Annotated in this window: 30 protein-coding genes, 2 tRNA genes and 1 CRISPR repeat array; of the genes, 5 read left to right on the top strand and 27 right to left on the bottom strand. The window is 49.2% G+C overall.

Translation table 11 applies throughout. From position 1 onward, the window contains the following. Positions 1–322: 322 nt before the first annotated feature. A CRISPR array of direct repeats spans positions 323–1060; the repeat unit is 47 nt; unit sequence GTTGTTTCCAATGATTCAAAGATACTAAAATGAAAGCAAATCACAAC. A gap of 412 nt (positions 1061–1472) precedes the next feature. The 11 genes from RDP42_RS08100 to RDP42_RS08050 all read right to left on the bottom strand — a co-directional run bounded on the left by RDP42_RS08100 (position 1473) and on the right by RDP42_RS08050 (position 11874). After that, positions 1473–2423: a hypothetical protein gene (locus RDP42_RS08100; RefSeq protein ID WP_308763276.1), complete on the bottom strand. Its 951-nt coding sequence runs from the start codon at positions 2421–2423 to the stop codon at positions 1473–1475. Positions 2424–2455: 32 nt separating this feature from the next. After that, a complete protein-coding gene (locus RDP42_RS08095) occupies positions 2456–2908 on the bottom strand; it encodes a helix-turn-helix transcriptional regulator (RefSeq protein WP_308763275.1) in 453 nt (150 codons plus the stop codon). A 50-nt stretch (positions 2909–2958) separates the two neighbouring features. Further along, the gene (locus tag RDP42_RS08090; protein ID WP_308763274.1) at positions 2959–3165 is read right to left on the bottom strand and encodes a hypothetical protein; all 207 of its coding nucleotides are present in this window, start codon (positions 3163–3165) and stop codon (positions 2959–2961) included. Between the two features lie 173 nt (positions 3166–3338). Next, positions 3339–3575 (bottom strand): hypothetical protein, encoded by a 237-nt coding sequence (locus tag RDP42_RS08085; RefSeq protein WP_308763273.1) that lies wholly within the window; start codon positions 3573–3575, stop codon positions 3339–3341. A 48-nt stretch (positions 3576–3623) separates the two neighbouring features. Then, positions 3624–3839, bottom strand: coding sequence for a hypothetical protein (locus RDP42_RS08080; RefSeq protein ID WP_308763272.1), 216 nt, complete (start codon positions 3837–3839; stop codon positions 3624–3626). 298 nt (positions 3840–4137) lie between these two features. After that, positions 4138–5316, bottom strand: coding sequence for a BT_3987 domain-containing protein (locus RDP42_RS08075; protein ID WP_204506218.1), 1179 nt, complete (start codon positions 5314–5316; stop codon positions 4138–4140). Positions 5317–5326: 10 nt separating this feature from the next. After that, complete coding sequence (locus RDP42_RS08070; protein ID WP_308763271.1) at positions 5327–6430, bottom strand: endo-beta-N-acetylglucosaminidase family protein; 1104 nt, start codon at positions 6428–6430, stop codon at positions 5327–5329. Between the two features lie 36 nt (positions 6431–6466). Next, a complete protein-coding gene (locus RDP42_RS08065; RefSeq protein WP_308763270.1) occupies positions 6467–8077 on the bottom strand; it encodes a SusD/RagB family nutrient-binding outer membrane lipoprotein in 1611 nt (536 codons plus the stop codon). A 24-nt stretch (positions 8078–8101) separates the two neighbouring features. Then, complete coding sequence (locus tag RDP42_RS08060) at positions 8102–11188, bottom strand: SusC/RagA family TonB-linked outer membrane protein (protein WP_308763269.1); 3087 nt, start codon at positions 11186–11188, stop codon at positions 8102–8104. 511 nt (positions 11189–11699) lie between these two features. Continuing rightward, positions 11700–11773, bottom strand: a tRNA-Arg gene (locus RDP42_RS08055). Positions 11774–11800: 27 nt separating this feature from the next. Further along, positions 11801–11874, bottom strand: a tRNA-Arg gene (locus RDP42_RS08050). A 61-nt stretch (positions 11875–11935) separates the two neighbouring features. Here RDP42_RS08050 and RDP42_RS08045 point away from each other — a divergent pair. Beyond that, positions 11936–15196 carry a UvrD-helicase domain-containing protein gene (locus tag RDP42_RS08045; protein WP_374046959.1) on the top strand — a complete coding sequence of 1087 codons (3261 nt, stop codon included), beginning with the start codon at positions 11936–11938 and terminating at the stop codon, positions 15194–15196. Positions 15197–15236: 40 nt separating this feature from the next. Further along, positions 15237–18110 (top strand): PD-(D/E)XK nuclease family protein, encoded by a 2874-nt coding sequence (locus RDP42_RS08040; RefSeq protein ID WP_308763267.1) that lies wholly within the window; start codon positions 15237–15239, stop codon positions 18108–18110. 217 nt (positions 18111–18327) lie between these two features. Here RDP42_RS08040 and RDP42_RS08035 read toward each other — a convergent pair whose 3' ends face one another. The 8 genes from RDP42_RS08035 to kdsB all read right to left on the bottom strand — a co-directional run bounded on the left by RDP42_RS08035 (position 18328) and on the right by kdsB (position 26755). After that, positions 18328–19479, bottom strand: a complete 1152-nt coding sequence (locus RDP42_RS08035; RefSeq protein ID WP_308763266.1) for a DUF6057 family protein — start codon at positions 19477–19479, stop codon at positions 18328–18330. Positions 19480–19485: 6 nt separating this feature from the next. Further along, positions 19486–21498 carry an alpha amylase C-terminal domain-containing protein gene (locus RDP42_RS08030; RefSeq protein WP_308763265.1) on the bottom strand — a complete coding sequence of 671 codons (2013 nt, stop codon included), beginning with the start codon at positions 21496–21498 and terminating at the stop codon, positions 19486–19488. Between the two features lie 18 nt (positions 21499–21516). Further along, positions 21517–21960, bottom strand: coding sequence for a YhcH/YjgK/YiaL family protein (locus RDP42_RS08025; protein ID WP_308763264.1), 444 nt, complete (start codon positions 21958–21960; stop codon positions 21517–21519). 31 nt (positions 21961–21991) lie between these two features. Beyond that, positions 21992–22657, bottom strand: a complete 666-nt coding sequence (locus RDP42_RS08020; RefSeq protein ID WP_308763263.1) for a DUF2461 domain-containing protein — start codon at positions 22655–22657, stop codon at positions 21992–21994. Between the two features lie 74 nt (positions 22658–22731). Next, positions 22732–23517, bottom strand: a complete 786-nt coding sequence (locus RDP42_RS08015) for an inositol monophosphatase family protein (RefSeq protein ID WP_308763262.1) — start codon at positions 23515–23517, stop codon at positions 22732–22734. Further along, complete coding sequence (locus RDP42_RS08010) at positions 23514–24635, bottom strand: phosphatidylinositol-4-phosphate 5-kinase (protein ID WP_308763261.1); 1122 nt, start codon at positions 24633–24635, stop codon at positions 23514–23516. The genes RDP42_RS08015 and RDP42_RS08010 overlap by 4 nt, the downstream gene beginning before the upstream one ends. Before the next feature lie 69 nt (positions 24636–24704). After that, a complete protein-coding gene (locus RDP42_RS08005) occupies positions 24705–25997 on the bottom strand; it encodes a pitrilysin family protein (RefSeq protein ID WP_308763260.1) in 1293 nt (430 codons plus the stop codon). Next, positions 25994–26755, bottom strand: a complete 762-nt coding sequence (gene kdsB, locus RDP42_RS08000; RefSeq protein ID WP_308763259.1) for a 3-deoxy-manno-octulosonate cytidylyltransferase — start codon at positions 26753–26755, stop codon at positions 25994–25996. Before kdsB ends, RDP42_RS08005 begins: the two co-directional genes overlap by 4 nt. A 414-nt stretch (positions 26756–27169) precedes the next feature. On the opposite strand from kdsB, the gene RDP42_RS07995 reads away from it, so the two are divergent. After that, a complete protein-coding gene (locus tag RDP42_RS07995) occupies positions 27170–27631 on the top strand; it encodes a hypothetical protein (protein ID WP_308763258.1) in 462 nt (153 codons plus the stop codon). Between the two features lie 12 nt (positions 27632–27643). Further along, positions 27644–28567, top strand: coding sequence for a DNA/RNA non-specific endonuclease (locus RDP42_RS07990; protein ID WP_308763257.1), 924 nt, complete (start codon positions 27644–27646; stop codon positions 28565–28567). A gap of 27 nt (positions 28568–28594) precedes the next feature. Here RDP42_RS07990 and RDP42_RS07985 read toward each other — a convergent pair whose 3' ends face one another. The 4 genes from RDP42_RS07985 to RDP42_RS07970 are packed head-to-tail and all read right to left on the bottom strand — an operon-like array spanning position 28595 to position 34804. Continuing rightward, a complete protein-coding gene (locus RDP42_RS07985) occupies positions 28595–29095 on the bottom strand; it encodes a hypothetical protein (protein ID WP_308763256.1) in 501 nt (166 codons plus the stop codon). A 12-nt stretch (positions 29096–29107) separates the two neighbouring features. Then, complete coding sequence (locus tag RDP42_RS07980; RefSeq protein ID WP_308763255.1) at positions 29108–30490, bottom strand: TolC family protein; 1383 nt, start codon at positions 30488–30490, stop codon at positions 29108–29110. Positions 30491–30532: 42 nt separating this feature from the next. Continuing rightward, positions 30533–33676 (bottom strand): efflux RND transporter permease subunit, encoded by a 3144-nt coding sequence (locus RDP42_RS07975; protein WP_308763254.1) that lies wholly within the window; start codon positions 33674–33676, stop codon positions 30533–30535. 9 nt (positions 33677–33685) lie between these two features. Continuing rightward, positions 33686–34804: an efflux RND transporter periplasmic adaptor subunit gene (locus RDP42_RS07970; protein WP_308763253.1), complete on the bottom strand. Its 1119-nt coding sequence runs from the start codon at positions 34802–34804 to the stop codon at positions 33686–33688. A gap of 223 nt (positions 34805–35027) precedes the next feature. Here RDP42_RS07970 and RDP42_RS07965 point away from each other — a divergent pair, with 223 nt between their 5' ends. Continuing rightward, on the top strand, positions 35028–35924 hold the full coding sequence (locus RDP42_RS07965; RefSeq protein WP_308763252.1) for a helix-turn-helix transcriptional regulator: 897 nt from the start codon (positions 35028–35030) through the stop codon (positions 35922–35924). Positions 35925–35942: 18 nt separating this feature from the next. Here RDP42_RS07965 and RDP42_RS07960 read toward each other — a convergent pair whose 3' ends face one another. From RDP42_RS07960 to RDP42_RS07945, 4 genes are read right to left on the bottom strand one after another with little or no spacing between them, the layout of a single operon-like run. Continuing rightward, positions 35943–36617, bottom strand: a complete 675-nt coding sequence (locus RDP42_RS07960; protein WP_148328041.1) for an ABC transporter ATP-binding protein — start codon at positions 36615–36617, stop codon at positions 35943–35945. Between the two features lie 52 nt (positions 36618–36669). Beyond that, on the bottom strand, positions 36670–39042 hold the full coding sequence (locus tag RDP42_RS07955; protein ID WP_308763251.1) for an FtsX-like permease family protein: 2373 nt from the start codon (positions 39040–39042) through the stop codon (positions 36670–36672). Between the two features lie 23 nt (positions 39043–39065). Continuing rightward, positions 39066–40613, bottom strand: coding sequence for a TlpA disulfide reductase family protein (locus RDP42_RS07950; protein ID WP_308763250.1), 1548 nt, complete (start codon positions 40611–40613; stop codon positions 39066–39068). Between the two features lie 36 nt (positions 40614–40649). Next, entirely contained in the window at positions 40650–43055 is a 2406-nt protein-coding gene (locus RDP42_RS07945) for an FtsX-like permease family protein (protein ID WP_308763249.1), read from the bottom strand. Positions 43056–43205 lie beyond the last annotated feature (150 nt).

Below are 43205 nucleotides of genomic sequence, written 5' to 3'. Positions count from 1 at the left end.
AACTTTATATTCGTTGATAAGAAGAGTTTGTTGTTTTATGAATCTACAATGTGTATTTTATCGGATGCTTACAACTCTTTTATGGGAAAAAAGCCAGCGGGGTAAAAACGCCAGGTCAACAATTAGAACTCTTTTAAAATAACAAATCCCATATTGAGTATGGGATTTATTATTTAAGAAACAACAAATTCTTTTTTCTAAAATTCATCCTAAAGCATTGATAAACAATCAATAACTACAATCGAGTTGTTTCCAATGATTCAAAGATACTAAAATGAAAGCAAATCACAACTTACTGAAATACCTCGTTCTCACCTACTCTGTTGTTTCCAATGATTCAAAGATACTAAAATGAAAGCAAATCACAACCAACGGTTGTTGTTTTTGCACCACACTTTCGTTGTTTCCAATGATTCAAAGATACTAAAATGAAAGCAAATCACAACATAAATATTATTACTAATTTTCCTTGCTACGTTGTTTCCAATGATTCAAAGATACTAAAATGAAAGCAAATCACAACTGCGAATAGAGGACACGATTTTCCAACTTCGTTGTTTCCAATGATTCAAAGATACTAAAATGAAAGCAAATCACAACGTATAGATGAAAAAGGTAATACAAACAATCGTTGTTTCCAATGATTCAAAGATACTAAAATGAAAGCAAATCACAACCAGATTCCCTGCCGGGTTTGTAATTTCGTTGTTGTTTCCAATGATTCAAAGATACTAAAATGAAAGCAAATCACAACTAGATGTAATATTTATCATAAATTTCTTTAGTTGTTTCCAATGATTCAAAGATACTAAAATGAAAGCAAATCACAACTAGAACTCGCAAGTCGTTACCATTCAATTGTTGTTTCCAATGATTCAAAGATACTAAAATGAAAGCAAATCACAACCGTTAATGTTTATTTTATCTGCACCAATTGTTGTTTCCAATGATTCAAAGATACTAAAATGAAAGCAAATCACAACCTGAGAGTAACCATATTGGTCGCATGTCATGTTGTTTCCAATGATTCAAAGATACTAAAATGAAAGCAAATCACAACAATGTAGCTATTACAGAAGGTTTTGAAATGTTGTTTCCAATGATTCAAAGATACTAAAATGAAAGCAAATCACAACGGAAGCGTCCAATCCACCTTCATAGGCGATGTTGTTTCCAATGATTCAAAGATACTAAAATGAAAGCAAATCACAACTTAGTGCGTATCGCATAGCAAATTCATTTAGTTGTTTCCAATGATTCAAAGATACTAAAATGAAAGCAAATCACAACAGCGTTGATAACACGTTCCGCGCTGAAACGTTGTTCCCAATGATTCAAAGATACTAAAATGAAAGCAAATCACAACTATGTCTATAAGCAGTTTTTCTGTAATTTTATCTTTCATGGATTTTAAATTTTATGTTCTGAAAAGATCAGTGATTTCTCAAAATCTCCATAGGGCGATATTTCCGTCAGGCCATAGGCTGGAAGCTGAATGTCACCTTGTCACTGTACTTGCCTGGTACCTTCAGGCTATTGAAGCGATCATCGCCGATTTCCGCTTTCAGCTCGTCCAGCGCCCGCTCGTATGCCTGTTCCTTACATTCTGCTTTAACGGTTCCTTTAAAGTCGTAAAACTTCACCGCATCGCCTTTTTCGGAATATACCCCCACCGGAATGCAGATACCATACATACCCGGATTAAATGCACGCCAGTCGGACTTTTTCAATCTCACCGCACTCTCGTCACGACTTTTCTGGAATGTGCTGTACTCCGCATTGACTTCCGGTGCCAGTACGATTTTGAAGCGAATATTTTCGTTTATGCTGAGCGGACAGACAAGCGTCTGGCGGGGCTTGTCGAACGACTGCAACTCAGTAAATGTCTTTTCGATACGGGACACGTCTTCAGTCGAAAGCGTAAAACGCCGCGACATAACGGAATAAAGAAACGACACAGCTTCGGCAGCCGAAGCCACTTCCTTTTTGCTCTTATGGAAACAGGCGATATAAGTACGATTTTCAGGGGCCATAACTAATGCACGAAGCTGATCGGGCATTTCTGTAATCTGTATAGATTCATGAAGAGAAGCATAGGAGGGGGATGCTTCCGGCTTATCTTTTCGTCGCCGCCACGGACGGCCTACCTGCATAGGGATGTCATATTCACGCATTATTTTGTGGATGGTCCAGACGGAACATCCGTACTGTTCGGCCAGCTTGGTAGACGACATATCCATTCGGAGCTTTTCTACAATTTCCTGAATGACTTCCGGAGTCAGTCGACGGCCGTTCTTCGAGATATTGTTTTCTTTGAGCACCTTATATACTTTCTGGGTATGTGTGCCCAGTGTGCGGCAGATTTCGGCCACTCTCGTGCCCGATTGATACATTTTGATGATATTTTTATCCAGTTCTTCCATATTCCTTTTCTTTTAAATAATCAGTGATTTTTCTAAAAGTCCATAGGAGTGAATGATACTTCTATGCCGATGGCTTCGGCCAGGCTGCAGATGAGATTGATCTTTGCGTTGAAACGTCCGTTCTCCACAAGCTTTACGGTATTCAGTCGTACCCCAGACCGGTCTGCAACCTCCTCACACGTTAGGCCGGCATCCTGGCGCGCACATTTCAATTTCCATCCGACTATCTCGGCGTCGTTCATGGTACGGTCTGGCATCACGGCCAGCACGTTCAGAGTCGATTTATCGCCAGAAAGAGCCGCTTTGCTCGGTTTGATAAGATAAAGTTTCCCATCCAGGTCAATTACAAATTCGCGGTAATCCATGCGGCCCGTATGCTTGTCATATACCGGTACATCGCCCGAAAGTGGGAATGTAAAAACTACTTCATCTGTATTATCTGAGTAGTTGTATCTCTGATTTTCTATAATTTTGAATTTTTTCATTGTCGATTTCATTTAATGTTCATCTATTAATTGATTATTCAAGGCTTCATCTAATGTAAAGCTGTCTTTAGGATACTCTGGGCATAACCTAAACCAGTATGGCTATTAATCAGCCAATAATTATTAGTTTCGATTACAATACAATAATCCGAACTTATTTCTTTTACAGAAATCAAATCTGATTTTATTTCCTCAAAAAGTCCATCTTTACATTCTTCTCTGATAGAATCTATATTTTCCTGTATCTTCTGAATCATATACATTAAAAACATCGTATAACTCAAAAAAACTTCATGATAATTCGCTGAATTTACATGTTGCCACCACGATTTTAATGTTAAATATTTGTTTTTTAACTCAATACAAAGATAGAATTTTTACCTGTAAATTAAACTAAAACCACAATTATTTTCGAGGTTTTAATGAAAATCTACAGACGAATATACACCTTCATATAATTGTCTTTCAACTTCATAAAATCATTCTGGAATAACTTTCGCTCTTCGTGTACCGCCTTATATGGTTTTCCCCCAGATATTTTTCCATGAATACAGTAGAATTTCAGTTCCGGATTTTCAGCCAATTTTTTCAGCTTTTCTGGACTGTTATCCCAGTTGTTCCGGATAAACGATTTCAGCTTCTTCAGCTCCAAGAAAACCTTTTCCACATCCTGACTACTAACTCTTCCTTTTCCTCGCAATGCGTCGAAAAAATTCTAACAATCTACACCGGATATCTGACAGATTACACGAAGATTCAACACATCTTCTTTCAGTACCTCATTTATACGAGCCAACTTTACTTTGTCGGCTTTTCCTATCGGATTGGGCTGTGAATAGTTTTTATTGGCATACTTATCTGGGATTCGGCCACGGCATTTCCACAATTTTGCAATCCGCTCTTTCAATCCAAGTTGTTTCCAATGGTTCAAAGATAAACAAATGAAAACAAATCACAACGTTCTTTCAGCCACAATTTCCCCTTCAAAAAAAACGCAAGTACATTCCAACCAAAACGCAAGTGCGTTTGAAGTAAAACACAAGTGCGTTTCAACCAAAATGCAAGGACGTTTGGGTCCAAACGCAAGTGCGTTTTGAAGTGGTCGACAAAGGTCTTCAAAAATCTACATAAGTCTACATAGGTCTACATAATTCTACATTCCGCAAGCCGCACAAAAAAGGCTGCCACACCCGAAGGTAATGACAGCCTTTCGCAATCAAAATCTAAAACTAATCAACAAGAGGGAATACAAAACCCTTGCCATCGTTATCGTCAAACTCGGCTCCAGAAGGAAGAGACAAATGCTTGGCATTGTTGCTCCAGTCCCAAAGCATGGTTTCATCGTCTGTAATTTCACCAGTGTCCTTGTCGCGCTTCTTGCCGTTCAACGGATAATACAACACCAGATTTTCGTCAGCTCCGTCTACCATCTTCCACATGAACTGCTTCAGCTGCTGCGGCGTGCGGGCCGTTTTCCAGAAACGTATCTCGCGTACCAGCTCATTGGCACCGCCAATCCAGAAACCCACCAGCCCATAAGGACCCGTACGGATTTCACGGTCGGCCACCAGCTCGCCGTTCACATACACATAGTTCTTCTTACCGTCGTACACAAACGAAAGCATGTACCACGTATCGGGCTGGGCTGAGAACACATCGGCAGGCACGTCAATCTGGGAGTTACCGGTCTTTATCTGCAACTGGTTCGGACGGATGGTCACGTCGCCGAAACGGGGATAAATCTCATCGAGAGCTCCCGATCCGGATACCAGCTTGGTTCCACAGATGGAACGGTTGTTCTGATAGTAGGAGCTGCGGTTCACCATCACTTCCATAGTCCACTGGTCTACTTTGAAGTCATCCGGGAACATCTTGCTGTCTTCACTGCCGGAACCGTTTATGCGCAGACATTTGGTGTTGATGCGCTGCTCCAGTACAATCAGTGATTCGGATTCTCCGGAAATGACCGGCACCGTACCCCCGTTCAGCTTCACGGGCAACGCATAGCTTCCCTGCAAGGAGAACTTCACGTTTTTCAGCTTTACGGGCAGAAACTGGGAGGTCTGTTTGGAGTCGAACACGACTTCCCGGCTCACTTCGTACATCTCTGAAGGGAGCATCAGGTAATTGGTGCCGTGCTTCTTGTTATACGCCTCCAGCTGCGACGCATTGCCCGCCTCCACCGTCACCGTTCTGGATTCCTGTTCCTGCTGTACCAAGCCTACAGTGATGGATTTTACTTCTACTTCCTTTCCTTCTTCCACAAAGACCTGCGACGATTCTCCACCTTTTATATAGGCTCCCTGTGATGCCTGATACTCGCTGGCCGCGTCTTTATATAATTCATTCTGGCAGGAGCTGACCAGCAGACTGCCGGCCAGAACTCCCAAATACACTATTTTCTTCATAATTCAATTTTTATTCAAACTTACCCGGATAAACTACATTTCCCAAATTCAAGGCTTCTTTCAGCCATTTATAAGGAGGATCATTAGCAAAATCATATTCCATGTGATAGGTACCGATTCCTCCGATACGCTTGCCGCTGGGGAGGTCGAGGGTGGCATAATCGAAAATCTGACGGCCTTCCGGATAGGCATTGATTTCTTCACGTACACTCGTATAGTCTGGCACTCCTCCAGTCCGCCAGCCTTGCTCGAATTCCACGGTAATGATGGTCTTACGCTCCCAATCTTCCAGGTGCGGCTGGGTAATTTTACGAATCACGCTTCGTGTAGATCGCTCCCAATAAGCTTGGTAGATGTAATGATCAATATACTTGGAAGCTTCCGCAGAAAGTTTCTCCGGCTGTCCGTCCATCACCAACAGTCGTCCTGCCGGACGCAGACGGTCGGAAAGAGCCTTAATGAATACAAACATCTGGGTATTTCCGCTATTTTCCGAAATCTGGTCGGAATTGGCCATCGTACCGGAGTGACCGTAGTTAGGTTCGTAGTCAATGTCAAAACCGTCCAAGTTGTATTTCTCGATGGTGTCGCAAATGGCATTGGCGTAGGCCTTCACTCCTTCCACGAAATCACCTTTGCCTTTTTCACCCACCCAATAGTTGGTAGGATCCTGCCCCGGAGGAGTCATCTGGTCGCCCAGGCTTTGCACAATCCAACACAGAAGGGCTTTTCCGCCTTTCACTTCCTGGAAGAACTTCAGGTCTTTCTTCTGTTCTTCCGAAAGATTGCCACGGGTTCCCCACAGGGATACGAAATCCACACTGTCGGGCAGCATCTTCAGGTAGTTCTGCGCATTGCTGCCTCTTCCGGTCCAGTTGCCGAACCATCCGAAACCTTTCACGTGAGGGGTCTTGCGGTATTCCCGGAGTTTGGCAAAATATTCCCGCATGGTAGGGGTCAGGTCGGCTTCCGATTCCGCTTCCAGCAACGGGATGTATTTCTCCAGTCCCTGCTGGTTGTCGAACACTTCTCTTTCGGGTATGTTCCAGTCGGAGCAACCCACGAAGCCTGCCACTACCAGCAAGGCTCCGATATATTTCATGATGTTTTTCATCTCTTGGTGCATTTAAACATTTTAGCAGATTAATCTTTATTTCGGTTGTTTAGGACGATTGTCGCGTACCCACCACAATTTGGTCGCTCCCTGGTCGTCTCCACCTAACAGAGTAGGCACTTCCGACATGTTGGGGTTCGTACCATATTCCGCCGGAGCAAAACGGAAACGTTCAGGAGTCAGGGCATCTTCCGACGCACCGATGCTTGCATAGGCTTTGTCATAAGCCGGCTTGAGCAGATAAGGGTAACCCGTGCGGCGGTATTCGGTCCAGGCTTCCACGGCATTGGGATAAAGTGCCAGATATTTCTGCGTGATGATTTTCTGCAATTTCATCTCCTCCGTATCCGCGTCGTTCCATTTTGGAGCCACATTTCCCGTAGAGAGCACACAAGCGTACTGATAATTATAAGGTAAAGTATAGGCTTTGACATCCGACGGCAGCTGAGTGCCCTGCAAGTAAGAAGCGACTCCGCTCACCCCGTTTTCTTCGAACGACTTGGTCACGCCTTCTTCGTACAAAGCTTTCGGATCACCTGCCGTAAGCTGATATAGCGCCGCTTCTGCTTTCAGGAAAGAGACTTCCGACGCACGCAACCAGAACAAAGGAGAGGCTGCACTGACCTTAGGCTTGGAAGCTCCATCCTTGGCACGGTCATTCAGCGGATTGTTGTTCGTGGGAGGAAGGGCCACAAAACGGCTACCTGAAACCGTGGTGAAATAGCTGGCCAGACGCGGGTCTTTATATCCTTGCATATAGGCCCAGATGGTAGCTCCCATACGGCATTCTCCGTAATCTTCCACTGTAGGCAGCATGGAGTTCATCAGCGGCAGTTTATCTGTACTTTGAATTTTGGCTTCCTGCGCCATGTTCTCAATCACACCGCCATGCGACGGATCGAGCGCATACGTCACATATTCCTTAGCCAGCTCCATGTCCTTGAAATGGACACGTACCGCCATACGCAGCATCAATGAGTTGGCCAGACGGGTCCAGTTCTGCGGATTACCGTCATAAATCACGTCATAAGAGGAAAGAACCTTTGTAGCCGTACCGCCCAGCACCTGCGAAGCTTCTTTCAGGTCGGCCAGCATGGCCTTGTATACTTTGTCCTGAGCGTCCAGCTTGGGGGCAATGTCTCCGTTGCCGGCATTGGTATACACAATGGGGCCGAACACGTCGGTGGCACGGAGCCAGCCCATCACCTTGACGATGTTTGCCACGGCCTGCACTTCTTTGTCGGCCGGATCTTCGGACTCCTTCGTGTGCTTGTAAATGTCGTTCCACGCACGGAACAGCTTTGAATAGAAATTCTGGTAGGCGTAACTCATACGGCCGTCCGTGAAGTTCCAGGTGGCCTCCGTGTTGAAGTTCCAGTTGTTGTTCATGCCCCAGTAGCCAATGTAGTTACCAGCCGACATGATATCTGTGTTGGCCAGGTCGTTACCTGGTCCGGTCGATTCCGTGGGAGAACCGATGGGAATCACCAGCTTCTGCATATCCAGAAAGGGAGCTCCATACAGCAGTCCACCCTGTTTCATTTCTTCTTCTGTCACCCCGTAGATATTCGTATTGATCTTCTCATAGTTGCAAGAAGCCAGTGCCAATACAGATAATGCGGGTATCAAATATTTTCTTATCTTCATATTGTTTCGGTTTTTCATGAGTTGTTAGAATCCAAATTTAAGGCTCACTCCATAAGTCCGCTGACTGGGCAGCATGAAATAGTCATATCCCTGTCCGAACGTACCGGTAGAGGCTGTCAGTTCCGGGTCGAATGGAGCCTTGTTGTAAATCATCCAAAGGTTCGTACCATAGACGGAAAGGCTGACATTGTGGAACGAGGTGCCCTTGAACCAGGAGTTGGGGAACGTATAGCCCAGACTGGCTTCCTGAAGGCGGACATTCGTAGCCGAATAGACATTGTAGGCATCCAGGTTGACCACAGATTCGTAATAGTCTTTCGGACGTACGGGCACGTTGCCCACCATCACCTTTCCGGCATCACGGGCGTCTGCCGAAGCCTGCGACACACCGAACTGGTCGAGCACGGCCTGTGTCTTCGAAATGACGATACCACCCAGACGGGCTGTCACCAGGAAGTTCAGGTTGAAGCCTTTGTAAGAGAAGCCGTTTCTCCAGCCCAGGTTCCACTTGGCGTTGACGCTTCCTAACTTATAAGGTTCGGTCGATTCCGTAGTAATGGTCTGTCCTTCGTTGTACACAATGTAGCCGTCCTGGTCGCGCTTCAGGCGTTCTTCAGCATAGATGGTACCGATTTCTCCTCCTTCGCGCAGGCGGAAACGTCCCACCTTGATGTCGCTCAGGTCAAGGGTTTCTCCAGTTACCGGATTCTTCACGTCTGATGCCAGTTCGATAATCTTGTTGCGGTTGGCCGTAGCCGTCAGCGAGGTGCTGTAAGAGAAATTACCGAATGTCTGGTCGTAACCCAAAGTCAGCTCGATACCGCGGTTTTCCACGTTACCGGCCTGTACAAACATGTAGTCATAGCCCGAAGTTTCCGACAATTTGGCCTGCAACAGCTGGTCGTAGGTGTTCGACTTATACAAAGTCACTCCCAACGAAACAGTGTTGTTCAACCACTTGGAGTCGATACCGATTTCATACGAACGGGTTCTTTCGGGTTTCAGTTCCGGAAGCGGATAGTATTTGAACGGTTTGATGACTCCTCCTTCAATGGAGTGTGTAATCGTGCCGGGAGTCAGTCCAGTATACGGAATCGGTGAACCTACTTCGGTATAAGAAGCGCGTACTTTCAAGAAGCCCAGTACCGGAGAGATGGACTGGCGCAGGTTGTCCGACAACAAATCCGTCACAATGGCCGACAGACCTACTGACGGATAGAAAATCCACGGCGACTTGCTGTTGACCAGCTGCGAAGGCTTGTCGGCACGTCCGGTCAGGGTAAGGTACACCGCCGATTTCCAAGAGATTTCGGCCGAACCGAACACACCGATGTTCATCTTCCGGCTGTCTCCTCCCGTCTGTGAAGGCACTCCGGTAGAAGGGTCGATGTTGTCGTAGGCAAACTTGTTGGGGATGAGCAGCAGCTGTCCGCCGTAGCCTCTTCCCTTCGTATCGTATTCCTCATAAGAAGCACCCACGTTGACATTGGCAAAGAAATCGTTGGCAAAAGGTTTGGACAAGTTGGCCATCACGTCGGCATACTTCTGACGGAAGGTCTCACTGGAATAGATATAACGTCCCAAAGGCTTGGCAAACGTACCATGAGTAGAAGCGTAACGCTTGTCTTCTCTTTCGGAATAGGTGTTGTCCAGACGGCCGCGGGCAGTCACGTTCAGGTAATCTGTGATATCGTACTTCAACGAAGCATAAAGCATGTAGCGGTCTTTCACCTCCGGACGGATGTTGCGGTAGGCCACCCAGTAGGGATTCTGCACTGCCATACCGAAATCGCCCGGTGCCCACGACTGCACGTTGTAGCCCAGTTCGGCATCGTAGCGCTCAAAGTATTTCTCCTTGCTGAAATCCTCTCCGCGCGGATACAGATACGCCCCCAGAATCGGGTTGAAATACGTACCGTAAGACAGCATGTTGTTGGCGTATTCACGTACATAGCTGGCAGACACGTCCATGGTCAGCTTGTCGTTGAAAAACTTGGTGGTGTTCCGCACCATGGCATTGTAACGATGGTATTTGTTGTTCGGCACGATACCCTTCGCATTGACCGCCGAGCCCGACACATAGGTCTGGTTCTTGTCATTGCCCACCGACAGGTTGAACGAGTTGGTAAAAGTCGTTCCGGTATTGAAAAAGTCGGCCGGATTGTAAGAAGAAGGAGCTGCCAGTTTCTCACCCCACGAAGCGGCCTCCCCGCTCACATTGCCATACGTGTTCTGGAATCTCGGCAGCACAAAGGCTTTTGAAAACTCTGCGGAAGAAGACACATTGACATTCACTTTGCCGGCGGCTCCTTTCTTGGTAGTAATCAGAATGACTCCATTGGCCGCACTGGCTCCGTAAAGGGCGGCAGCCGAAGGACCGGTCAGCACCGACAGGCTTTCAATGTCTTCGGGATTGAAGTTGGCAATACCTTCACCCGAGGTACGTCCCGAGCCGAAACCTGTTCCGTCGCCCGAGCGGTCGGCCTGGTTACCCATCGGCACACCGTCTATCACATACAACACGTTGTTGTCTCCACTGATGGACTTGTTACCACGCATCACCACGCGCGTACCTCCACCTACACCCGAAGCGCTGCGCTGGATATTCACACCAGCCACCTTTCCGTTCAGGCTGTTTACGAAGTTGGCGTCCTTCACCTTTGTCAGTACGTCGTTCTTCACTTCCTGCACGTTATAGCTCAAGGCTTTCTGGGAGCGCTTGATACCCAAAGCAGTCACCACGACCTCGTCCAGCAGTTCCGAGTCTTCCTTCATGACCAGCACACCCAGTGCCTCCTTCGATGAGACCGTCAGACTTTTATAACCTACATAGGAAATTTCCAACAGGGAACCCTCAGCGACCGACAACGTGAAGTTTCCGTCCATGTCGGTAATCGTACCGTTGCTGGTTGCTTTTTCCAGCACACTCACCCCTACCAGAGGTTCTCCATTCGCGTCTACGACGGTTCCACTGACTGTGATTTTGTTGGTTTGCGCCGATACTTGCACGGAAGGCTCACCGGCCCCTCTCGGCAAACTGGCATACGCTGCATTTCCTCCCTGACTTATCAGCAACAGAAATAGCAGTTGAGTAGCTCTTTCTATTTTCATAGATGATTTAAGATTTAGTTGGACATTTAAATAGTTATCACATTTTAAGGCTCACGACAACGGTCAAGGTGCAATCGTCCTTTGCGGGACAATGCAGACATTGGCCAGCTATCAAGAACCGGTTAAAATTCTAGTTTGTTTTTGTGGCAAAACGGGTGTAGAAAACCTGTACAGGTACTTACCTTCACTGCATCCTACAGCTCAGGCAAACATCTGCCCTATTTGCTCATCGCTTCTTTCCGGTGAAAGAAAGAGGCATTCTCTATCCTCTAAATAATTGACATAAAGGCTCACATCAGGTAGCCTGCGAAATGATTTTTCTCTATAGTTTAGCTTAAGCTTGCGTTGTTTGTGTCTGTATAAATAAAATTTTCAACTTTATCGGGCTGCAAAGATATGCGTTTTTTATAAACTGCAAATCTTCAAACAAGATTTTTTTCTTTCGCACCAAGAGTTTTCAAAGAAAAAGAGGAAACCAACTGGCCAATGCCCGTTGATTTCCTCTTTTCTGTGATTCCGCTGCGATTCGAACGCAGGACCCACGCCTTAGAAGGGCGTTGCTCTATCCAGCTGAGCTACGGAACCATCCTTAATAGTTGTGCTGCATTCAAGTGATTCCGCTGCGATTCGAACGCAGGACCCACGCCTTAGAAGGGCGTTGCTCTATCCAGCTGAGCTACGGAACCATCCTTAATTGCGGCGCAAAGGTATGCTTTTATTTTGAATTATACAAATTATTCCGTAAGTTTGTCTGAAGAAACCAAGAAATTCACTTTACACATGGAACAGCATCCCCAGCTTTTAGTCTACAAAGCGTCTGCCGGTTCAGGCAAGACTTTCACGCTGGCCGTACACTATATCAGACAATTGATTGAAGACCCGTATGCATACCGGAGGATTCTGGCGGTGACATTCACCAACAAGGCTACGGCGGAAATGAAAGAACGTATCTTAGAACAACTCTATGGCATTGCTACAGCCGATGAGGGGTCGGACGGTTACCTGAAGGAAATACAGAAGACCTCGGCCAAGTCGGTCGGGGAAATCCGGGAGGCGGCACGCGAGGCCTTGCGGCACATGATTCATGACTACAGCCGTTTCCGCATCGAAACCATCGACTCGTTTTTCCAGTCGGTGATGCGCAACCTGGCACGAGAACTGGAGCTGGGGGCCAACCTGTCCATCGAGCTAAACAATACGGAGGTGCTGAGCGATGCCGTGGATGCCATGATTGAAAAGCTGGACCGCCGCTCGCCGGTACTCTACTGGTTACTGGAATACATCGAGGAACGGATTGCAAACGACCGGCGCTGGGATGTGTCGAAGGACATCAAGAGTTTCGGACAAAACATCTTCGATGAGAACTATATCGAGAAAGGGGAAGGACTGCGCCGGAAACTGGCCGACCCGAAGTTCATCCCGGCGTATCGGGAGGAACTGAAAAACATCCGCGAAGAGGTGCTGGAATTTATGAAGGGATTCAGCGACCAGTTTACGGGACTGCTCGAAATGCACGGGCTGACGCCGGCGGACTTGAAAAACGGCTCGCGGGGCATCGGCAGTTATTTCAACAAGCTGGCCAACGGGAAACTGGGCAGCGACATCCGCAATGCGACCGTGGAGAAGTGTCTGGAAAGTGAAGAGAACTGGACCACGAAGACTTCCTCCCATCGCGACGAAATCCGCTCGCTGGCGGCCTCGGAACTGATGCCGTTACTGGAGGAAGCGGAAAACCGGCGTCCGCAGAACAGCTTGCTGCTCAATTCGTGCGACCTCTCGCTGCGTTACCTGAACAACCTGCGGCTGCTGGCGCACATCGACGAGGAGGTGCGGTTGCAGAATCAGGCGCACAACCGTTTCCTGTTGTCGGACACCAACGCCCTGCTCCACAGCCTGATTCGGGAAGGCGACGCTTCGTTTGTCTACGAGAAAATCGGCACCACCATCGATACGGTGATGATTGACGAGTTTCAGGATACTTCGCGCATGCAGTGGGAGAATTTCCACCTGCTCTTGCAGGAGAGTCTGGCGCAGAAGGAAGGCAGCCTGATTGTGGGCGACATCAAGCAGAGCATCTACCGCTGGCGAAGCGGAGACTGGAAAATCCTCGCGGGACTGGGACACGACCGGAGTTTCCGCATCAAGGAATGTACGCTCGACACGAACTGGCGAAGCGAGGCGCGCATCATCCGTTTCAACAACGAATTTTTCACGGCGGCCTGCCAGACGCTGAACCGACGGTATCAGGAGGAACAGGGCACGCCTTGCACGCAGCTGGAACAGGCGTACAGTGACGTGCGGCAACGTTGTGCCAAGAAAGACGAGAAAGGCTTCGTGAAGGTGACTTTCCTGCAGGATTCCAAGGAGCGGCCTTATACGGAGGCCACCTTGCAACAGCTGGCCGAAGAGGTGGAACGACTCGCGGCAGCGGGTATCCAGCTCAATGAGATGGCCATTCTGGTACGGAAGAACCGGAGCATCCCCGACATTGCAGCCTATTTCAACGAACATACCCCCTACCGCATCGTCTCGGACGAGGCTTTCCAGCTGAACGCTTCGCTGGCCGTAAACATGCTCATCGACGGACTGCGTTACCTGTCTTCGCCCGACGACCGCATTGCGCTGGCCCGTCTGGCGGTGGCCTATCAGCAGGAAGTGTTACGAAAGGATATCAGCCTCAACACCGTGCTGCTCGACGACCCCAAGAATTACTTGCCAGCAGCTTTCCAGTTGCAGGCAAACGAACTCCGCTTCATGCCGCTTTACGAGTTGCTGGAGAAACTCTTCGTGCTGTTCGACATGCAGCGCATCGAGAAACAGGATGCGTATCTCTATGCATTTTATGATGCGGTGACGGAATACATGCAGAACAACTCGTCGGAGCTGACGGCTTTCATCCGTTTCTGGGACGAGAAGCTGAACACGAAAACCATTCCTTCGGGCGAAATCGACGGCATCCGCATCCTGTCCATCCACAAATCGAAGGGTTTGGAATACCACACGGTGCTGCTGCCGTTCTGCGACTGGAAGATGGAGAACGAGACGAACAGCCACCTGATATGGTGCAGCGTGGCGGGCACGGGAAAGGAAACGGACATTCCGCCGTTCAACCTCCTGGACATCGTACCGGTGAACTACTCGAGTGCCATGGCGGAATCGGTGTACCACGACGATTACCTGGAGGAAAAGTTGCAGCTGTGGGTGGACAACCTGAACCTGCTTTATGTGGCGTTTACACGTGCCTGCAAGAACCTGATTATTTTTGCGAAGGCGGGTCAGAAAGGTACGGTATCGGAACTGTTGTACGACAGTCTGCCGCTGATGCAGGAAGTGGAACTGCCGCTTGTGCAGGAAGACCCGGAGGATGATGCGGTGGGTGAATACGGGGAGCTCTGCACGGCTCACGACGAGAAGAAGGCGGGTAAATCCAACCGACTATCCTCGCCCAAGGAGGGAGTTCCCGTGAAGATGGAAAGCATTGAAACGCACATCGAGTTCAAGCAGTCGAACCGTTCGGCCGACTTTATCCAGGGGGATGAGACAGAGGACAGCCGTGGACAGTACATCCGTCAGGGACAGCTGCTGCACCAGGTGTTCGCCCACATCGAAAAAGCAGACGACCTATCACCAGCCTTGGAGCGGTTGAACTTCGAGGGTATCTTCGAGTCGGAGAAACAAATGAAGCAGGTGGAAGCGCTGGCCCAACGGGCTTTGCAGCATCCAGCAGCCAAGGACTGGTTCAGCGGCACGTGGGAACTCTACAATGAATGTGCCATTGTGTACACCGACGAGGAGGGACAGATGCAGACGCGCCGCCCCGACCGCGTGATGCGAAAAGACGGGCAGGTGGTCGTGGTGGACTTCAAGTTCGGAAAGAAGAACGAAACCTACCGCGCACAGGTGCAGGAGTATATGGACTTGCTCACGCAAATGGGCTACACCCACATCCGGGGATTCCTTTGGTATGTGTTTGCCAACGAGCTGGAAGAAGTAACGCTTCCGGCCTGAGTTTATTTTTATTTACCACGCTATTTCGACAATATAATATATGGAAACTTTTTTGAAGCAGGTGGCCGCTGATTTGTACCGGAAGTTGCACGGAGACTTTACCAAGGTAGCCGTGGTGTTCCCGAACAAACGTGCCAGCCTCTTTTTCAACGAATACCTGGCACAGGAGTCCGACCGTCCGGTTTGGTCGCCAGCCTATGTGAGCATCAGTGAACTGTTCCGCCAGTCGTCGCAATGGGTTACGGGTGACTCCATTAAACTGGTATGCGACCTCTACAAGGTGTTCCGGGAAGTGACCGGAAGCAAGGAAAGCCTCGATGATTTCTATTTCTGGGGCGAGATGCTCATCAGCGACTTCGATGATGCCGACAAGAATCTGGTCGACACGAAGGCCCTCTTCAGCAACCTGAAAGACTTGAACAAGCTGACGGCTGAATATGATTTTCTGGAGGAAGGACAGAAAGAAGCATTGAGCCAGTTTTTCCGCAATTTCTCCATCGAGCAGGTGACGGAACTAAAACGACGTTTCATCTCACTATGGGACGTGCTGGGCGACATCTATACGCAATACAAAGAACGGCTCCGCGAGCAAGGCATCGCCTACGAAGGAATGCTCTACCGCGAAGTGACGGAAACGATGGACGTACAGCAGTTTCCTTACGACACCTACGTGTTCGTGGGATTCAACGTGTTGAACAAGGTGGAACAAACCCTGTTCAGCAAATTGCATGCGGCCGGGAAAGCCCTGTTCTACTGGGATTACGACACCTTCTACCTGGACAAGCATCCGCACGAGGCTGGCGAGTTCATCCGCCGGAACCTGAAGAACTTCCCATCGGAATTGCCTCCGTCCCTGTTCGACCACCTGAATCACCCGAAAGAGATTACCTTCATTGAATCGCCTACCGAAAACGGACAGGCACGCTACCTGCCGCAATGGATTCGGGAGAACCTGACGGAGAACGAAAAGGAAACGGCGGTGGTGCTCTGCAACGAAGCCATGCTACAGCCCGTATTGCATTCGCTGCCGGAGAACGTGCGCCACATCAACATCACCATGGGTTTTCCGCTTTCGCAAACCCCGGCCTACAGTTTCGTGAAGACGCTGTTGGAACTGCACATTTCAGGCTACAATCCCCGCAGTGGACGCTACCAGTTTGCCGAGGTCATCAGTGTGCTGAAGCATCCGTACACGCAATTGCTTTCGGAAGCGGCCACTCCGTTAGAAAAGGAACTGACGGAGAAGAACCGCTTCTATCCACTGCCATCGGAACTGGAACGGGATGAGGCCCTATCACTGCTGTTCAAACCTTGTAGTCACAACGAGGAGCTGTGCAAACGGCTGGCCGACATCCTGAAGCAGGTAGCACAGCTATACCGCAAGCAGGCGGCCTCCACCAGTGATGCCCTCGACCAACTCTATCGGGAAGCCTTGTTCAAAAGCTTTACCATGGTCAACCGTTTCCATGCGTTGCTTGAAAGCAAGGATTTGGAAGTACAGCCTGCCACCTTCCACCGGCTGCTCGTACGGGTCATGTCGACAGCCAGTATTCCGTTCCATGGCGAGCCGGCCATCGGTATGCAGGTGATGGGGGTATTGGAAACCCGTAACCTGGATTTCCGACACATCATCCTGTTGTCGGTCAACGAAGGACAGTTGCCCAAGGCGGGAGGCGATTCCTCGTTTATCCCTTACAATCTGCGCAAGGCATTCGGCATGACTACCATCGACCACAAGATTGCTGTCTATGCCTACTACTTCTACCGTCTGTTGCAACGGGCGGAAAAAGCAACTTTGGTGTACAATACGGTAAGCGACGGTATGAACCGGGGCGAGATGTCGCGCTTCATGCTCCAGCTGCTGATTGAATGGGGTTATCCCGTACAGAGGAAACAACTGGAAGCCGAACAGTCGCCGGTCGCATCCTCTCCCATCTGTATTTCCAAATCAGCCGACATTCTAAAACGGATGCAGCAAATATTCGATGTGCGGGTGAATCCGAAAGCTTTCTTCTCCCCCTCGGCCCTGAACTGTTACCTCGACTGTCCGTTGAAGTTCTACTACAAGTATGTGGCCGGACTTTCGGCACCCGATGAAGTGAGTGCGGAAATCGACTCGGCCAAGTTCGGAAGTATCTTCCACTATGCAGCCGAGCATATCTACAAGGACCTTACGGCACATGGGAAAGTTATCAATAAAGAAACCTTGGAAGCCCTGCTCAAAGAGGAAGTAAAGCTGCAGAACTACGTGGACAATGGATTCAAGGAACTGTTTTTTCACCTTCCTGCCGACGAACGTCCCGAATATAACGGCATCCAGCTCATCAACTCGGCCGTCATCCTGCGCTACGTCCAACAACTGCTGCGCAATGACCTGCGTCATGCTCCTTTCACCTTCGTGGGCTCCGAACAGCCCGTCATAGAGGACATTGAGATACAAACGCCCAAAGGCGTGATTCGTTCGCGAATGGGCGGTATCATCGACCGGATGGACAGCAAGGACAATGTGCTCCGCATCGTCGACTATAAGACAGGCGGAAAAGCAGATACTCCACCCAACGTGGAATCTTTGTTCACACCGGGTCCCAAGCGTTCCAACTATGTATTCCAGACCTTCTTGTATGCTGCCATCGTGTGCAAGAAACTACGAGAAAGGAACGACGACCGAAAAGTAGCTCCTTCCCTGCTCTACATTCACCGGGCCGCCTCCGAGGATTATTCACCGGTCATCCAACTCAAGGAATCGTACAACAAAACGACTCCAGTAGAAGATTTCGCTCTATTGGAAGAAGAATTCCGCAGCCGGTTGAAAGCGCTTCTGGAAGAAGTATTCAATCCGGAAGTGGATTTCCATCAAACCGAGGAGGAAGACCCATGTATGTATTGTGATTTCAAAGGAATGTGTAAAAGATAGAATCAAAAACCAAACAATTGTTAAATATACAATTTACTTTGAACAATCCATGAAAACCGATTGTTATAAAGATGTTTTTCATAGTAATAGATAAGAACAGTATTGGTATTTGTGAAAATATCAGCTGTAAGGACAAAAGCGTTTGTTCTTGAATATAAGAGAGACTGCATTTCCCCGGCAGTCTCTCTTAATTTTTTATCCCAATCACAAATGTCTCTTATTTCTGATAGTCGTAATACCACCAGTAGGTATCTCCGAATTCCCGTCGCATGCGATTTTGTTCTTCCAACGCAGAACCACCTTTTTGCTGCAATTCACGATAAGCCTTGAAGCGTCTGACCATCAAACTGTCGGCCACAGGAAAAAGAGTATCGTTCCGCTCCGCATGATACAGCACCACAGCCTCCCGATAATATCGTGGCAAAGTATCTTCCGGAAGATAAAAGTCGGGCACAGCCTCCATAAAACGATCCAACTGTTTCTCCAGCAGCAAAGCCGAAAGATAATAATCCAAAGAAGTATATTTACCCGACCCTTTGTAACAAATATTCCGCAGGAATACCATCCGGTCTTCTCCAGCATACGGACGGGCTCCTAACAGATAATAAATGGAATCGTTCGTATAACGAAGCGTATGCAGGGAATCTGAGTCAAAGAACAATCCATCGGAACGATAATACTGTGGATAGGCAAACAGCTTGTCTCCCATCTGTCCCAAGTGAGACAATGCCACCGCCCGAAAGACAGTCAAAGTACGGCTTGCCTCTAACGAACGTTCTCCTACCTCCAGCACCTTGTCATATTCCTGAGTACGCAAATAATATTCCGCTTCCAGTTCATGGTGATAAGTACGGTTGGAATCACCTATACACACCGTCAGCACGCACAGGCCCAACAGAATGGCCAGGTTACTGTTCACCAGTCCCCAGACATTCCCTTCCTGATTCAGCTGCACCCGAAACACTCCACGCAACCAGTATCCCAGGCCGACAAACAGCAGCACCAGCAAGGGCAACAACCAGGTCCACGGCGTATGATAGTCGGACATATAGACCCCGCGTCCCACATCCGTCAGGGCACAGAGTACCAGAAAAGAAGGTAAATAGGCCAAGGCACGTACCTTTCCTTTCAGCCCCAGCAGACTGTTCACTCCCCACCGCAACAACAGCAGGATAAGGGTAATGATAATGGCGCTGGCCAACGGAGCAAACACGGTCTTTCCGTGTGCCAGTGAGAAGTGGAGTGCCTCCAGCACATCCCGTTGGAACACATAGAGATAGACAAAACTAAATAGAGAAAAAAGAAGACCGCATACAGCAATCATGATGCGTGCAGTCTTCTTATAAAGTGCATTTGTGTAATCACTCATACAAAATTATTCTTTCACTCGTTTCAATACCACTGCAGAACGGGCCGGCACATACAGTTTCAGCCATTCTTTCTTATCTTTTGCATAAAGCGGATCGGCACAGGTAAAGTGGCGGAGACTGTCGTCTGAGAAGCCGAAACCACCAAACTGTTTGTTATCCGTATTCAACACCACATCGTAAGCTCCTCTCGGAACAAGGAAGCCGTAATCGGTGAACGAACGGGTCGGGTTGAAATTAAACACGAACACCAAATCCTTCCGGCGGAATGCCAGAATCTGATCGCCGTCATTGTGCCATACTTCAATGACCTCCGATTTCTGGATATTCTTCACACTACGCAACAGCTTGACCATGCACTCATCAAAATCACCCAGATAATGATAGCACAGTGTTGGGTCATCTACCAAATGCCACTGACGACGGGCATACTTATACGACCAGCCATTGCCTTCGCGCGGGAAGTCAATCCATTCCGGATGACCGAACTCATTACCCATGAAGTTCAGATAACCTCCATTGATGGTGGAAGCGGTAAGCAGACGAATCATCTTATGCAAAGCGATGCCTCGTTCTACCACGCCGTTCTCGTCACCAATCTTGAAGTGCCAGTACATGTCGGCATCAATCAAGCGGAAGATGATGGTCTTGTCGCCTACCAGTGCCTGGTCGTGACTCTCACAATACGAAATGGTCTTTTCATCCTTGCGACGATTGGTCACTTCCCAGAACAGACTTGAAGGTTTCCAGTCCTCATCCTTGCGTTCCTTGATCATCTTAATCCAGTAGTCTGGAATGTTCATCGCCATACGGTAGTCGAAGCCATAGCCACCATCCTCAAAAGGCGCGGCCAGTCCCGGCATACCCGAAACTTCCTCAGCAATGGTGATGGCCTTCGGATTCACCTCATGAATCAGGCGGTTGGCCAATGTCAGGTAGCAGATGGCATTGTCATCCTCGTGCCCGTTGAAATAATCACCGTAATTGCAGAAAGCCTCTCCCAATCCGTGACTGTAATATAACATGGAAGTTACTCCATCGAAACGGAAACCGTCGAAATGGAATTCCTCCAGCCAGTATTTGCAATTGGACAGCAGGAAGTGAATCACCTCGTTCTTACCGTAATCGAAGCAAAGCGAATCCCATGCCGGATGTTCCCGACGTGCGCCCGGATAGAAATACTGGCAAGGATCGCCGGCAAAGTTGCCCAATCCTTCCACCTCGTTCTTCACGGCATGTGAGTGCACAATATCCATGATGACGGCAATGTTCATCTGATGTGCCGTATCAATGAGCTGTTTCAATTCTTCCGGCGTACCAAAACGGGAAGAAGGCGCAAAGAAGCTGGACACATGATACCCGAAACTGCCATAGTAAGGATGTTCCTGAATAGCCATAATCTGGATACAATTGTACCCATCTTTTGCGATGCGAGGCAACACCTTCTCACGGAACTCGTTGTATGTACCCACCTTTTCCGCATCCTGTGCCATACCGATGTGGCACTCGTAAATCATCAACGGAGACACATTCGGCGTAAAACTCTTTTTCTTGAACTTATACGATTTCTCCGGATTCCATACCTGCGCACTGAAAATCTTGGTCTGCTCATCCTGCACTACACGAGTAGCCCATGCTGGAATACGTTCGCCGCATCCACCTTCCCAATACACTTTCAGCTTATACAAGTCGCCATGTTTCATGGCCTTTTCCGGCAGATTGATTTCCCAGTTGCCCGTCTTGCGGACCCGTTTCAAGCGGAAAGCCGGTTTCTCCTGCCATCCGTTGAAATCACCCACCAGATAGATTTCCGTCGCATTAGGTGCCCATTCCCGGAAAGTCCATCCTTTGTCGGTGCGATGCAATCCGAAATAAAGATGGCCTGTCGCAAAGTCCGACAATGTTTTCTTTCCCACCAGTTCTTTTTCTTTCTCTATTGCATGCTGGTGACGGCCATTAATAGCATTGGCATACGGTTCCAGCCACGGATCATTCTTTATGATATTCAATACCTTGTCCATAGTATTAGTTATTAGAAATTATTTGACATGTACTTTTACAATCACTTTTCTCACTTTTTCGGGAGTCACGCCCGGCGCATGTGCATCTTCCGGAAAGAAGATGACGAACATCCCCGGCTTCACGGTCAAATAGTCAGTGGCCGCTTCTTCATAGAAAGCAATATCCTTTTCGGTATCGTAAGTGGCTTCGGGCAAATCGGCACGCGGCGCATAGCCCATCACTTCCACTCCCGACAACGGAAGCTGGATGTCAATGAATTCATTGTGCGTTTCAAGACGCGCCTCGGCCTTTGTCTTCGGACAGACCTCCGAAAAGTTCACCGTCAGTTCCCCTTCTTTCAGCACCACTTTCCCCGCCTCATGTGCCTGCAGGTCGGTCGCTTTCAGAAAAGCCATCGCCTCTGCAAACAAAGGGTTCAGTGAAACATATCTTTCCAAGTTTTCCAATTTGTCAATTATCATATCACTCTACATTTAAGCAGTTAATATTCTTTTATTCAAACTCGTCTATCGTTTCATTCGTAAAATCGGCAAAGCGTTTCAGCTGCCTGAACACGTCCATCATCCGGTCCAGGTAATCCGGACGGGAGAAAAATTCATCCTCCAACGGACAAGCGACCGTATAATCCTTACAACGGATATACTGCGGATAAGGAAAATCTTTCGGAAATCCCTTGGGTATCGTCTTCAAATGCGTCTCCCCTATTACAGGGAAATATTGGTGAAAAGCCGGATCTTCCACAATGGCCCGGAACTCGTCGATGCGGTCACACACCGACTGCCGCACGGCCCGCAGCATATCCGCAGGCATGCACCAGCTTCCCCCGGCCAGCATACAATTGCCCGGTTCCAAGTGTAAATAATAACCACAATGATTGGATTTCTTTCCCCTCGCATTGATATATCCCCCGATGTGGGTCTTGTAAGGAGACTTGTCCGCAGAGAAACGGACATCCCGATAGATACGATACATACAATCGTGCGGAAGCACATGAGCCACACTCTCATCGAACAATGAGAGACGGGCGATGACGATGCCCAGCAGCTCCTCAAAATCAGCCTGCACACTCAAATAGTCCGCTTTATGTTCCTGAAACCACTCCCGGTTGTTGTTTACCGCCAGCACTTTCAGGAAATCCAATATGCCCGGTATATCCATATCTTTTCCTTTTGAGTTACACAAACTTACGAAATTAATTCCTATCCGTCGAATAAAACAGGCGTTTTTTTACCTCACTTCAACAGATTCAGCAGGAAATCGTGTACTTTTCCATTCGAAGCTACCACTTCCCGACCTGAATAAAACGAATCACCACCTGAAAAGTCCGTCACCCGACCCCCGGCATTCTGTACCAGCAGGATACCGGCCGCCACATCCCACGGACAGGTAAAAGCTTCGGCACGAGCCTCAAAACGTCCGTCGGCCACGTAACACATTTCAGCAGCTGCCGCTCCTACCACCCGAATACCAGCCACATTGCCGTAACATCCTTCAATCAGACGGTTAAATACCGGTTTATAGGCTTCCGCATCATACGGCAATCCCAAAGCCATAAACGCATCATCGGACGAAGTCACCCCCGAGACCCGTATCTGTCGGTCGTTACAGAAAGAAGGGGCTCCCTTATAGGTCCAGAAACATTCATCACGACAGATTTCATACACCACGCCCAACAGAATTTCTTCACGGTTGCGAAGTGCAATGCTGATGCAATAAGGTGCATGATTATGAATAAAGTTGGTAGTTCCATCCAACGGATCCACTACCCAACAGTATTCCTCGTCGGTATGACTTCCGCTTCCCTCTTCTGCAATAAAGCCTGCCTCAGGGAGCAATTCCCGCAGACAGGCCACTATTCTTCGTTCCGATTCTTTGTCTACATACGACACATAGTCGTGTGCGTGTTTCTTTTCAATCCGTTCCCGGCTGAATTTTGTCCGTTCTTCACGAATAAAAGCTCCTGTGTTCACGGCAAGCTCACGCACTTTCAAAGTCAGTTCGGATAAATCTCTGTTCATTTTTTCTCCTCCAACAAACGTCCGTATTTGAAAGTTCCTTTCCGGATGACATTTCCATTGGTGTCCGTTTCGATAAAAGGACCGTCTTTCTTGCCTTGCTTAAAGAAACCCTCAAAACGTATACCTTCCTTATCAATCAGAATTCCTTTTCCGTCTTCCTTACCCCGCACGAATCCGCCTGTATAGACCGACCCGTCGGCCATACGCAAAGTACCTTCTCCTTCCGCCATGTTATTCTTCCACTGGCCTTCGTATTCATCACCGTTGGCCCACTTGTACTTGCCAAAACCTGAACGCTGGTTCTTCACCCATTGTCCGTCGTACACAGCTCCATTGGCCCAAGTGAACGTACCCAGACCTTCCTGCCAGCCATTCAAAAACTGTCCGACATACTTGTCACCATTCGGGTAAGTATAAATACCGCGCCCCGTACGTTCGCCATTGGCATAATCACCTTCATAGCGTTCGCCGTTCTGGAAATAATAAATGCCTTTTCCATCCTGTACATCCTCTTTCCAGTCGCCCACATACTTGTCACCGTTGGTATAATAGAAGGTACCTTTTCCGTGACGCATGCCGTCCTTCCATTCACCTTCATATTTCGACTTGTCTTCCCATACCATGGTACCCTTTCCGTTTTTCAGGTCGTTTTTCCATTCGCCTGTATAGACCGCTCCCCCTTTCCAGGTGTAGGTGCCTTGTCCGTTACGCTTGTCATGATGCCATGTACCGGAATATAAATCCCCATTATAATAAGTCATGGTACCTTCTCCTTCCTGGAAATCGGCATACCACATTCCTTCATAACGGTTGTTGTTCATGAAATAATAGGTTCCCTTTCCGTGTTGCTGGTCTTCATACCACTGTCCCACGTATTTTTCGCCGTCGCTGAAGGTATACGTACCTTCTCCCTGGCGTTTCCCTTTCACATACTCTCCCTCGTACACGTCACCGTTACGAAAGACAGTCCGTCCCTTTCCGTTCGGCTTGCGTCCCTTCAGTTCCCCCGAATATTCTGCTCCATCTTTAAACTGATAGTATCCCAAAGACAACTGGGCCGAAGCTGAAACTGAACCCAAAGTCAGCAAAGTAAATAGTAATAATGTATGTTTGTTCATCCTTATTATTGGTCTGTTTTTTAAATCCGTTCAAAAATAGTCTTTTTACTTTTGCCCGCACCGACAGGTTTATACTTTTTTACCTGCCACCACTTCTATTAAGTTTTCTTTGCAGAAATAGCGCTGAGCCAGTGAGAGAAGTTCCTCTGAAGTCACTTCACGAATAGCTGCCACTGACGCATCAAAGAAATCGGACTTCAGTCCGGCCGTCTCGATAAAGATCCACGCATCCGACAGGGAGAAAGCCCCTTCGTAAGAACGGCACATATCGCCCAGCATGTAATTGCGCACCATCTCCAGTTCCTCTGCCGGCACCTTTTCCTGTTGCAGACGGTCCATTTCATGATACACCTCTGTCACCACCGACTCGATGTACTCGTTGGCCGCTTCCGTGCTGACCACCAGCAGGCTCGTGCCCGGATAAGACACCAGTCCAGCCCCAATGCCGTAGGTATATCCCTTCTCTTCGCGGATGTTCGACATCAGCCGGCTGCCGAAATAGCCACCGAACAACGTAACCAGCACCCGGAATTTCAAATAATCCGGATGCTTCCGGTCGAGTGAGAAGCCTCCCATACGAAGAGAACTCTGTAAGGCATCTTCCTTTTCCACAAAAATCCGTTTGCTCCTATCTTTTATGATAGGCCATGTACGCTCCACCTTTTTCGATGTACAGTTACCCCAAGAGGCCTCTCCCAAATGGTGCTCTATGCACTTGATTACCTCAGGGGTAACCTTGCCCGATACATACATTGAGCAGTTTTCCGAATGGTAATACCGATGATAGAAATCCTTCAAATTTTCCACCTGAATGCGCTCGTAATCCTCCAGCTCCGCATAGCGGCCCAAAGGATGCAAGGTTCCGAACAACGAACGGTTCAGCTGCTTGCGGGCCAAGACATCCACCCGTTGGTTATTCACCAAAAACTGCTGGCGGTTGATGTCGCAGATAATCCGAAACTGTTCTTCCGGGAATACGGCTTCTTTCACCATTTCGGCAACAATTGCCAAGGTCTGGTCGAGGTATTTGGTCAGTGTGTATAACGTGACAAAACCACAATTGACCGAAGAAGAAAGGTCCAGCCACGCCCCGTAATAATCCAGTCGTTCGGCTATCTCGCCCGAAGTCATCCGGACGGTTCCTTCGCGCAACATACGGTTGGTAAACACCGCCTGCAACGGCTGAGACTGGTCGAGCTGCCCGCTCCGCACCAGCAAATCAAACCGAATCACTTCTTCATTGCCCGCCGAAAGCACATACAGCGGCATACCATTGGGCATGCGGTAGAGCTCCGGCTGCAAGATGGAGAAATGCTCCAGCTGACGAATGGCAGGAGCTACACTACGGTCGAGCTGCGTCATAAGGCCTCCTGATGATTGCGCAGAAACTCCTCGGCACGGGCCAAATCCTGCGGAGTGTCAATACCAATGGTCTCTACCTCACTGATGCCCACCTTGATGGAATAGCCGTTCTCCAGCCAACGAAGCTGTTCCAGCGATTCAGCCAGTTCCAGCGATGACTGTGGCAGAGCAGTAATCTCTTTCAGCACCGAAGCCCGATAGGCATACAACCCGATGTGCTTGTAATATGTATGTCCGGCCAGCCACTCCTGTTTGTCGCGGTTACGCTGATAAGGAATGATGGAACGGCTGAAATAAAGCGCGTGCATATACTTGTCGACGACCACCTTCGGAGAATTGACATTCTCCAGCGCATCGAATCCGTCGGCTGGTGTAAAGGGCTTTACCAAAGTGGCAATCTGAGTGGCTTCGTCCTCGAAGCACGCTTTTACGGCTTCCAACTGTGAACGCTGGATGAAAGGCTCGTCACCCTGAATGTTCACCACCACATCGTATCCGTTGCCCACCTTACAATAGGCCTCGTAACAACGGTCCGTACCACTCTTATGGTCTACCGAGGTCATTACCACTTTTCCCCCGAAAGCCTTGACGGCCGCTTCGATGCGTTCGTCGTCCGTAGCCACGTAAGCCTCATCCAGCACGCCAGCCACTTGTTCATAGACTCTCTGTATGACGGGTTTGCCTCCCAACAGCGCCAAGGGTTTGGCCGGGAAGCGAGTTGATGCATATCTTGCAGGAATAATTCCAATAAATTTCATGATTATTCTATTTGGGGTTTATCACGCAAAAATAATAAGATTTTTCTGAAACCCGAAAAGATAATTGCCTTTCCCAGTTTCAAAAGCCCTAAACCTGTCCAATCGACCAGACAAAAATCGTTATCTTCCAGAAATCCTACCCTACAGGTCATAAACTCTTATCCTCCAGTGCTTACCCATTGCCTTTCAAGAAGGAAAAAACATGTTGAAAAACAGCTGAAAACGAGGGTAAAAAACACAAGTGCGTTTCAACCAAAACGCAAGTACGTTTGAGTCCAAACGCAAGTGCGTTTCAAGTAAAACACAAGGACGTTTTGTCTTAAACGCAAGTGCGTTTTTTCAGACCTCAAAAACGGCCAAAAAGTGACATATTTCGGCTTATTTTCTATCTTTGCCCCAAAATTCAGAATGATTATGGAACAAACTACTCAACTTAACGAACACCACAAGCAGGAATACCCTCCCATGCATACCTGCGAACACATTATCAACCGCACGATGGTCAATCTTTTCGGATGCGGACGGGCGGTATCGGCCCACATTGAACGGAAGAAGAGCAAACTTGATTTCGCCCTTCCACAAGCTCCTACTGAAGAAGACATCGCCCGCATTGAAAACACCGTCAACGAGGTCATCGCCCGTCATCTGCCGGTCACTACGGAATTCACAACCCAGGAAGATGCTGCCGGACGCTTCGACCTGAAACGCCTGCCTGAAGGGGCTTCCGACACAGTACGTGTGGTACACGTGGGTGACTATGACGAATGCCTGTGCATCGGACTGCACGTGGAAAACACCTCGGAAATCGGGACCTTCAAAATCATCAGTCACGACTACAAGGACGGCATCTTCCGGATGCGTTTCAAACTGGTTTAAACCGCACGTACTATGGCAAAGAAAAAAAGAGGCTCTTCCACCGGCTCGTTAAAAGGTTTCATCCTCCTGCTGCTGATTCTCGGCGGAGGGGCATACTTCTACCAAAACCAGCAGAACCTACCCGAAGCAAAAGGACTGGAAAAAGGAATTTCAGAGACATTGGAAAAGGCCCGGGACGAAGTTTCCCAACGGACGACTCAAGACGCAGATGAAGAAACCGTTTCATCCTCATCCGCCAACCGCATCAGCAGCAAACTGGAGATTCCGGTCGTACTGAAAAAACGGGAGGAAATCCAACTGCAACGCACAGGTTACACGGTGTCGTACAATAATTTCTACAAGACGCCCAACTGGGTGGCCTGGGAACTGACCCGCCAGGAAACGAAAGGAGACGAGGAGCGGAAAAACCGCTTCGTGCCCGATCCGGACTTACCCGAACCGCGCGTGGAGCATGCGGACTATACGCACTCCGGTTACGACCGGGGACACATGGCACCGGCGGCCGACATGAAGTGGAGTAAAAAGGCCATGGAAGAATCGTTCTACATGAGCAACATCTGTCCGCAGAACCAGAAACTGAACCGTGACGACTGGGGTGACTTGGAAGAACTGTGCCGCAGCTGGGCACGGAAATACGGTACGGTGTACATTGCCTGCGGTCCGATTTATGACCAGAAACAGCCGAAGCGTATCGGAGAGCATCGGGTGGCCGTACCCGACCGTTTCTTCAAGGTAGTACTGATTTACAACCGGAAAAATCCCATCGCCATGGGCTTTCTGTTCGACAACAAGGCCCATCATCAGGCCCTGCAAAAATACCTGGTACCGGTCGATTCAGTAGAGAAAGTGACAGGTATGGATTTCTTCTCTAAACTACCTGACAACGTAGAAAATCGTATAGAGGCCGAACTGCCGGCACTGCCTTCAGGAAGATGAAGGCAGACCGGCAACCGGTCACTCTGTTTATTCTTCCGCCTTGTATTCTTCAATACAAAAACGATTGACGGTGCAATGTATGGAATCCTGACTGGCACGGTAGACCACCATCTTCACGGCCATCCCGTCGTTAGCCTCCAACACATATTCATGGGTACCGTTCGTATTCATCCGATACCACATTCCGTTCTGCCCGTAAAATATCCGCAAAAGATTCTCTGATGTATAATCCCAGCTGATACGGTACAGTCCGGTTTCTCCTTTATGAAAGGAAAAAGTACAGGAGTTCTCGTCATAATCCACGTAATCCAATGAGGTGACTTCGTCTTTATAAAAGTTCAATACGGCCGCCTGCCCCAAGGTATCATATTCAAGTCGGGTATAATTCTCCTCTCCACACCGGTATCTGAAAGTTTCTCCCAAATGAATCTTCGGAAGGGGCGTATAGCCGTTCACATCTTCCTTGTCACAAGAAAACAAAAAGAGTAGTGCACACAAGCACATTCCTACATATAACAGTTTTTTCATCGTGTATTATTTTTATTCCTCATCACATCCTCCCCCCAATGCATGGTAGAGGGTAATCACACTTTTAATCTCTGAATTTCGGTCAGCCACCAGCGACAACCGTGCCGTCAGCAACGACTGGCGGGCTGTCAGTACCTCCAGGTAATTTATTGTCCCATGCTCCATCAGCAGTTCTGTATCGTGCAGTGCATCCGACAAATGCCCCACCTGCTGCTGGTCAAGTTCCGTTTTCCGGCGAGCCGTCTGCCACTGGTTCAGGGCGTTGTTCACTTCCGTACCGGCATCCAGCAACGTCTGCTGGAACTGAAGCAAAGCCTCTTCCTGCTGCGCCTTACTGATTTTCAGGTTGGCCATCAGTTGTCCGCGCTGAAAGAGGGGCTGTACCAGCGAACCTACTGCCTGTAGCAGCCAAGCACCTGGATTGGTCACCAACGCTCCTCCGCTATTGGTCCATCCGGCCGCACCGCTCAACGTCACACTGGGATAGAAGCTGGAACGTGCCTGATTGGTGGCATAGAAGGCCTGCTTGAGCGTAGCTTCCGCCTGTCTTACGTCGGGACGACCGGCCAGCAAATCCAACGGCACTCCTACCGACAGGGTCTGCGGGAAATTCACCTCGCTGAGTGTGCCGCGTGTAATGTGCTGTGGAGTCCAGAAAAGCAGGCTACAAAGACTGTTCTCCATCTCGGTCACCTGTTGCCGCAAGTCGAGCAAAGACGCTTCCGTATTCAAACGGGAAGCCTCCGCCTGATTTACCGTCGCACGGTCGGCCTGTCCGGCCCGCATCAGGGCATTCAGGCTACGGATGTATTCCTTCCAACTCTCCACCGTTTCTTCCGTCACAGCCACCTGCTCATCGAGCATCAGCAAGGTGTAATAACTTTCCGCCACCGTGGCAATCAGCTGAGTCTGTACCGCCTGCCGATACGCCTCGCTTTGTTCCAATGCCGCCCGTTCCTTCCGCTTGGCATTGGTAAGCTTCCCAAAGAAATCCAGTTCCCAACTGGCAGAAGCCCCCAACGTGTACGTTTTAGTGGGTTTGCTCCCGTCGTAACTGCTCAACGCTCCTTCCGGATCCAGCTGTGCAGAGGGCAGATAAGCCTGCTTGGCCGAGACCAGCGAAGCCCGTGCTTCCTCTACTTTCAGACGAGCCACATTCAAATCCGTATTGGCCTCCAGAGCCCGTTCAATAAGCTGTTGCAAAGAAACGTCGGTAAACAATTCCTGCCATTTCAAATCCCCCAGTGAGGAGGTGGTATCCACCTCCTCCGGGAGCGTTCCAAACAGTCCGTCGGTTTGCACTTCCGGCTGCTGGTATTTGGTATAAATGCCACACCCAGTCAACATACTGCCCAGGCAAACGAGCATTCCTAAATGACTTATATTTTTCTGCATATCAAAATCGTCTTTAATAGATTAACTATTTCCGGTCGGACCTCAGGCATCCGTATCCTCTTCTCTATGTCGGCGCGGCATCACCTTTTCCTCAATCACCTGGAACACGGTAAACAATACCGGCACCACAAACAGCAGGGCTACCGTACCGACCAGCATTCCTCCTACCGTACCGACACCCAACGAACGGTTTCCGTTGGCTCCGGCTCCCGTAGCGACAATCAGCGGGAACAAGCCGATAATCATGGTCAGCGCCGTCATCAGAATCGGACGCAGACGGACTCCGGCAGCCGCCACGGCAGCCTGCACAATGCTCATTCCCTGCCGACGACGGGCAGAAGCGTATTCAGTCAGCAAAATCGCCGTCTTTGCCAGCAAACCAATCAACATAATCAATCCGGTCTGCATGTAGATGTTGTTCTCCAATCCGAAGCACTTGGCAAACAGGAAGCTTCCCATCAGTCCGAAAGGTACAGCCAGAATCACTACCATCGGGATGAAGAGACTCTCATACAGTGAACACAGAATCAGGTAGATGAACACGATACAGATAATGAAGATAATCACAGTATTTCCTGTACTGCCGGATTCCTCACGCGTAATACCGCTGAACTCATATCCATAGCCGGTAGGCAAAGTCTGCGCTGCCACTTCCTCGATGGCTGCAATGGCATCTCCCGAACTGTACCCGTCGGCCGGCATTCCGTTCACCGGAATGGAAGTGTACATGTTGAACCGTGTCAGTGTTTCTGCCCCGTACACCTTGGTCAGGGTGATGAACTGTCCCACGGGCGCCATGGCCCCGCTTTCGGTCCGTACGAACATGTTGTTGAGCGACTCCTTGTCCAGACGGTAATCCTTGCGTGCCTGAATCATGACACGATACAACTTGGAGAAACGGTTCAGGTTGGAGGAGTAATTACCTCCGATGTATCCGGAAAGCACACTCAACACATCGGATGTGGTGACCCCTGCCCGCTGACACTTCGCAGCATCCACCTCTACCATATACTGCGGGAACTTTGTATCAAAAGTGGTATAGGCCATGGAAATTTCAGGCCGCTTGTTGAGGGCTGCAATGAAATTCTGGGTGTATTTCTGCAAATCGTCCACACTGCCTCCGGCACGGTCCTGCACATACATCTCGAAACCGCTACCCATACCATATCCCATGATGGTAGGCTGGGCGAAGGCAAAAATCTTGGCCGACTTGATGTCTGCCGTATGCTGATAGATGGCGGAAATCACTGCATTGATATTGTCCTCCGCTTTCCCCCGTTCATCCCAATGTTTCAGCTTGATAATCAACATACCTCCTGAAGCGGCCTGTCCGCCCATCATGCTGTAACCCGTCACATTGGAATACGTCTTTATCTGCGGAATCTCACGAATACGCTTGTCTATCATTTCCATCGTCTTGCGGGTCTGTGCCAAACTGCTTCCGGGAGGGGTGGTCACATTGACAAAGACTGTACCCATATCCTCATCCGGCACCAGTCCCGTCTTTGTGGTCCGCATGAAGAAAACCAACAAGGCACAAACGGCCACCAAGGAAACCCAGGCTATCCACTTCCGCCGCAGAAAGAACGACACGCCGTTTTTATATTTCAACACCAAACGGTTGAACGAAGCCTCAAATGCATGGTGGAAGCGAGAAGAGAAGCTCAACTTTTCGCCCGTTGTCTTGTCCATGTGAGGCGTCATAATCAGGGCACACAACGCCGGACTGAGGGTCAAAGCATTGATGGCCGAGATACCCACTGCCACCGCCATGGTCAGACCGAACTGCGTATAGAATACCCCACTGGTTCCTCCCATGAACGAGGTAGGAATAAATACCGCCATAAACACCAATGAGGTAGTGACAATGGCCGCAGAGATACCGTCCATGGCAGCCACCGTCGCCTTATAAGGAGAGCGGTAACCTTCGTCAAACTTGGCCTGCACGGCCTCCACCACCACAATGGCATCGTCCACCACCGTACCAATCACCAATACCAGAGCAAAGAGGGTCAGCAGGTTCAGACTGAATCCGGCCACATAGAGGAAGGCGAACGTACCCACCAACGACACGATAATAGATACCGAAGGAATGATGGTAGAACGTACACTCTGCAAGAAGAAATAAACCACCAATACCACCAGAATGATGGCTTCAATCAAGGTCTTCACCACTTCATGCACTGACGCATCCAGGAAGTCCTTCGTACTCATCAGGTCGGTCAGCACCAACCCTTTTGGCAAGTCTTTCGAGATTTCTGCCATTAGGGCATCCACCTCCTTCACAATCTCGTTGGCATTTGAGCCGGCGGTCTGCGAAATCATACACGTAGCACCGGGGTGGCCTGCAATCTGGCTGTTATAGGCATAAGTCTGGGCACCTAATTCCACCTCGGCCACATCCTTCAGGCGGAGCACTTCACCTGAAGGCAAGGCCTTGAGTACCATGTTGCCAAACTCTTCTGCCGTTTCATACCGACCCCGGTACTTTAACGTGTATTGAAATGTATTTTCGGAATCCTCGCCCAGCGTACCTGTAGCCGCTTCCACGTTCTGGTCATCAAGCAAAGCGATGACATCGGCCGGCACCAGCTGATGCTGGGCCATCTTTTGGGGATTCATCCAGATACGCATGGCATAATCCCCTCCCATCACGTTCACATTTCCGACGCCCGTGATACGGGAAAGACGAGGTTCTACGTTAATCTTGAAATAGTTGTTGATAAAATTCTGGTCGTAACTGTCATCAGGACTGTACAGTGCCAGAATCTTCACCATACTGTTCTGGCGTTTCTCCACGGTAACTCCCACTTTGGTCACCTCCGCCGGCAACAGTCCTTCTGCTTCCGACACACGGTTCTTCGTGTTGACGGTCGCCATGTCCGGATCGGTCCCTTGTGCAAAATACACCGTAATGGAAGCCGACCCCGTATTGGTCGCCGTAGAAGTCATATACGTCATGTTCTCTACCCCGTTGATAGCTTCTTCCAGCGGAGCGATGACACTCTTCAGCACCGTTTCCGCATTGGCACCGGTATAAGTGGTCGACACCATGATGGTAGGCGGTGCAATGTCGGGATACTGCTCCATGGGAAGATTGCTCAGACCGATGATTCCCAATATCAGAATCAGCACGGAAATGGCACACGACAAGATAGGCCGGTCGATAAAAGTCTTCAGTTTCATGGCACCCTCCTATTTTTCAGTATGTACGGAAAGAATCTGCGTATTTTCCTGAATCAATCCGGCCCCTTCGGCCACAATCACGTCGCCTTCCTGCAAGCCACTCTCCACAATGTATTCCTGTCCGTTGTTCAGCGGGAAGACCGTCACCTGAGCCGATTCGGCTTTACCTTCCTTGTTCACCTTATACACGTACACCTTGTCCTGGATTTCAAAAGTGGCTTCCTGCGGAACCACCAGCACATCGTTCTTGGTATAAGGCAATACCAGCGTAGCTGTACTTCCATTGCGCAACATGCCTTCCGGATTAGGGAACACGGCCCGCAGACTGATGGCTCCGGTCTCTGTATCGATAGTACCGCTGATGGCATCCACTGTACCCTCATGGGCATACGTCGTACCGTCGCTCAGCAGCAACGACACTTTAGGCATGCCTGCCAGCGCCTTTTCTACACTCCCATACTGTCGGACCAGCGACAGTATCTGGTTTTCCGTAAGGGAGAAATACACATAAATTTCCTCATCGTCGGAGACTGTCAGCAACGGAGTGGTAATGGACGAGTTGACCAAGGCCCCTACTCGATAGGATGACATACCTGCCACTCCATTCACCGGGCTTCGTACCACGGTATAAGAAAGGTCGTTGCGTGCATTGGTCTCGGCTGCCTTGGCCTGTGCCAGACTGGCTTCTGCTTCCAGCAAGGAATTCCGTGCCGTCTGACGGTCAAAATCAGAAACCACCTTTTCCTTGAAGAGTTCCTCTTTGCTGTCCGAAGTCAAACGAGCCGTAGCCACCGCCGCTTCCGCACTCTTCACATTAGCTACTGCCGTCTGCAAGGCTGCCTGATAGGGCACTTGGTCGATGACGAAGAGTACCTGCCCTTTCTGCACCTTGGCCCCTTCCTTCACGCAAATGTCGGTAATCGTGCCGCTCACCTGCGGACGGATTTCCACACTCTGCCTTCCCTTCACTACCGCCGAATAGCTGTTGGTGAGAAGACGATTTTCTTTTTTTACGGTCATGGTCTTGTATCCGCTCTCCTGCGAAGTACTGGCCGACTGTGTACAAGCCGTCAGCAGTCCCAGTAAAGTCACAAGACACGTTCCGACAAAAACAAATGCTTTTTTCATCTTGTTCTCTTTTTAGTTGATTTGACTCATTCTGTTGTTATAGCAGGTGCAAATTTAGAAGCCTGTTCTACCAAGGCATTTGTCCCAATCCTAAGAACATTTGTCCGAATCCATTCTTTAGCATTTATTCTGTTTACGTTTTCTAAAACATATAAAAAGACTTTCAGGCATAGATTTATGTACGTACTTTAGACGCGCAAATACAATACAACCATACAATAAGATGAGAGAATATGCTTTTACCAAATGGCTTCAGCCATTGTCTTCCGAAGGGGGAAAAGAGGAAGGAATGATTTACAACGAGCTGATGGGCCTTTTTCATGTACAAGGCGAAGAGGTTTTCCGAAAAGGTACTATCGATACCCAGCACACGGTTTCCCTGCTCATGCTAAAAGGGGAACTCAGCCTGCAAACTCCCGAAAACCGCGTGATTATCCAAGCTCCGGCCTACATTGAATTTATCGAACCTCACCAATGGACCGACCTGAAAACCGATGCCCAGTTTGAAGGTTGCCTGCTCATTACCCGCCGGGAACTCTTCCTGCAAGCGGCAGAATGTATCCGACCGAGGGTTACACCCTACATTTACCGCTATGTACAAGAGCCCTTCCTTACGCTAAAGGAAGACGACATCACCCGTATCCGGGTCTTGTTTGACATCCTGCGGCACACCCTTGCACAGACAGAAAACAATTTTCAGCATGAAATTCTGGAGAACACGCTCCGTTCCCTGGTACTGGAGATCTGGAACATCATTTTCCGTACCTATAAACAGGAAAGCGAAGAAGAGCCCGTCCTCCCATGGGACGATACGCTTCCCCGCTTTCTTTACCTGATGCATACCCACTGCCGCTTTCATCACACAGTGAGATGGTATGCCGACCAACTTTGTGTGTCGCCCGACGCCCTGTCGGCCAAACTGAGAAAGGCCTACCGCAAATCGGCCAACCAGCTCATCAATGAAAGCCTGATGGAAGAGGCCAAAATCTGCCTCCTCAATCCGGCCTATTCCGTACAGGACGTAGCCGAAAAACTCTGTTTCGCCGACCAGGCCGCATTCAGCAAGTTCTTCAAGCGTCACAGCGGCATGTCGCCCGGTCGGTTCAAGAAACAGTTATAGAAAGGCGCAACCTGCTCCTTACAGGTTGACTTCCGTCACCACCTGTCCGTCGAAGAGGTTGATCACGCGGTCGGCAAAACCGGCATCGTGCTGCGAGTGTGTCACCATCACGATGGTAGTGCCTTCCTTGTGCAACTCGGTCAGCAGCTCCATCACTTCCCGTCCGTTCTTGGAATCCAGGTTACCGGTAGGCTCGTCGGCCAGAATCAGTTTCGGGCCCGACACTACCGCACGGGCAATGGCCACACGCTGCTGCTGACCTCCCGACAACTGCTGCGGGAAGTGCTTGGCCCGATGCGTAATCCCCATTCGTTCCATAGCTGCCTCCACCTTCCGCTTACGCTCTGCCGAAGGCACTCCTAAATACAGCAAGGGTAGTTCAATATTCTCATATACGTTCAGCTCGTCAATCAGGTTGAAGCTTTGGAACACGAAGCCAATCACGCCCTTACGCAAGGAGGTACGCTGCGATTCGGTGTAGCTGCCCACTTCCACCCCGTTCAGATAATACTTTCCTCCGGTGGGGTTATCTAACAATCCCAAGATGTTCAGCAAGGTAGATTTTCCACAACCGGAAGGGCCCATAATGGCCACGAATTCCCCTTCTTTTACTTCGATACTTACATTATTCAATGCCCAAGTTTCCACCTCATCCGTGCGGAACACTTTCTGTAAATTTTCTGTCTTAATCATACACTTAAAATTTAATTGAATCACATTATCAGTCTCCATTCTTGACTATTAATTAATTATCTTGTTTCATACACTCTACCGGATTTACCCGACTCAATATCCAACCTTGCAGACAGACGATGAGCGCCGAAACGCCCCACACCACCAGCAACGGCCATACAAAGAGTCCGACCGAAAGCGGGGCATGGTAGGCAAACTGCTCCAGCCAATGCAGCATGAACCACCCGCCAACGGGCATAGCTACCACATAGGCTACGATAGCATAAAGGCAGAACGGCTTGTTGAGCAGCCAAATGATTTGCCCACGTGTGGCCCCATGTACCTTGCGGATACTGATTTCACGTATCCGCTGACGGGTAGCATACCAGGCAATGCCAAACAACCCGAAGCCTGTCAGCAACAGACCGATGACGGCATAGAACGTCAGGATATGCGACAAGGAAAGCACTTTCTGATTGCGTGCCATAAACTCCTGATGCATGTCCGTGTATCTGAAAGGCTGGTTGGGATTCATCTCATTCCATACCGTCTCTATCTGTCGCAAAATCGCCTCACGACTTTCCGGACGAAAACGAAGTTGCAGATAGGACCCCTTCTGCAAGTCACTTGCCGACAGCAGTGTGATGACAAGGGGCGTTACAGCTTCCTCCAGTGAATTGATGGAAAAATCACGCACCACACCGCCTATTACCGCCAGACTATCTTGAGTCTCCGTATCGAACTCACGCAAGGCATGTCCCACGACCTCCGTACCCGCAGGCACTAACAGCCGAACAAAGCTCTCGTTCACCAGTACCGGAGAGGCCTGACGCTCCAACAGGCGGGAAGGAGATTCTCCACTCAACTGTTCAATGCGCAAGGTACGCAATAAAGTGGAGTCGCCTTCCAAGGTCAGCAGATTGGTACGCACTTCCTTCCCACCGGGACGCTGCACATTCAACTGACGTATCCAGGCACTGAGTACCGAAGATTTGCAAAGTGTCATGGATTCAATGCCTTTCACCCGTTTCTCCAGTTCCGCCTTGAAAGGAGCCAACGGGGCCCCAAAGGCATCTCCTATCTCAATGCAGCCTTCGTAACGCGAAGCCCGCTGGCGGGTCAGTTCCATCTGGTTGCGGGCTGTCAGCGTAGCCAGCAACAAACCGATGGAAATCACAAACTGCACCGTTACCAATACTGCCACAAAGCGCTGCTTGCGCCGGCCACTGTAAAGCGTACGGTATTCCGTAAACGACAAGCGTGACAAACGATAGCTGATGTACCACGCCGGTATTACCGACATCCATAAGATAAACAACAGTAACCACGGCAGCATCTGACTACTGAAGAAGAACGTCATGGTCAACCGCGAACCCAACAGGTCATTAAACAGGGACAAGCAGTCGTTCACCAGCAAAATGGACAGTCCGAACGCCAGCACCACCGTCAGGAAAGCATCCCCGAAAAGTTGCAGACGAATATTGCGCAAGGTAGCCCCCATCAATTTCTCCACATGAATCATACGCAGCTGTTGCAGCAAGCGGCTCAAACTCATGTTGGTATAGTTGCAGCAGGCAATGACCAATATCAGTACGGCTGCCAGCAGACTGATATAGAGAGTCTGCACGGGTGTCTGACTGACAAAGTCGAGTGTCTGCTGGGAAGCATCGTCGGGAGTCGTGAAACAAATGGCATCCAGCGGATCCAGGTAATATTTCGTCTGACCGGGCATAAATGTAGGCACCTTGTCCGCATTCAGTTTATCGGCCAAACGAGCGGCATCCGTACCCGGAGTCAACTTCAGCAACGTAGGGCCTCCCCAAAACAAATCCGGATCATTCGCAGTCAGCATGTCAAATTGCAGGAGCGACTGTTCACGCTCCTTCAGCACCGCCGCCACTTCATAGGTACGGGTACCCCCGTAGGCCAAATGCACCTCCACTTGCTTTCCGATGGCTTGCCTTTCTCCAAAAAGGCTACGGGCACATGCCGTACTCAAGGCCATCTTCCCCGGCTGACGAAGTACCTGCTCCAAGCTGCCTTCCGCCGTACGATAGTCAAAAAAGTGAGTCAAAGTCGTATCCGCCGAAATCAGCATGAAATCCCTCTCCACCTTCTGTCCATCCACCTTACAATATAGCATATCCAGTTTTCCCAAGCGTAAAAAATCTTCCACTTCCGCATAACCTTCCTTCAGTTGTGGAGGAATCTCAGCCGCCGCATACGCCACCCGTTTCCCTTCCGCCATCGGGTCATCCTGCTGTAGGAAAAACATACGGTCACGGTCCGGATTACGCCCTTCCAACCCATGCTCGTGCACAAAGTACGTCATCAGCAAGTTGGTACAGGCTAATCCCAATGCCAGACTGGCTACCGAAACAAGGAAAAACACCTTGTTCCGCCACCAGCTTCGCAAAATCATTTTCAGTGTAACACTCAGTATCATCCATTGTCAATTTTAGTACGTTATTATTCTGTCAGACGGATGCCTTCGATATAGTATCCCCCTTCCACGTGCTCGCCTTCCGAAAAGTCAAACCAACGGGTATCTTTCGGCAGCGGAGCAAAATAGAGCGTGAAATCCATTTCTCCGCTATCAGGCATAAACACTTGCTCGTCTATTGCGAAACCTTCACTGCGCAGGAGCGGATAGTTCACCCCCTTGTCCGACATCAAAAAAGTCGCTTTGTCCAGCCGAATCCAATAGTTTGGAATATACCGTGCGTGCACGCGAAGCACCGTAGCCGAGTCAGTCAGTTCCACCTGACGGATGGTCAGCACATCCACTTTCTCTGTTTTCTTCCGCGGATGATGCACCAGTTTGTGACCGTCTTTCCATTCGATACGCATCGGCTGTTTGGGAGCCAACATGCCTTTGACTTTCAGCTTCAACAGCCCTTTTCCATATCCACTCCAACTGTCAACTACCTTTCCCTCCGGAGAAATCAACACAAAATGGGGAATACCTCTGACGCCATAACGGGCATACAATCCATTGGTTTCCTCCAAATCGTTCCAGTTATTCCAAGTCATGGCATGCGCTTTAGAAGCCTCTTCCCATCCTTTCCGGTTCTCAATGCTCAAACTGACCACCTCCAGGCTGTCCTTGTACATCTCGCTGATTTCTTTCAGCTCCGGCTGCGACATCATGCAAGGGCCACATCCCCGGCTCCAGAAATCCAGCAGGACGTATTTTCCGCGAAACTCTGCCAAATGGTGAACCTTGCCTTCCAAATCATACATATCCGCATCGACAGCTTCCTCGCCCGCCTTGACCACGGTTGGCGGATTCAAAGCCAGGTACACGCTCTTCCCTTCAGAAGTCTCTTTCTGTGCAGCATCCAAACGGTTGTACAACTGCCGCACGTCTTCCTTATACGGATAGTCTTTACGGAACTTCACCGACATCCCCATCCGATACAATTCATCCATCCAGACGGCATTGACCGGCGACTGTTTCATAAGTGCGATATTGTGCTGCGTAATCTGATCGCTCAACTTATCCGTCAGCTGTTGCAGACTATCTGCTTTTGCACGAGCCTGTTCCTTGTTTCCTCCCTGTGCAGCCGACCTCATCAGTTCAAACTCTTGCATGGACAACCGCTGAAACTCTTCCCATTCCTTGCGGGAAGCCTGCATCAGCTGCTGCTGGAACTGTTGTTCCTTCACATCGCTCTCTACCGTCCAAGAGTAGATATACGGATTTTCTCCCTGTACGAGCAAACGACTTCCGGGATTCACCCACAAGCTGAGCGACATGGGTGGAAAACTCGTCTTGTCATGTGCCATCAAATCATAGCGTTCCAGCCCGTTTCCGGCGGTAGTCAGCTCAAAACGGAATGTGCCGTTCCGCAACGTGTCGGTAGCCGCCATACTCCCGACATTCCCCTCTCGCTTCATCAAGCTGAACACGGTTCCATCGGGAATGTGCTTCAACTGTCCTTCCACTACAAATTTCTCTTGTGCCTGCGCTCCCAATGCACCTAAGAGCAGACAGGCTAATACTTGTTTTCTCATGGTTATTTATTCATTTTAGGTTATTATACTATTATATTACTCCCGCTTGATTTCTTCTGCCGGATTCACCCGGGACACCTGCCAAATACGGAAAGCCACTGTGAAGGCGACGAACAAGGAGACACACAGGAAGAGGCAAAAATAGAAAGCCACCCCATGCCGGAAGAACACCGTGTACAAGGTACTAAACTGCCTCAACAAGAATTCAACCAACACAAATCCCCACACAGCCGTCACCGTCAGTAGAGTCACATAAAGCCGGGCAAACAGCCAGACTATCTGACGCATTCCGGCACCGTTAATCTTTCGGATAGCCATCTCCTTCCGCCGATATTCCGTGTCGATGGTCACGGCTGAATACACGCCCAACAACGAAATCACCAGCACCACTACCGAAAAGAATAATACAATTCCGCGGAGCTTGAACTCAAGCGCCTGTGACTCACAGATGTCGTCCATGAACGTGCTGACCTTCACTTCCACACTTTCCGGCAACGTTTTTTTCAGTATCTTCCGGACCTCTTGAGATACGGTTTCCGTCTGCCCCTCCTTACATTTCACATAACAATGCCCACAGTAATCGTCGAACCCGCTCAGAAGGAATATAAATCCTTCACTATCATAATACACACTGGACACAAATGTCTGGCACACTCCTTTAACCGTGTAGGCATCTCCGTCATAATTATAAAGCGGTTTCCCCATGATGTCCTTTCCGAGACGACGAGACAAAGCCTCGTCTATCACCAAATCAGACGATTCACGCAGCGTATGTCCCGACCGCATCGGAATGTGCATGAAACGAAAGAAACCGGGAGTTACACGCATCACATTTACATCCACATAACTGTCTTTATTGTCTTTCTCCGTATACATACCCGTACCGGAAACACCTCCCAAATAATTGATGTCGGCCGGAAGTACTTCTTCGACTCCCGACAAGTTTTTAAACTGATGTATCAGATCCTGCTTCTGCACGGCATTCATAAAGGAAAAATCCATCGGAATGCTCAAAATCTGCTCTTTCTCCTCCAAACTCAATGTCCCGAACAAGGTACGCCCTGTTTTATCCGACTGTAGATAAAGTGCCGCTGCCAGTGAGATAAAAACCCAACAGATAAACAACTGCACTCCCAACAACAGATTCCGCATCCGTCTCTTTCCTCCCCGGTGTACACCGCCCGATACCCCCGCATGCACCTGCGTGCGACGTACCTTCCACACGACTATTCCACACACCCAAGCACATACTCCCAACAGGCCAGCCAGATACTCAAAGCTCTGTACCATCAGCAGAGAAGTATCAAACTGCAAAGACAAACCGGCCATTTCCAGCCTCAACCAGGGAGCCATCACCTCAATGCAGACACCGGTCAACAAGCCGGCCAGCAAAACCAACAAGGCAGACTGTGTGAACAGTTGGACGAAAAGACTGCCTCCGGACGCTCCCGCCATTCGCCGGATACTGAATTCACGCATACGAGTAAGAAAAGACCCCACAAGCAGATGAAAGAAATTAAGCAAGGCCACCAGCAAAATCAATACCCCGGCTACCATCGTAGTCCATACCATCGTACGAAGCAGTCCCCCATTCCAGCCCCTATCTCCCATCGGATGAGCTTCCACCGCAAAGCTTGTATCCTGCATCCGATGCGTCTGTTTGCTGCGATAAAACCACTCATTGAGTTGCTCCGGAGTAAAACCTTTACGCAGCAACGCATACGTAAAGGAACTGATAATGGCATAACGGGCATCATTCTGGATGATTCCTTCCGAATCGTTGAGGGAAAACATATCCAGATGCTCCATAAAAGCAATACTGTTGTTCTCTGGAATATCCTCAATCACTGCCTGAATGGTATAAACCGTTCCACCGGTACGTGGAGTAGAATCCGGCGAAGTGTACAACCGGCGCATCAGTACCAGCTGTTTTCCTACCGCCTGACGAATATCCCCATATACCCGGCGTGCCATGCTCTCACTCACAACCAATGAATTTGGCATCATCTTAGCTACCTCAGCCGAACCACACAAAATTTGAGGAGTCAGTACCTGAAAGAAGGAAGAATCCGTCTCTGCCACGGCGAAGGAATAAGGTAACTGCTTCCCGTCGGGCATCTCCACGTTGAAAGGACGTTCTATCGGTGAATAATCCACCACACACAACGCCTCAATCCCATCCGGCTTTTGAAGACGCAGTTCCTCGGCCAACGTCGCAGGAGTACAATTCAACACCTTCTCTTCTTTCATGTCACGAATATTGAGTTCGGCAATCCGTTCATAGTTTGCAAAACAATGATTCATGCTGAAAGCATAACGAACCACGTAGAGACAAATGCTGAAACACAGCAAGGCTACCCCTACTCCGACCAACGCAATCAGATGCTGTGTCTTGTATTTCCACAAATTGCGGAAAGCTACTTTCAAATAATGTGCAATCATTATAAATTCATTCTTTTATTATTCACTTTTCATTACTTCACTCGGATTGATGCGGGAAGCCTTGTGCACCTGCCAAAGCAACGTAGCCACGGAAATCACCGCCACTATCAGGAAGGCTGTCAGGAACAGACCGACCGTCACCGGAGCCTT

This window comes from uncultured Bacteroides sp. (assembly GCF_902472605.1).
Lineage (GTDB): Bacteria > Bacteroidota > Bacteroidia > Bacteroidales > Bacteroidaceae > Phocaeicola.
This window is presented reverse-complemented; position numbering and strand designations above follow the sequence as displayed.

Excerpts from the sequence above, each read along its gene's own strand:
- RDP42_RS08100 (WP_308763276.1), bottom strand. The coding sequence starts at position 2,423 with ATGGAAGAACTGGATAAAAATATCATCAAAATGTATCAATCGGGCACG.
- RDP42_RS08095 (WP_308763275.1), bottom strand. The coding sequence starts at position 2,908 with ATGAAAAAATTCAAAATTATAGAAAATCAGAGATACAACTACTCAGAT.
- RDP42_RS08090 (WP_308763274.1), bottom strand. The coding sequence starts at position 3,165 with ATGATTCAGAAGATACAGGAAAATATAGATTCTATCAGAGAAGAATGT.
- RDP42_RS08075 (WP_204506218.1), bottom strand. The coding sequence starts at position 5,316 with ATGAAGAAAATAGTGTATTTGGGAGTTCTGGCCGGCAGTCTGCTGGTC.
- RDP42_RS08070 (WP_308763271.1), bottom strand. The coding sequence starts at position 6,430 with ATGAAAAACATCATGAAATATATCGGAGCCTTGCTGGTAGTGGCAGGC.
- RDP42_RS08065 (WP_308763270.1), bottom strand. The coding sequence starts at position 8,077 with ATGAAGATAAGAAAATATTTGATACCCGCATTATCTGTATTGGCACTG.
- RDP42_RS08060 (WP_308763269.1), bottom strand. The coding sequence starts at position 11,188 with ATGAAAATAGAAAGAGCTACTCAACTGCTATTTCTGTTGCTGATAAGT.
- RDP42_RS08040 (WP_308763267.1), top strand. The coding sequence starts at position 15,237 with ATGGAAACTTTTTTGAAGCAGGTGGCCGCTGATTTGTACCGGAAGTTG.
- RDP42_RS08035 (WP_308763266.1), bottom strand. The coding sequence starts at position 19,479 with ATGAGTGATTACACAAATGCACTTTATAAGAAGACTGCACGCATCATG.
- RDP42_RS08030 (WP_308763265.1), bottom strand. The coding sequence starts at position 21,498 with ATGGACAAGGTATTGAATATCATAAAGAATGATCCGTGGCTGGAACCG.
- RDP42_RS08025 (WP_308763264.1), bottom strand. The coding sequence starts at position 21,960 with ATGATAATTGACAAATTGGAAAACTTGGAAAGATATGTTTCACTGAAC.
- RDP42_RS08020 (WP_308763263.1), bottom strand. The coding sequence starts at position 22,657 with ATGGATATACCGGGCATATTGGATTTCCTGAAAGTGCTGGCGGTAAAC.
- RDP42_RS08015 (WP_308763262.1), bottom strand. The coding sequence starts at position 23,517 with ATGAACAGAGATTTATCCGAACTGACTTTGAAAGTGCGTGAGCTTGCC.
- RDP42_RS08010 (WP_308763261.1), bottom strand. The coding sequence starts at position 24,635 with ATGAACAAACATACATTATTACTATTTACTTTGCTGACTTTGGGTTCA.
- RDP42_RS08005 (WP_308763260.1), bottom strand. The coding sequence starts at position 25,997 with ATGACGCAGCTCGACCGTAGTGTAGCTCCTGCCATTCGTCAGCTGGAG.
- kdsB (WP_308763259.1), bottom strand. The coding sequence starts at position 26,755 with ATGAAATTTATTGGAATTATTCCTGCAAGATATGCATCAACTCGCTTC.
- RDP42_RS07995 (WP_308763258.1), top strand. The coding sequence starts at position 27,170 with ATGGAACAAACTACTCAACTTAACGAACACCACAAGCAGGAATACCCT.
- RDP42_RS07990 (WP_308763257.1), top strand. The coding sequence starts at position 27,644 with ATGGCAAAGAAAAAAAGAGGCTCTTCCACCGGCTCGTTAAAAGGTTTC.
- RDP42_RS07985 (WP_308763256.1), bottom strand. The coding sequence starts at position 29,095 with ATGAAAAAACTGTTATATGTAGGAATGTGCTTGTGTGCACTACTCTTT.
- RDP42_RS07980 (WP_308763255.1), bottom strand. The coding sequence starts at position 30,490 with ATGCAGAAAAATATAAGTCATTTAGGAATGCTCGTTTGCCTGGGCAGT.
- RDP42_RS07975 (WP_308763254.1), bottom strand. The coding sequence starts at position 33,676 with ATGAAACTGAAGACTTTTATCGACCGGCCTATCTTGTCGTGTGCCATT.
- RDP42_RS07970 (WP_308763253.1), bottom strand. The coding sequence starts at position 34,804 with ATGAAAAAAGCATTTGTTTTTGTCGGAACGTGTCTTGTGACTTTACTG.
- RDP42_RS07965 (WP_308763252.1), top strand. The coding sequence starts at position 35,028 with ATGAGAGAATATGCTTTTACCAAATGGCTTCAGCCATTGTCTTCCGAA.
- RDP42_RS07960 (WP_148328041.1), bottom strand. The coding sequence starts at position 36,617 with ATGATTAAGACAGAAAATTTACAGAAAGTGTTCCGCACGGATGAGGTG.
- RDP42_RS07955 (WP_308763251.1), bottom strand. The coding sequence starts at position 39,042 with ATGATACTGAGTGTTACACTGAAAATGATTTTGCGAAGCTGGTGGCGG.
- RDP42_RS07950 (WP_308763250.1), bottom strand. The coding sequence starts at position 40,613 with ATGAGAAAACAAGTATTAGCCTGTCTGCTCTTAGGTGCATTGGGAGCG.
- RDP42_RS07945 (WP_308763249.1), bottom strand. The coding sequence starts at position 43,055 with ATGATTGCACATTATTTGAAAGTAGCTTTCCGCAATTTGTGGAAATAC.